Annotated in this window: 54 protein-coding genes and 1 pseudogene (2 of these 55 only partly in view); 24 read left to right on the forward strand and 31 right to left on the reverse strand. The window is 74.0% G+C overall.

All coding sequences use genetic code 11. The features are described from left to right. Positions 1-2,925, forward strand: the 3' portion of a protein-coding gene (locus ACZ6PY_RS12035; protein ID WP_466071479.1) for a lamin tail domain-containing protein. 348 nt of this gene lie to the left of the window's left edge; 2,925 of the gene's 3,273 nt are visible here — the last part of the coding sequence; the start codon falls outside the window, past its left edge; its stop codon occupies positions 2,923-2,925. Between the two features lie 32 nt (positions 2,926-2,957). Here ACZ6PY_RS12035 and ACZ6PY_RS12040 read toward each other — a convergent pair whose 3' ends face one another. After that, the gene (locus ACZ6PY_RS12040) at positions 2,958-3,530 is read right to left on the reverse strand and encodes a helix-turn-helix transcriptional regulator (protein WP_466071481.1); all 573 of its coding nucleotides are present in this window, start codon (positions 3,528-3,530) and stop codon (positions 2,958-2,960) included. A 509-nt stretch (positions 3,531-4,039) separates the two neighbouring features. Here ACZ6PY_RS12040 and ACZ6PY_RS12045 point away from each other — a divergent pair. Further along, positions 4,040-4,540, forward strand: a complete 501-nt coding sequence (locus ACZ6PY_RS12045; protein ID WP_466071483.1) for a hypothetical protein — start codon at positions 4,040-4,042, stop codon at positions 4,538-4,540. Here the strand turns inward: ACZ6PY_RS12045 and hemB are convergent. Genes hemB through ACZ6PY_RS12070 form a run of 5 tightly spaced genes read right to left on the reverse strand, consistent with a single transcriptional unit; the run spans position 4,534 to position 10,168 of the window. Continuing rightward, positions 4,534-5,517, reverse strand: a complete 984-nt coding sequence (gene hemB / locus ACZ6PY_RS12050) for a porphobilinogen synthase (protein WP_466071484.1) — start codon at positions 5,515-5,517, stop codon at positions 4,534-4,536. The genes ACZ6PY_RS12045 and hemB overlap by 7 nt on opposite strands. 13 nt (positions 5,518-5,530) lie before the next feature. Continuing rightward, positions 5,531-7,111 carry a bifunctional uroporphyrinogen-III C-methyltransferase/uroporphyrinogen-III synthase gene (locus ACZ6PY_RS12055; protein ID WP_262282938.1) on the reverse strand — a complete coding sequence of 527 codons (1,581 nt, stop codon included), beginning with the start codon at positions 7,109-7,111 and terminating at the stop codon, positions 5,531-5,533. Further along, a complete protein-coding gene (gene hemC / locus ACZ6PY_RS12060) occupies positions 7,108-8,076 on the reverse strand; it encodes a hydroxymethylbilane synthase (protein ID WP_466071486.1) in 969 nt (322 codons plus the stop codon). The genes ACZ6PY_RS12055 and hemC overlap by 4 nt, the downstream gene beginning before the upstream one ends. Then, a complete protein-coding gene (locus ACZ6PY_RS12065) occupies positions 8,073-9,434 on the reverse strand; it encodes a glutamyl-tRNA reductase (protein ID WP_466071488.1) in 1,362 nt (453 codons plus the stop codon). The genes hemC and ACZ6PY_RS12065 overlap by 4 nt, the downstream gene beginning before the upstream one ends. Beyond that, the gene (locus ACZ6PY_RS12070) at positions 9,431-10,168 is read right to left on the reverse strand and encodes a redox-sensing transcriptional repressor Rex (protein WP_262282935.1); all 738 of its coding nucleotides are present in this window, start codon (positions 10,166-10,168) and stop codon (positions 9,431-9,433) included. Before ACZ6PY_RS12070 ends, ACZ6PY_RS12065 begins: the two co-directional genes overlap by 4 nt. Before the next feature lie 412 nt (positions 10,169-10,580). Here ACZ6PY_RS12070 and ACZ6PY_RS12075 point away from each other — a divergent pair, with 412 nt between their 5' ends. Both ACZ6PY_RS12075 and ACZ6PY_RS12080 read left to right on the forward strand, forming a co-directional pair. After that, positions 10,581-11,885 (forward strand): sensor histidine kinase, encoded by a 1,305-nt coding sequence (locus ACZ6PY_RS12075; RefSeq protein WP_466071489.1) that lies wholly within the window; start codon positions 10,581-10,583, stop codon positions 11,883-11,885. 110 nt (positions 11,886-11,995) lie between these two features. Beyond that, on the forward strand, positions 11,996-12,658 hold the full coding sequence (locus tag ACZ6PY_RS12080; RefSeq protein WP_262283169.1) for a response regulator: 663 nt from the start codon (positions 11,996-11,998) through the stop codon (positions 12,656-12,658). 15 nt (positions 12,659-12,673) lie between these two features. Here the strand turns inward: ACZ6PY_RS12080 and ACZ6PY_RS12085 are convergent, their stop codons facing one another. From ACZ6PY_RS12085 to ACZ6PY_RS12095, 3 genes are read right to left on the reverse strand one after another with little or no spacing between them, the layout of a single operon-like run. Beyond that, a complete protein-coding gene (locus ACZ6PY_RS12085; protein ID WP_466071490.1) occupies positions 12,674-13,321 on the reverse strand; it encodes an HAD family hydrolase in 648 nt (215 codons plus the stop codon). A gap of 21 nt (positions 13,322-13,342) precedes the next feature. Continuing rightward, entirely contained in the window at positions 13,343-13,597 is a 255-nt protein-coding gene (locus ACZ6PY_RS12090) for a glutaredoxin family protein (RefSeq protein ID WP_262282932.1), read from the reverse strand. Then, the gene (locus ACZ6PY_RS12095; RefSeq protein WP_466071492.1) at positions 13,587-15,218 is read right to left on the reverse strand and encodes an AMP-binding protein; all 1,632 of its coding nucleotides are present in this window, start codon (positions 15,216-15,218) and stop codon (positions 13,587-13,589) included. The genes ACZ6PY_RS12090 and ACZ6PY_RS12095 overlap by 11 nt, the downstream gene beginning before the upstream one ends. Before the next feature lie 615 nt (positions 15,219-15,833). Here ACZ6PY_RS12095 and ACZ6PY_RS12100 point away from each other — a divergent pair. The 3 genes from ACZ6PY_RS12100 to ACZ6PY_RS12110 all read left to right on the forward strand — a co-directional run bounded on the left by ACZ6PY_RS12100 (position 15,834) and on the right by ACZ6PY_RS12110 (position 18,956). Beyond that, entirely contained in the window at positions 15,834-16,814 is a 981-nt protein-coding gene (locus ACZ6PY_RS12100; protein ID WP_466071494.1) for an ECF subfamily RNA polymerase sigma factor, BldN family, read from the forward strand. Positions 16,815-17,106: 292 nt separating this feature from the next. Further along, on the forward strand, positions 17,107-17,967 hold the full coding sequence (locus ACZ6PY_RS12105) for a DUF5667 domain-containing protein (RefSeq protein WP_466071495.1): 861 nt from the start codon (positions 17,107-17,109) through the stop codon (positions 17,965-17,967). 110 nt (positions 17,968-18,077) lie between these two features. Next, positions 18,078-18,956 carry an HAD family hydrolase gene (locus tag ACZ6PY_RS12110; RefSeq protein ID WP_466071497.1) on the forward strand — a complete coding sequence of 293 codons (879 nt, stop codon included), beginning with the start codon at positions 18,078-18,080 and terminating at the stop codon, positions 18,954-18,956. A 22-nt stretch (positions 18,957-18,978) separates the two neighbouring features. Here the strand turns inward: ACZ6PY_RS12110 and ACZ6PY_RS12115 are convergent, their stop codons facing one another. The 11 genes from ACZ6PY_RS12115 to ACZ6PY_RS12165 form a co-directional block, all read right to left on the reverse strand. Then, positions 18,979-19,836 (reverse strand): lysophospholipid acyltransferase family protein, encoded by an 858-nt coding sequence (locus ACZ6PY_RS12115; protein WP_466072070.1) that lies wholly within the window; start codon positions 19,834-19,836, stop codon positions 18,979-18,981. A gap of 332 nt (positions 19,837-20,168) precedes the next feature. Continuing rightward, on the reverse strand, positions 20,169-21,242 hold the full coding sequence (locus ACZ6PY_RS12120; protein ID WP_466071499.1) for an NAD-dependent epimerase/dehydratase family protein: 1,074 nt from the start codon (positions 21,240-21,242) through the stop codon (positions 20,169-20,171). 120 nt (positions 21,243-21,362) lie between these two features. Next, complete coding sequence (locus tag ACZ6PY_RS12125; protein WP_007465623.1) at positions 21,363-21,464, reverse strand: 30S ribosomal protein bS22; 102 nt, start codon at positions 21,462-21,464, stop codon at positions 21,363-21,365. A 219-nt stretch (positions 21,465-21,683) separates the two neighbouring features. Then, positions 21,684-21,893: a helix-turn-helix domain-containing protein gene (locus tag ACZ6PY_RS12130; protein ID WP_046564428.1), complete on the reverse strand. Its 210-nt coding sequence runs from the start codon at positions 21,891-21,893 to the stop codon at positions 21,684-21,686. A 228-nt stretch (positions 21,894-22,121) separates the two neighbouring features. Beyond that, positions 22,122-23,306 (reverse strand): ABC transporter permease, encoded by a 1,185-nt coding sequence (locus tag ACZ6PY_RS12135; RefSeq protein ID WP_262282927.1) that lies wholly within the window; start codon positions 23,304-23,306, stop codon positions 22,122-22,124. Then, positions 23,303-24,181 (reverse strand): ABC transporter ATP-binding protein, encoded by an 879-nt coding sequence (locus tag ACZ6PY_RS12140; protein ID WP_466071500.1) that lies wholly within the window; start codon positions 24,179-24,181, stop codon positions 23,303-23,305. Before ACZ6PY_RS12140 ends, ACZ6PY_RS12135 begins: the two co-directional genes overlap by 4 nt. Beyond that, complete coding sequence (locus tag ACZ6PY_RS12145) at positions 24,178-25,563, reverse strand: efflux RND transporter periplasmic adaptor subunit (RefSeq protein ID WP_466071502.1); 1,386 nt, start codon at positions 25,561-25,563, stop codon at positions 24,178-24,180. The genes ACZ6PY_RS12140 and ACZ6PY_RS12145 overlap by 4 nt, the downstream gene beginning before the upstream one ends. A gap of 36 nt (positions 25,564-25,599) precedes the next feature. Further along, a complete protein-coding gene (locus ACZ6PY_RS12150) occupies positions 25,600-27,258 on the reverse strand; it encodes a DNA polymerase III subunit gamma/tau domain-containing protein (RefSeq protein ID WP_466071503.1) in 1,659 nt (552 codons plus the stop codon). A gap of 275 nt (positions 27,259-27,533) precedes the next feature. Further along, positions 27,534-27,869 carry a YrdB family protein gene (locus ACZ6PY_RS12155; protein WP_466071504.1) on the reverse strand — a complete coding sequence of 112 codons (336 nt, stop codon included), beginning with the start codon at positions 27,867-27,869 and terminating at the stop codon, positions 27,534-27,536. After that, complete coding sequence (locus ACZ6PY_RS12160) at positions 27,866-28,435, reverse strand: TetR-like C-terminal domain-containing protein (RefSeq protein ID WP_466071505.1); 570 nt, start codon at positions 28,433-28,435, stop codon at positions 27,866-27,868. Before ACZ6PY_RS12160 ends, ACZ6PY_RS12155 begins: the two co-directional genes overlap by 4 nt. Continuing rightward, positions 28,428-29,222 carry an alpha/beta fold hydrolase gene (locus ACZ6PY_RS12165; protein WP_466071507.1) on the reverse strand — a complete coding sequence of 265 codons (795 nt, stop codon included), beginning with the start codon at positions 29,220-29,222 and terminating at the stop codon, positions 28,428-28,430. The genes ACZ6PY_RS12160 and ACZ6PY_RS12165 overlap by 8 nt, the downstream gene beginning before the upstream one ends. 77 nt (positions 29,223-29,299) lie before the next feature. On the opposite strand from ACZ6PY_RS12165, the gene ACZ6PY_RS12170 reads away from it, so the two are divergent. Continuing rightward, the gene (locus ACZ6PY_RS12170; protein WP_466071509.1) at positions 29,300-29,704 is read left to right on the forward strand and encodes a VOC family protein; all 405 of its coding nucleotides are present in this window, start codon (positions 29,300-29,302) and stop codon (positions 29,702-29,704) included. Position 29,705: 1 nt separating this feature from the next. On the opposite strand, the gene ACZ6PY_RS12175 is transcribed toward ACZ6PY_RS12170, so the two are convergent. Further along, a complete protein-coding gene (locus tag ACZ6PY_RS12175; protein ID WP_466071511.1) occupies positions 29,706-30,626 on the reverse strand; it encodes a proline dehydrogenase family protein in 921 nt (306 codons plus the stop codon). 118 nt (positions 30,627-30,744) lie between these two features. Between ACZ6PY_RS12175 and ACZ6PY_RS12180 the strand changes: the two genes are divergently transcribed. From ACZ6PY_RS12180 to ACZ6PY_RS12190, 3 genes are read left to right on the forward strand one after another with little or no spacing between them, the layout of a single operon-like run. Further along, positions 30,745-31,020 carry a hypothetical protein gene (locus ACZ6PY_RS12180; RefSeq protein WP_466071513.1) on the forward strand — a complete coding sequence of 92 codons (276 nt, stop codon included), beginning with the start codon at positions 30,745-30,747 and terminating at the stop codon, positions 31,018-31,020. Between the two features lies 1 nt (position 31,021). Next, on the forward strand, positions 31,022-32,188 hold the full coding sequence (locus tag ACZ6PY_RS12185) for a glutathionylspermidine synthase family protein (RefSeq protein WP_466071514.1): 1,167 nt from the start codon (positions 31,022-31,024) through the stop codon (positions 32,186-32,188). Positions 32,189-32,207: 19 nt separating this feature from the next. Next, on the forward strand, positions 32,208-32,783 hold the full coding sequence (locus ACZ6PY_RS12190) for a CGNR zinc finger domain-containing protein (protein WP_313724294.1): 576 nt from the start codon (positions 32,208-32,210) through the stop codon (positions 32,781-32,783). Between the two features lie 17 nt (positions 32,784-32,800). Here the strand turns inward: ACZ6PY_RS12190 and ACZ6PY_RS12195 are convergent, their stop codons facing one another. Together ACZ6PY_RS12195 and ACZ6PY_RS12200 are read right to left on the reverse strand one after the other, a co-directional pair. Further along, a complete protein-coding gene (locus ACZ6PY_RS12195; RefSeq protein WP_466071516.1) occupies positions 32,801-33,607 on the reverse strand; it encodes a sugar phosphate isomerase/epimerase family protein in 807 nt (268 codons plus the stop codon). Between the two features lie 121 nt (positions 33,608-33,728). Then, positions 33,729-34,673: a Ppx/GppA phosphatase family protein gene (locus tag ACZ6PY_RS12200; protein ID WP_466071518.1), complete on the reverse strand. Its 945-nt coding sequence runs from the start codon at positions 34,671-34,673 to the stop codon at positions 33,729-33,731. A 74-nt stretch (positions 34,674-34,747) separates the two neighbouring features. Here ACZ6PY_RS12200 and ACZ6PY_RS12205 point away from each other — a divergent pair, with 74 nt between their 5' ends. Further along, positions 34,748-35,560: a DUF3109 family protein gene (locus tag ACZ6PY_RS12205; protein ID WP_466071520.1), complete on the forward strand. Its 813-nt coding sequence runs from the start codon at positions 34,748-34,750 to the stop codon at positions 35,558-35,560. Between the two features lie 54 nt (positions 35,561-35,614). Here the strand turns inward: ACZ6PY_RS12205 and ACZ6PY_RS12210 are convergent, their stop codons facing one another. The 3 genes from ACZ6PY_RS12210 to ACZ6PY_RS12220 form a co-directional block, all read right to left on the reverse strand. Continuing rightward, positions 35,615-36,163 carry a hypothetical protein gene (locus ACZ6PY_RS12210; protein ID WP_466071522.1) on the reverse strand — a complete coding sequence of 183 codons (549 nt, stop codon included), beginning with the start codon at positions 36,161-36,163 and terminating at the stop codon, positions 35,615-35,617. Positions 36,164-37,030: 867 nt separating this feature from the next. Next, positions 37,031-37,714: a response regulator transcription factor gene (locus tag ACZ6PY_RS12215; RefSeq protein WP_313724282.1), complete on the reverse strand. Its 684-nt coding sequence runs from the start codon at positions 37,712-37,714 to the stop codon at positions 37,031-37,033. 21 nt (positions 37,715-37,735) lie between these two features. Then, the gene (locus tag ACZ6PY_RS12220; RefSeq protein WP_466071524.1) at positions 37,736-39,028 is read right to left on the reverse strand and encodes a sensor histidine kinase; all 1,293 of its coding nucleotides are present in this window, start codon (positions 39,026-39,028) and stop codon (positions 37,736-37,738) included. A gap of 210 nt (positions 39,029-39,238) precedes the next feature. Between ACZ6PY_RS12220 and phoU the strand changes: the two genes are divergently transcribed. After that, on the forward strand, positions 39,239-39,892 hold the full coding sequence (phoU, locus tag ACZ6PY_RS12225) for a phosphate signaling complex protein PhoU (protein ID WP_466071526.1): 654 nt from the start codon (positions 39,239-39,241) through the stop codon (positions 39,890-39,892). Positions 39,893-39,942: 50 nt separating this feature from the next. Here the strand turns inward: phoU and ACZ6PY_RS12230 are convergent, their stop codons facing one another. Then, positions 39,943-40,710, reverse strand: a complete 768-nt coding sequence (locus tag ACZ6PY_RS12230) for a phosphoglyceromutase (protein WP_466071528.1) — start codon at positions 40,708-40,710, stop codon at positions 39,943-39,945. 151 nt (positions 40,711-40,861) lie between these two features. On the opposite strand from ACZ6PY_RS12230, the gene ACZ6PY_RS12235 reads away from it, so the two are divergent. Both ACZ6PY_RS12235 and ACZ6PY_RS12240 read left to right on the forward strand, forming a co-directional pair. After that, complete coding sequence (locus tag ACZ6PY_RS12235; RefSeq protein ID WP_466071530.1) at positions 40,862-42,187, forward strand: MDR family MFS transporter; 1,326 nt, start codon at positions 40,862-40,864, stop codon at positions 42,185-42,187. A 104-nt stretch (positions 42,188-42,291) separates the two neighbouring features. Further along, positions 42,292-43,548, forward strand: a complete 1,257-nt coding sequence (locus ACZ6PY_RS12240; protein ID WP_466071532.1) for an MFS transporter — start codon at positions 42,292-42,294, stop codon at positions 43,546-43,548. A gap of 379 nt (positions 43,549-43,927) precedes the next feature. Here the strand turns inward: ACZ6PY_RS12240 and ACZ6PY_RS12245 are convergent. After that, positions 43,928-44,287, reverse strand: a pseudogene (locus tag ACZ6PY_RS12245) (hypothetical protein); the annotation flags it as partial. Between ACZ6PY_RS12245 and ACZ6PY_RS12250 the strand changes: the two are divergent. Beyond that, positions 44,244-45,005 (forward strand): hypothetical protein, encoded by a 762-nt coding sequence (locus ACZ6PY_RS12250; RefSeq protein WP_466072095.1) that lies wholly within the window; start codon positions 44,244-44,246, stop codon positions 45,003-45,005. The pseudogene ACZ6PY_RS12245 and the gene ACZ6PY_RS12250 overlap by 44 nt on opposite strands. Positions 45,006-45,085: 80 nt before the next feature. Here the strand turns inward: ACZ6PY_RS12250 and ACZ6PY_RS12255 are convergent, their stop codons facing one another. Continuing rightward, the gene (locus ACZ6PY_RS12255; protein WP_396876276.1) at positions 45,086-45,619 is read right to left on the reverse strand and encodes a YbjN domain-containing protein; all 534 of its coding nucleotides are present in this window, start codon (positions 45,617-45,619) and stop codon (positions 45,086-45,088) included. 49 nt (positions 45,620-45,668) lie between these two features. Continuing rightward, the gene (gene mshA / locus ACZ6PY_RS12260) at positions 45,669-47,030 is read right to left on the reverse strand and encodes a D-inositol-3-phosphate glycosyltransferase (RefSeq protein ID WP_466071534.1); all 1,362 of its coding nucleotides are present in this window, start codon (positions 47,028-47,030) and stop codon (positions 45,669-45,671) included. A gap of 172 nt (positions 47,031-47,202) precedes the next feature. Between mshA and ACZ6PY_RS12265 the strand changes: the two genes are divergently transcribed. Then, the gene (locus tag ACZ6PY_RS12265; protein ID WP_466071536.1) at positions 47,203-47,982 is read left to right on the forward strand and encodes an SDR family oxidoreductase; all 780 of its coding nucleotides are present in this window, start codon (positions 47,203-47,205) and stop codon (positions 47,980-47,982) included. A 43-nt stretch (positions 47,983-48,025) separates the two neighbouring features. Continuing rightward, positions 48,026-48,808, forward strand: coding sequence for a class I SAM-dependent methyltransferase (locus ACZ6PY_RS12270; RefSeq protein ID WP_466071538.1), 783 nt, complete (start codon positions 48,026-48,028; stop codon positions 48,806-48,808). A 47-nt stretch (positions 48,809-48,855) separates the two neighbouring features. On the opposite strand, the gene ACZ6PY_RS12275 is transcribed toward ACZ6PY_RS12270, so the two are convergent. After that, positions 48,856-49,947 carry a UDP-N-acetylmuramate dehydrogenase gene (locus ACZ6PY_RS12275; RefSeq protein ID WP_466071540.1) on the reverse strand — a complete coding sequence of 364 codons (1,092 nt, stop codon included), beginning with the start codon at positions 49,945-49,947 and terminating at the stop codon, positions 48,856-48,858. A gap of 70 nt (positions 49,948-50,017) precedes the next feature. Between ACZ6PY_RS12275 and ACZ6PY_RS12280 the strand changes: the two genes are divergently transcribed. The 6 genes from ACZ6PY_RS12280 to ACZ6PY_RS12305 all read left to right on the forward strand — a co-directional run. After that, complete coding sequence (locus tag ACZ6PY_RS12280; protein WP_466071542.1) at positions 50,018-50,773, forward strand: maleylpyruvate isomerase family mycothiol-dependent enzyme; 756 nt, start codon at positions 50,018-50,020, stop codon at positions 50,771-50,773. 199 nt (positions 50,774-50,972) lie between these two features. Beyond that, positions 50,973-52,283 carry an ABC transporter substrate-binding protein gene (locus ACZ6PY_RS12285; RefSeq protein WP_466071544.1) on the forward strand — a complete coding sequence of 437 codons (1,311 nt, stop codon included), beginning with the start codon at positions 50,973-50,975 and terminating at the stop codon, positions 52,281-52,283. A gap of 71 nt (positions 52,284-52,354) precedes the next feature. Further along, positions 52,355-53,344: a carbohydrate ABC transporter permease gene (locus ACZ6PY_RS12290; RefSeq protein ID WP_466071546.1), complete on the forward strand. Its 990-nt coding sequence runs from the start codon at positions 52,355-52,357 to the stop codon at positions 53,342-53,344. Next, positions 53,341-54,174 carry a carbohydrate ABC transporter permease gene (locus ACZ6PY_RS12295; protein ID WP_466071547.1) on the forward strand — a complete coding sequence of 278 codons (834 nt, stop codon included), beginning with the start codon at positions 53,341-53,343 and terminating at the stop codon, positions 54,172-54,174. The genes ACZ6PY_RS12290 and ACZ6PY_RS12295 overlap by 4 nt, the downstream gene beginning before the upstream one ends. Beyond that, a complete protein-coding gene (locus tag ACZ6PY_RS12300) occupies positions 54,171-55,538 on the forward strand; it encodes a GH1 family beta-glucosidase (RefSeq protein WP_466071549.1) in 1,368 nt (455 codons plus the stop codon). The genes ACZ6PY_RS12295 and ACZ6PY_RS12300 overlap by 4 nt, the downstream gene beginning before the upstream one ends. A gap of 19 nt (positions 55,539-55,557) precedes the next feature. After that, positions 55,558-55,783 carry the 5' end (the start) of a LacI family DNA-binding transcriptional regulator gene (locus ACZ6PY_RS12305; protein ID WP_466071551.1) on the forward strand. 782 nt of this gene lie beyond the right edge of the window, so 226 of the gene's 1,008 nt are visible here — the first part of the coding sequence; its start codon is at positions 55,558-55,560; its stop codon lies off the right edge, out of view.

The raw sequence follows: 55,783 nt of genomic DNA on the forward strand, positions 1-55,783 counted from the left end.
CTCTACAACGGCGACGACGCGATCGTGCTGCGCAGGGGCACGGCGGTGGTCGACTCGATCGGCCAGGTCGGCGTCGACCCGGGCAGCGAGTGGGGCACCGGGCTCACCAGCACCGCCGACAACACGCTGCGCCGGCTCCCCTCGGTGAGCGCCGGCGACACCGACCCGTCGAACGCGTTCGACCCGGCCGTGCAGTGGGAGGGCTTCGCCACCGACACCTTCGACGGGTTGGGCAGCCACCGCATCGACGACGGCGGCCCGGTCGACCAGGCGCCGACGCTGACGTGCGGCGGCACGCTGACCCTGGAGGCGGGTGCCACGGCCACCCGCCAGGTCACCGCCACCGACGCCGACGACACCGTTACCGACCTCGCGGTCACCGCTGTCGACCCGGCGCCGGCGAGCGGCTCGATCAGCCGTACCGCGTTCACGCCGGCCACCGCGACCGGCGGCACGGCCACCGCCACCTTGACCGCCACCGGCCTGCCGGCCGGCGCCTACTCGGTCACCGTGACCTTGACGGACGCCGAGGGCGGCACCGCGACCTGCACGCTGACCGTGCAGGCCACCACCGTGCTGTCGGTCGGCGAGGTGCAGGGCCGCACCGGCGACGACGAGGACGGCCGCACCGACCGGTCGCCGCTCGCCCCGGCCAGCGGCAACGGCACCAGCTCGATGCTGTACGACGTCCGCGGCGTCATCACCCAGAAGTCGCTGACCCGCACCTCCGCCGGGGCCGACCAGTGGGGCTTCTACCTGCAGAGCCGCACCGGCACCGAGGACGGTGACGCGCTCACCTCGGACGGCATCTTCGTCTTCATGGGCTCGTTCACCACGCTGATCGGCGGCTACGCCCCGACCGTCGGCGACGAGGTGGTGCTGCGCGGCCGGGTCTCCGAGTACTTCAACCAGACCCAGCTCTCCAGCGCCTCCCTGGTGCGCAAGCTCGACTCCGGCCTGGACGTGGACACCGCCGTCCGGGTGGACGACGCCCGGCCGCCGGCCGACGCGGCCGCCGCCGGACTGTTCTGGGAGCGGCACGAGGGCGAGCGGATGCGGGTCCGTTCCGACAGCGGGGTCTCCGCCCCGCGGCACATCTTCGCGTCCAGCCTGGATTCTGAGATCTACGTGCTGGACCGCGAGGACCCGATCATGAAGCGGTCCGACCCGTACGCCCGCCGGGTGTTCCGGGACGCGCACCCGCTCGACGACATCCCGGGCACGCTCTTCGACAACGGCAACAACCAGCGGATCCTGCTGGGCGCCGGCGGCGTGAAGGCGACCGCCGGGGACTCGACGGCGCTGCTGCCCGAGGCGCGCACCTACGACACGCTGACCGAGGACGCCTACGGCGCCATCTCGTACGCGTTCAGCAAGTACAGCGTGCAGCCCGAGCAGCTCACGCTGACCGGCGGCGCGGACCCGGCGGAGAACAACCCGCCGCGCCCGGCCGACCGGGGCAGCGAGGTCGCGGTCGCCACCTACAACGTGGAGAACCTGTACGACTACCGGGACGACCCGTTCGACGGCTGCGACTTCACCGGCAACCCGGGCTGCACCGGCGTGAACCCGCCGTTCGACTACGTGCCGGCCAGCGAGGCCGCCTACACCGAGAAGCTGGGCGTGCAGGCGCGGCAGATCACCGGCGCGCTGCACAGCCCGGACCTGGTGCTCGTGCAGGAGGCCGAGGACCAGGACATCTGCACGGTGGCCGACGGCAAGCTGGTCTGCGGCGACACGAACAACGCCGACGGCGCGCCGGACACCGTCCAGGAGTTGGCGCTGGCCATCGCGGCCAACGGCGGCCCCGCCTACGCGGCGGCGTACGACCGGACGGGCGCGGACGCCCGGGGCATCGCCTCGGCGTTCCTCTACCGCACCGACCGGCTGACGCTCGCCCAGGCGAGCGCGACCGACCCGCTGCTGGGCTCGGCGCCGACCGTGCAGTACCGCTCGGCGGCCCTGCCGTCGAACGCCGACGTGCAGAACCCGAAGGGGTTCAACGCCGTGCTGCCGGCCGACGTCGACCGCTCGACCGGGGTGGACGGCAACAACGTCTACACCCGGGCCGTCCAGCTGGCCAGGTTCACCGTGGCGGCGGCGCCCGGCTCGGCGGAGCACTTCACGCTCTGGGCGGCCACCAACCACTTCTCGTCCGGCCCGGACAGCCGGGTCGGGCAGCGGCGGGAGCAGGCGGCGTACGGCGCGGCGCTGGTGCAGGCCGTCGAGGCGGCCGACCCGAACGCGCGGGTGATCTACGGCGGCGACCTGAACGTCTTCCCGCGCCCGGACGACCCGATCGCCACGGGGGCGAACCCGACGCCGTCGGACCAACTCGCCCCGCTGTACCAGGCCGGCCTGCACAACCTCTGGGACGACCTGGTGGCGGACGTGCCGGCGGCGGCGTACTCGTACACCTTCGACGGGCAGGCCCAGACGCTGGACAACCTCTTCGTCAACGACCCGCTGCACGAGGATCTGGTCCAGGTCCGCACGGCCCACATCAACGCCGACTACCCCACCGACGCCGAGGGCCTGGGCGACCGGGGTGCCAGCGACCACGACCCGCAGGTGGCCCGGTTCCGCTCCCGCGCGTCGCTGCGCGTCTCCGACGCGGCGGTGGCCGAGGGCGACAAGGGCGACAGCACCATGACGTTCACGATGACCGTCTCCCGCCCGCTCTCCGCGCCGGCCCTGATCTGCGCCACGACCTACGGCACCACGGCGCAGGCCGGGTCGGACTACGACCCGTACGTGGGCTGCAAGACCCTGGCCGCCGGCCAGACGTCGCTGACCTTCCCGGTGACCGTCCGCGGTGACCGGAAGCGCGAGGCGGACGAGCAGCTCAAGCTGTACGTGGCGGGCGTGCCGGGCCTCCGGCTCGCCGACGTGACCGGCATCGGCACCATCCGCAACGACGACTGACGGTCGTACCGCGAAGCGGCCCGTCGCCCGGCTCACCAGCCGGGCGGCGGGCCGTTGCGGTATCCGCACCGCTGCGGATCGCGCGGCGGCGGCACACCCCGGTACTTGGCCACGCGCACTTCCCATTGACTGCGCCGACGGAGAGCGTCGCGGTATGCCCGATCCCGGTAGAAGGTCTCCGGTGGGCGGGCCAGCCCGTAGAGGTCGGCCCACCACTCCCCCGGCTCCGGGTCGGCGATCACATCCAGGTGGGACGGATATCGGCGTTCGGCGCCGTCTCGCAGGTCGTCGCGGTCCCGCATCGGGGCAAGCACCCGGCCGAATTCGTCGACCACGGCGAGACGGAACCCGGCCACGCCGATGATCCGACGCAGCATGGCGATGCTCGGGGTCAGCGTGCCGGCCTCGATTCGCCCGATGGTCGACGAATGGACCTGGGCAACGCGGGCGAGCTCCCGCTGGCTGACGTCGGCCCGGCGGCGGATCGCCCGAACGATCCCAGCGGCGGGCCACGGGATGTCGAAGGGGTCCGTGAGCATCGTGGGCGGCTCGACAGGTTCATCGGTCGTGACCGCCGGCTCGTCAGGGTTGGCGGGGGCGCTCATGCGGCCACGCTCTTCCCTCGCCCGGAAATCGGCAACCCCGACCGGTCCGGCTGTGGACAACCACGGTGGCTGTGGACAGGCCGCGTCTGCCGGCCATCGCCCGCAGCCCTGCCCCGGGGCCGGAAACCAGGACTGAGCGTGAGGGTAGCGGAGCGTCACCGAATGCACGATGTCCTCGGCCCGGCCCGAGCCGCGCGGACTCCGAAACGCTCGCAATCCGGACGAGGCAGGCGCGTTCGTCGTGGTGGCCCACCCCCTTCCACCCCGCTTTGCTCTGCAGCCATCCGCGCACCGGACACGCAGAGTTGCCGCTGCGCCGACGGCTGCAGAGCAAAGCGAGCCGGGGTGAGGGGCGGGGCGCGGATGCAGGGAACGCAGAGTTACCGTGCGCAGCCGCCTGTCCCGCCCCGGCCGGGCCGTCGGGCTCGGATGCCAGTCCCGGTCGGTCGGTCCAGCGGCCGACACCGGCGCCGGCGCAGCGGCTGATGCTGAGTGGCGGAGGCGGCACCGTGCGACCGCACCGGGCCGGCCCGGAGATCGGCCTGGTCGCGGGCGCCACGGACGAGCTGCGCAGCGACGGCGCGGTGCTCCGGCACCGGGTCCCCGCCGGTTGGCAGGAGACAGTGGCGCTGCCGGACGGACGGTTGGTCGGGCTCAAGCTCACCGACCTCATGCCCGGCGTGCGGCGCACGGACGGCCCAGACGTGGCGGGCTTCTCGATCCGGCTCTCGCCGGACGGCACCCTGGTCGCGGTTCCCTGCCGCCGCCCGAACGGTCGGAACCTCGACTACCGGCTGGCAATCCTGGACGCCGTTACCGGGCAATTCCGGGCCGACCAGCCGCTCGGGACGGCCAGCCCGACCTACGGCCTGACGGGTGGCGGGACCTGGGGTGCCGCCTGGGTCGACGACACCACCGTGCGTGTGGTCTGGGCGCAGCTACCGGACCCGCTCCGGAAGGTCTACTCCGTCGCGGAGCTGGCCCGGGTGGTGACGGTCGGAGTTCAGTAGCGCTGGCGGAGGAGCTGGGCCGCCTCGACGCCCCAGTAGGTGAGGATGATCTGCGCGCCCGCCCGGCGGATCGAGGTGAGCGTCTCCAGGATCACCCGCTCGCGGTCGATCCAGCCGTTCGCGGCGGCCGCCTCGACCATCGCGTACTCGCCGGAGACCTGGTAGGCGGCGACCGGCACGTCGACCGCGGACCGGACCGCCGAGACCACGTCGAGGTACGGCAGGGCCGGCTTGACCATGACCATGTCGGCGCCCTCGGCGACGTCCAGCTCGACCTCGCGCAGCGACTCCCGCAGGTTCGCCGGGTCCTGCTGGTAGGTGCGCCGGTCGCCTTCGAGCGCCGACTCGACGGCGTCCCGGAACGGGCCGAAGAAGGCGGAGGCGTACTTGGCGGCGTACGCGAGCACCGAGACGTCCTGGTGCCCGGCGGCGTCCAGGGCCCGGCGGACCACGCCGACCTGGCCGTCCATCATCCCGGACGGCCCGACCACGTGGACCCCGGCGTCGGCCTGGGCGACCGCCATCCGGGCATAGGCCGCCAGGGTGGCGTCGTTGTCCACGTCGCCGTCGGGGGTGAGGACGCCGCAGTGCCCGTGCGAGGTGAACTCGTCCAGGCAGAGGTCGCTCATCACCACGGTGGCGTCGCCGACCTCGGCGATCACGTCCCGGATGGCCACGTTGAGGATGCCGTCCGGGTCGATGCCGCCCGACCCGGTCTCGTCCCGCGTCGCCGGCACCCCGAAGAGCATGATCCCGCCGACCCCGGCCTGGACCGCCTCGACGGCGGCCTTGCGCAGCGAGTCCCGGGAGTGCTGGAGCACCCCCGGGAGCGACGCCACGGCCCGCGGCTCGGTCAGCCCCTCCTTGACGAACATCGGCACGACCAGCTCGGCCGGGTCGACGCGGGTCTCGGAGACCAGCCGCCGCATGGCCGCGGTGCGGCGCAGCCGGCGGGGCCGGATCTCGGGGTACGACATGGGGGGCCTCCTGTCAGCGGAACCTCAGGGCGGTCGGGCCCTGCACCTTCGAGCCGCGGCGCTGCTTGGCCGGCATGGCGGCGAGCTTCTCGCGCAGTTCGACGGCGTAGGCGGCGAGCGCCTCCACCAGGTCGGGCACCGAGGCGTGCGGCGGCTGCACGTCGACCCGCAGGCCGAACTCCGTGGCGGTCTCCGCCGTCTTGGGCCCGATAACCGCAACAACCGTCCGCGCGTGCGGCTTCCCGGCGATGCCGACCAGGTTCCGGACGGTCGATGACGAGGTGAAGAGCACCGCGTCGAAGCCGCCCGACTTGATCGCGTCGCGGATCTCGGCGGGCGGCGGCGCGGCCCGGACGGTCCGGTACGCGGTCACGTCGTCGACCTCCCAGCCCCGCTCGGTGAGCCCGGCGGCCAGGGTCTCGGTGGCGATGTCGGCGCGCGGCAGCAGCACCCGGCCGACCGGGTCGAGGATCTCGTCGTGCGGCGAGAACTCGGCCAGCAGGCCCTCGGAGGACTGCTCCCCGGAGGGGATCAGCTCCGGCTGGATGCCGAAGGCGCGGACCGCCTCGGCGGTGGCCTCACCGATGCAGGCGATCTTGACGCCGCCGAAGTGGCGGGCGTCCAGGCCGTGCTCGGCGAACTTCTCCCAGACCGCCCGGACCGCGTTCACTGAGGTGAAGATCACCCAGGCGTACCGGCCGTCGACCAGGCCCTTGACCGCCCGCTCCATCTGGGCGGGGGTGCGCGGCGGCTCGACCGCGATGGTCGGCACCTCACACGGGATGGCCCCGTACGCGCGCAGCCGCGCGCTCATGGCGCCGGCCTGCTCCTTGGTGCGGGGGACGAGCACCTTCCAGCCGTACAGCGGCCGGTTCTCCCACCAGCTCAGCTTGTCGCGCTCGGAGACGCCCGCGCCGACGGTGAGCACGACCCGGCCGGTGAAGCCGAGCGCCGCCGCCACGAAGGAGTCCACGGTCGACGTGGTGGTGTACTGCGTCTCGCCGGTGCCGTCGCCGGTCACCGCGACGGGGGTGGCGCCGTCCACGCCGGCGGCCAGCAGGCCGTCCCGGATGGCGGCCAGGTCACCGGCGTCCACGGCGACGGCCAGGGAGCCCCGGCCCACGGCGGCGGCCAGCGCGTCGAAGTCCAGCGTGGTGACGTCCTCGACGTCGGCGGCGGTGCGCACACCGGGCAGCGGCACACCGGCGTAGGTGGCCACGCCCTCGGCCTGGCCGACGCCCGGCACCACCTCGAAGTGCGCGGCGGTGCGTGCCACCGCCTGCACCTCCTTGACCACCGAGTCGTGGCCGAACGGGTCACCGGCGACCAGGTGCACGGCGTTCTGGCCGGACCGGGCCGCGGAGATCAGCACCTTCGCCACGTCCCCCGGCACGCCCTCGGCGGGGCTGAACTCGGCGTCGGACCTGGCCTGGGCGCGGACGTGTTCGAGCAGCGACTCGGGGACTCCCCGGTCGTACACCACCTGGTCGGCGTCGACCAGGGCGTCCAGCGCCCGGCGGGTCAGCAGGCCCGGGTCGCCGGGACCGGCCCCGACGAACGCGATCCGGCCTACGGGCTTACGGGTGCGGGTCATTCTGTGCTCCCAAATTGCTGGGTCCCCGGGCCGGCGTGTCCTTCTTGGCCGAGGATCGAGTCGGCGCCGAGTTCGAGGAGTTCGGCGGCGAGTGCCTTGCCGATCTCCGCCGCGTCGGCGGGCGTTCCGGTGCGGGACAGCCGGAGGTCACGGGTGCCGTCCGGGCTGATCACCGCCCCGCGCAGGTAGATCTCCTCGCCGGCGTCACCCTCGGCGAGTTCGCCGTAGGCGGCGACGGGTGCGCTGCACCCGGCCTCCAGGGTGGCCAGCAGTGCCCGTTCCGCGACGACCGCGGCGCGGGACGGTGCGTGGTCGAGCACGCCGAGCAGCTCGACCAGGTCATGGTCGTCGATCCGGCACTCCACGGCCAGCGCGCCCTGTGCGGGCGCCGGCAGCATCAGCATCGGATCGAGGGTCTCGGTGATGGCGTCGGTGCGGCCGATGCGGGCGAGCCCCGCCCGGGCCAGCACGACGGCGTCGAGGTCGGCGTCGGGGCCGAGCACCCGGCCGAGGCGGGTGTCGATGTTGCCCCGGATCGGGGTGACCTCCAGTTGCAAACCGAGGGCGTGCAACTGGGCGATGCGGCGCAGCGCGCCGGTGCCGACCCGCGCGCCGGGCGGCAGCTCGGCGAGGGTGCGGCCGTCGCGGGCGATCAGCGCGTCCCGCGGGTCCTGCCGGAGCGGCACGGCGGCGATGTGCAGGCCGGGCGCCGCCGCGGTGGGCAGGTCCTTGTACGAGTGGACGGCGAAGTCGATCTCCCGGGCGGTCAGCGCGTCCCGCAGCGCGGAGACGAAGACGCCGACGCCGAGCCGGTGCACCGGTGCCGTGGAGCGGTCGCCGGCGGTCACCACCTCGACCAGCTCGACCGGGCGGCCGGTGGCCGCGGTGAGCGCCTCGGCGACGTGGCCGGACTGGGCCATCGCCAGGGCGCTGCCCCGGGTGCCGAGGCGCAGGGGGGCGGTCATCGCGCACCTCCGGTGGGCGGGATGGTGTCGGCGGGCATGATGATCTCCGCCTCCACCACGTCGGGAACGGTGTCGACCGGGGAGGTCTGCGGCACCTCGAGGTCGAACAGCTCGCGCAGCAGGGCGGCGTACTGGTCGCCGCCCGGCTCGGCCGCGAGCTGGCGGACCCGGACGGTGGGCTGGTGCAGCAGCCGCTGTACGACCCGGTGCACGGTGCGGGCGACCTCGGCGCGCTGGTCGTCGGAGAGGTCGGGGCGGCGCTGGGCCAGCCGGCGCAGCTCGGCGGTGACCACGTCGTCGGCGCGCCCGCGCAGGGCCGCCACGGTGGGGGCGACGTCGGCGCCGCGCAGCCAGCTCAGAAACGCCTCGACCTCGCCGGCCACGATCCGGGCCACCTCGGCGGCGTCGGCGGCGGCCGGGCCGTCGGCGAGGATCCCCGCCATCCGGTCGATGTCGATCACCTCGACGCCGGGGAGCGCGGCGACGCCCTCCTCGACGTCGCGCGGGACGGCCAGGTCGAGCAGGACCAGCGGGCCGCGGGCGGCGTCCCGGCGGGCCAGCGCCCGGGTCACCACGTCGCGGGTGAGGACCGGTTCGGTGGCCGCGGTGGCGGCCACCACGATGTCCACCGTGGTGAGCGCGTCGACCAGCTCGGCCATCGGTACGGCGGTCGCGCCGTACGACTCGGCCAGCCGGACGGCCCGCGCGGCGCCGCGGTTGGTGACGGTGAGCGGGCCGGCGCCCAGCCGGGAGAGGGTGGCCACGCCCAGCGAGCCCATCGCCCCGGCGCCGACCACCATGGCGGGCCGGCCGGTCAGGTCGCCGTCGAGCAGGCCGGCCGCCAGGTCGAGCGCGGCCGTGACCACGCTCTGCCCGGCCCGGTCGATGTTGGTCTCGGCGTGCGCGCGCTTGCCCACGCGCAGCGCCTGCTGCATGAGCTCGTGCAGGAGGCGGCCGGCGGAGTCGGCGCCGGTGGCCGAGTGGTAGGCGTCGCGGAGCTGGCCGAGGATCTGCGCCTCGCCGACCACCATCGAGTCCAGCCCGCTGGCCACCCGGAACACGTGGTCCACGGCGGCGGCGTCGTAGTGCACGTAGAGGTGGGCGGCGAGCGCCGCCGGCGGCGCGCCGGCCTGCTCGGCCAGCACCGCGCAGATGTCGCCGAGGCCGCCGTGGAAGCCGGTGACGGCCGCGTACACCTCGACGCGGTTGCAGGTGGAGACGAGCACGGCCTCGGCGACGTACGGCTGGGCGACGAGGCGGTCCAGGGTGCGGGTGAGGTCCGCGGGCGGGACCGCCAGCTGCTCCAGCGTGGCGACCGGTGCGGTGCGGTAGGACGCGCCGACGACGAGCAGTTTCACGTGCCGATCGCCTCCTGGGTGTCGGTGGCCGCGAGCCCGCCGGGGAGTGCGGTCAGCGACGCCTTGCGGTGTTCGTGGAAGGACAGGATCTGCAGCTCGATCGCGAGGTCGACCTTGCGCACGTCGACCCCTTCCGGAACCGAGAGTACGCAGGGTGCGAAGTTGAGGATGCTCGTCACGCCGACCGCGACGAGCTGATCGGCGACCGCCTGCGCGGCCGGCGCCGGGGTGGCGATCACGCCGATCGAGATCGACTCCTCGACGGCGACCCGGGCCAGCTCGTCGACGTGCCGGACGACCAGCCCGTTGATCTCCTCACCGACCCGGGAGGGGTCGGCGTCGAAGAGCGCGGCGATCCGGAAGCCGCGGCTGGCGAAGCCGTCGTAGCCGGCCAGGGCGTGACCGAGGTTACCCACGCCGACCAGCGCGACCGAGCGGCACTGGGTGAGCCCGAGCACCGACTCGATCTGGTCGATCAGCAGCGTGACGTCGTAGCCGACGCCCCGGGTGCCGTACGAGCCGAGGTGGGAGAGGTCCTTGCGGAGCTTCGCCGAGTTGACCCCGGCGGCGTTGGCCAGCCCCTCGCTGGAGACCGTCTCGTGGCCGGTGTCGGCGAGCGCGTGCAGCGCGCGGAGGTATTCCGGGAGCCGCGCGACGGTCGCCTCCGGGAGATCCGGGAGCGCCGGTACGGCACCGGCGCGGCCGGGCGCGCCTGGGTGACGGTGCTGACTCATGAGACTCCGTGCGGTGCGATCCTCGACCAGCGACGGTGGCAGGTCGTTCCGGGACTCCCGCTTGCGACCGATGTTGCCGGCTGTGCTAGCAGGGCGCGTCGGAACTACAGAGTAGGCGCTTGTGAAGAGGTGCACAAATCGCGATCTTGCTAGCTCGCGACGCGCCTCCACCTGCCACTCCATTCCCGCAAGATCGATAGACCGAGCTCCCTCGGCACCGCGTGGCGATTATTGCTCAATCCCGACTTCTCTGACCAATCGCGCGCGCCCGGTAGCGCTGTGTCACCGTCCGGGAGAGGTGCGCGTCACGTCCGCAGACTCCGGTGCCGGTCCCGGAGGTAGGGAGAACCCCACCCCGGAGAGACCCGCGCACGGGATGGGTCGGGCCGTCCCCGGCCCATAGCCTCGAAACATGACCGCCGTACCGCTGGGCGCCGCGCCCGCCCCCACCACACCCGTCCGGGGCCTCGTCCGCCAACTCCTGAACGACTCCGGCTACGTGCTCGTCAGCCTCCCGCTGGCGCTGGTCGGCTTCGTGCTCGCCGTGGCGGGGATCTCGCTCACCGCCGGGCTGCTGGTCACCACGCTGGGCCTGCCGGTCCTCGCCGGCACCCTGTACGTGGCCCGGGGGCTGGCCGACCTGGAACGGCTGCGCCTGCCCGCCGTGCTCCGCAAGCCCCGGGTCCGCCCGATCTACCTGGCGCCCGTACGGGGTTCCGGCTACTGGCGGCGGATCCTGACCCCCATGCGCGACCCGCAGTCCTGGCTCGACCTGCTGCACGCCTTCATCCGGCTGGTGGTGACCCTGCCCACCTTCGTGGTGCTGGTGGTCTGGTGGGCGCTGGCCCTCACCGGCACGCTCTACGGCGCGTACGACTGGGCCATCCCGCGCGGTCCCGGTGACCAGGACCTGAGCCAGCTCCTCGGGATGGGCGACGGGGCCGGGGCGCGGATCGCCCTGAACACCGCGATCGGGGTGTTCGCCCTGTTCACCCTGCCCCTGGTGGCCCGGGCCTGCGCCGGGATCCAGGCCGGCCTGGCCTACTCGCTCCTGACCGGGGTCGCCGAGATGCGGCAGCGGATCACCACGCTGGAGGAGCAGAAGCGGGCCGCCGTGTCCGCCGAGGCGTCCGCCCTGCGCCGGCTGGAGCGGGACATCCACGACGGCCCGCAGCAGCGCCTCGTCCGCCTCGCCATGGACCTCAGCCGGGCCCGCCAGCAGCTCGCCGCCGACCCCGAGGCGGCCCGGCGGACCCTCGACGAGGCGGTCACCCAGACCCGGGACACCCTCGACGAGCTGCGCGCCCTGTCCCGGGGCATCGCCCCGCCGATCCTGGTCGACCGGGGCCTGCCCAGCGCGCTGGCCGCGCTCGCCGCCCGCGCGCTGGTCCCCACCGAGCTGGTGGTCGACGACGAGCTGGGCACCGCCGGCGGGCGGCTCGACCCGGCGCTGGAGAGCACCGCCTACTTCGTGGTGGCCGAGGCGCTGACCAACGTCGCGAAGCACAGCCGGGCGGACGCCTGCCGGGTCGAGGTGACCCGCAAGGTCGGCCGGCTGGAGATCACCGTGGCCGACGACGGGATCGGCGGCGCCCACCTGGCCAAGGGGCACGGGCTGAGCGGCATCGCCGACCGGGTCCGGGCCGCCGGTGGGACGCTCGAGGTGGCCAGCCCGACCGGCGGGCCGACCCGGATCCACGCGGAACTCCCCCGGTGACCTCCGACGGCCGGAATCCGGCCTCGGCGCCGCCGGCGGACGCACCGGACGGCGCTCCGGACCGGACGAAGGCCGCGCTGTGGGTCCTGGACGTGATAGACACCGGACCCATGCGGGTGGTGATCGCGGACGACGCCGTACTGCTCCGGGAGGGGCTGGTCCGGCTGCTGACCGAGTCGGGACATGAGGTGGTGGCCGCCGTCGGCGACGGGGACGCCCTGGTCGAGGCCGTGGTGGCGCACCGGCCGGACGTCTCGGTGGTGGACGTGCGGATGCCGCCGTCGCACACCGACGAGGGGCTGCGGGCGGCCGTGGAGGCGCGCCGGCGGGTGCCGCGCACGCCGGTCCTGGTGCTCTCCCAGTACGTCGAGGTGTCGTACGCCGACGACCTGCTCGCCACGACCGGCGGCGGTTCCGGCGGTGGCGGGATCGGCTACCTGCTCAAGGACCGGGTGGCCGCCATCGACGAGTTCCTGGACGCGCTGGCCCGGGTGGCGGCCGGCGGCACCGTGCTGGACCCGGAGGTGATCAGCCAGCTCCTGGTCCGGCGCCGCCGCAACGACCCGCTGGCCGAGCTGACCCCCCGGGAACGCGAGGTGCTCGCCCTGATGGCCGAGGGCCGCTCGAACACGGCCATCGCCCGCGCCCTGGTGGTCAGCGACGGCGCCGTGGAGAAGCACGTCCGCAACATCTTCACCAAGCTGGACCTGCCCCCGGACGCCACCAACCACCACCGGCGGGTCCTCGCGGTCCTCACCCACCTCCGCGCCTGAGGCGCCCGGCGCGGGTCAGCACGCCTGGGCGAGGGTGACCGCCTCGGTGAGGGTGTCGGCCACCGGGTGCCCGGAGGCGCGCAGGCGGGCCGGGTCGGAGAGGCCGCCCGTGTAGAGGACGCAGCGCGCGCCGACGGAGAGCGCGGCGTCGGCGTCGTCGAGCGAGTCGCCGATGAGCACCACGTGCCGGCCGTCGAGGCCCAGCTCGGCGAGGTGCTTCTCCAGCCATTCCGCCTTCGGGCCGCCGCCGACGGCGGAACGCAGCCCGTCCACCCGGGCGAAGTGCGGGGTCAGCCCGTACGTGTGCACGGTGGGGACCAGCTCGTCGTGGAACCACATGGACAGCAGGGACTGGCTGCCCGGCCAGGCGGCGATCGCGGCGGTGGCGTCGGCCGCCAGCGCGCAGCTCGTCAACCCGGTCCGGTACGCCTCGTGGAAGATCCGGTCGAGCCGGCCGAACGCCTCGTCGTCGATGGCCTGGCCGAGCATCTCGGCGTAGTAGTCGGCGATCGGCCGGCGGAACCGCACCCGGTGCTCGTCGGCGGTGACCGCCGGGCCGCCGGCGCTGGCGAAGGCGACGTTGGTGGCGCGTACCACCAGGTCGAGGTCGTCGAGGAGGGTTCCGTTCCAGTCCCACACCAGGTGGCGGCGCGCTGCGGTCATCGGTGCACTGTAAAGGGGCGTTCAGAGCTGCGGGGTGGTCAGGTCCCGCAGCAGCCGCTCCTCCTCGACCCGCCAGTAGCCGTGCTCCTTGCCGTCGAGCAGCACCACCGGCAGCCGGTCGCCGTAGTCGCGCTCCAGTTCGAGGTCGCCCGTCACGTCCTTCTCGACCCAGCGGTCCCCGGTGACCGCCACCACCCGGTCGAGCGCCGCCTTCGCGTCCTCACAGAGGTGGCAGCCGGGCCGGGTGATGAGGGTGAGCCGGGCGTCACTGGACATCGGAAACCTCCGTGCGGATCTGGGTCGGCGGCGCGGGCGCGGGCACCCGGTGTGCCGCCGGGCGGAGCTCGGTCTTGCGTACCTTGCCGATCGCCGAGTGGGGCAGGTCGTCGACGAACTCGACGGCGGTCGGGCACTTGAACCGGGCCAGGTTACGCGCGCAGTGCCCGAGCAGCTCCTCCGCCGTCACCGCCGAGCCGGCCGCCCGCACCACGTACGCCCCGACAGTCTCGCCGGTCCGCGGGTGCGGCACCCCCAGGACGGCCGACTCGGCCACCCCCGGATGCGCCTGGAGCACCTGCTCCACCTCGTGCGGGTAGACGTTGAAGCCGTTGACGAGGATCAGCTCGCCGAGCCGGTCGACGAGGAACAGGTCGCCGTCGCCGTCGGCGTAGGCGACGTCGCCGGTGGGCCACCAGCCGTCCGGGTCCGGGCCGCCCCGCCCGTCCGGCCAGTAGCCGTCGAACAGGTTGGCGCCGCGCACCACGATCTGCCCCGGGTCGGTGCCGGTCGGGTCGTCGGTGAGGTCCAGCTCGTCGGCGTCCTCCTCGACCGCGGGCACCCCGTCGCGCCACAGCTCGGCGCCGTCGGCCCCGACCAGGCGCAGCTCGACGCCGGGCAGCGGGCGGCCGATGGAACCCGGCTTCGGCTCGCCGCCGACGAGCGTGGAGGTGAGCACCGGGGCGGTCTCGGTGAGCCCGTACCCGACGTGCACCGGGTGCCCGGTCACCTCGGTGAAGCGCGCCCCGACGGCCGGCGGCAGCGGCGCCGCGCCGCACACGGCGACCCGCACCGAGTCCAGCGCCGCGGGCCGGTCGCCGGCCGCGTCGGCCCAGGCCAGGAACATCGACGGTACGCCCACCAGCACGCTGACCCGGTGCCGGGCGATCTCGTCGAGCGCCCCGGTCGGGCCGGGCTCGTCGACCAGCACGCCGGTCGCGCCGTGGTGCACGACGGCCCCCAGCCCGGAGTTCAGCCCGTACGCGTGGAAGAGCGGCAGGGCGAGCAGCACGGTGTCGCCGGGGCCGACCACCGGCGGGTCGATCCGGTCGACCTGGTCGTGGTTGGCGGCCAGGGCCCGGTGCGACAGCATGGCGCCCTTGGGCCGGCCCTCGGTGCCGGAGGTGTAGAGCAGGACGGCGAGGTCGTCGCCGCCCCGGGCCGGGAACCCGTCGGCCTCGCCACCGTGGGTGACCGGCGGGGTGGTGTGCACGGCGGTGAGCGCGGGCAGGTCGTCGACGGCCACCCGGTCGGCCACCTCGGCGGCGGCGACCAGCACGGCGGCCCCCGAGTCGGTGAGCACGTGCCGCAGCTCCCGGGCGGTGAAGCCCGGGTTGACCGGCACCGCCACCAGCCCGGCCCGGAGCACGGCCAGGTAGGTGACCACGAAGTCCGGGGTGTTGCCGAAGGCGATCGCCACCCGGGCCGGTGGGCCGTCCGGAGCGGACGGCGGCGCCGCGGCGGCGAGCGCGCGGGCGGTCGCGGTGACCGAGGTGTCCAGGGCCGACCAGGTCAGCGTCCGGTCGCGCCAGTGCAGCGCGGGACGGTCACCGTGGGCGGCGGCCGCCCGGCGGAGCCGGTCGGCGAGGTTCGGCGCGGAGCTGTCGACTGCGTCCTGCACGGTGGCTGAGTCTGGCACAGCCGCGTCCGCCCGGCCACGCCCGAACGCCGGGGGCGCGCCGCGCGGCGGCGCACCCGCGCCCCGGACACGCCGGCCCGGCGTCCCCTGCACGGGACTGTCCACCCCGGCAGGCGGGATTCCCGAACGCGGGACGTGGCCTCCACCGGTCGGCGGACGCGGCCCGCCGGGCAGCCGGATCCGGGCGGGCCGGGCCGCCGCCACGACACGCCGAGGGCGTGAGAAAAATGCCTCCGACCAGGACTTTCCACTCCGGACCAGGTAGCGGCGCGAAAGTCAACCACACACGACGGACAAGGCGTCCGCCATTTGTGCGACGGGACCGGAAATACTTCCGCTCTGTGTAACGGACTTGCCACGCGCGGGTGACGTTGGCCCTATCATCACTCGGGTCGGCTCACCCCATTTGCCGTGAGTCGACACCCCTCAGCCCGAGGAGGCCCCCGTGCCTGTGAGCGCATTGGACCAGCAGCTCAAGCGGACGTGCCGCCCGTCGGCCCGTCCCGGAACCGCCGCGCCCGACCGGGGCGTACCCGGTCCCGCCGCGACGCCGCGGCGCCCGGTGCGGCCCTGCCCCGCCTGGATCGGGGAGGCGCGGTGACCACCTTCGGTTACGCGGACCGACCGGCCGGGGTGACCGGCCCGACCCAGCGAACACCCCTGAACGAGCGCCTGGAGCCCGCTCCACGCGTCGCCGCCGACGGGACCCGCGGTCTCGCCGTCCGCGGTGAGGGGCGGCGCGTCCGCAACCGCACGCACCACAACGAGGCACCGGCGCGCCCGGCGGCGCCCGGCGGCAACGCGATGCCGGCCGCCGGCCGGCTCGGCGCGCCGTCCCGGCCGACCATGCCGGCCCAGGGCAGGCGCGGCGAGGCCGCGGCGGACAGCGAACCCTCGGCCGCCGAGACCGCCGTGCTGCCCGCGGTGGCCGCCGGCGACACGGCCGTGCTGCCGGCCGTCCCGGCCGCCACCGCCCCGGCCACCGGCTTTCCGAGCCGCCCCGACCCGTCCGACCCGGCCACCGAGGTCTGGGCGCTGGTCGAGCGGGCGCAGGCCGGCGAGGCCGAGGCGTTCGGCCTCATCTACGACCGCTACGTCGACACCGTGTTCCGGTTCGTCTACTTCCGGGTCGGCAACCGGCAGCTCGCCGAGGACCTCACCTCGGACACGTTCCTGCGGGCGCTCAAGCGGATCGGCAGCTTCACCTGGCAGGGCCGCGACCTGGGCGCCTGGCTGGTCACCATCGCCCGCAACCTGGTCGCCGACCACTTCAAGTCCGGCCGCTACCGGCTGGAGGTGACCACCGGCGACGTGCTCGACGCCGACCGGGAGGACCGGGGTCCCGAGGGCAGCCCGGAGGCCGCGGTGGTCGAGCACATCACCAACGTCGCCCTGCTCACGGCCGTGAAGCAGCTCAACCCGGAGCAGCAGGAGTGCATCGTGCTCCGCTTCCTCCAGGGCTTCTCCGTGGCCGAGACGGCCCGCGCCATGGGCAAGAACGAGGGCGCCATCAAGGCGCTGCAGTACCGGGCGGTCCGGGCCCTGGCCCGGCTGCTGCCCGACGGCTTCCAGCCCTGACCCGACCCGTCCCACCCGCCCGGCGACCCCCGCCTGGGCGCGGGCGAACGTACCCTCCGCAGCTCGTGACCGCGATCACTCTTGGTGATTTCGCCACCGACCGGGCCGTAACCGGCGACCGCCGCGAACCGTTTCTCCGGGTGCGACCAGTGGTTGTCCCGGCGTCCCCCGGGCCACCCGGTCCGGCGGGTCAGGTCGACCGTTCCGGTCGATCCTCGGCCTCACGCTGCCACCGGTCGCTGGTGACGACGACGGCCAGCACGGCCGTGACCAGCGAGAGGGGGTGCCTGCGGTGGACAGCGACCTCTTCTCCCGTCGGCGTGCCGAGCGCTTCGCGCAGCTCCTCGACGAGGCCAACGGCGGCCGGCGGCACCACGTCCGTTCCCGGGCCGACGACGAACTCACCGCACTCGTCGCGGTGAGCCGGCGACTCACCGCCGACCGGCCCGACGTCGAGGTGGACGGCGAGTTCCGCACCGGGCTGCGGGCGATGCTCGTGGCCACCGTCGAACGCGAGGGCGTCGGCGCCCCGGCGAAGACCGGCACCGCCAGCGGCGTCCGCGGTTCGCTGCTGCCGGCCATGACCGGGCGACGCGCCCGGGCCCGGGGCGCGATCCTGGTCGGCGTGGCCGCCGGCGCGATCGCCCTCTCCGGCATCTCCGCCGCCAGCGAGAACGCGCTGCCCGGCGACGCCCTCTACGGCATGAAGCGCTCGACCGAGCGGGCCCAGCTCGCCCTGGCCAGCTCCGACATCAGCCGCGGGCAGCTCTTCCTCGACTTCGCCCGCACCCGGCTCGACGAGGCCGCCACGGTCCGCGACGACCGGCTGGGCTTCAGCGCCGTGCTCGACGACATGGACGCCGACACCCGGCAGGGCGTACGCCTGCTGACCACGGTGGCCGCGCAGCGCTCCGACCCGGCGGCGCTGGACGCCGTCGACACGTTCCTCGGCGGCCAGCGCCGGGCGGTCAGCGGGCTGCTCGACCGGTCGGACCACGCCGACCGGGACCGCACCCGCCGCTCCCTCGCCCTGCTCGACGCGGCCGGCCGGCGTGCCGACGCCCTGCGCGAGGCGATCGCCTGCGGGCTGCCGGGCCCGACGGCCAGCGACGCGCTCGGGCCCACGCCGACCACCTGCCCCGGCGACCGCTGACCCGGTCCGGGCAGCCGTCCACGCCACACTTCTCCCGCCGGACACCCGTCCGTCACATACCGCCGGATAGGCTCGGATGTGGCGTACGCGGTCGTCGAGGGGAGGTCGTCGTGACCCGGAGCCGGAAGGTGACGGTCAGCACCGACGTCCACGGGCACACCGCCGGCTGGGCGGAGACTCCCGAGGCGCCCCCGGTCACCGCCACCGCCGACCCGACGGCCGCCGCGTTCTTCGACGTGGACAACACGATGATGCAGGGCGCGTCCATCTACTGGTTCGCCCGCGGGCTGGCCGCCCGGAACTACTTCACCACCGGTGACCTGGCCCGGTTCGCCTGGCAGCAGGCGAAGTTCCGGCTGCTCGCCACCGAGCACGCCGGCGACATGTCGCAGGCCAAGGAGGCGGCGCTCGCCTTCATCCAGGGCTGGCGGGTGGACGACGTGGAGCGCCTCGCCGAGGAGATCTTCGACGAGCTGATGGCCCCGCGCATCTGGGCCGGCACCCGCAAGCTGGCCCAGCGCCACCTCGACGCGGGCGAGCGGGTCTGGCTGGTCAGCGCCGCCCCGGTGGAGATCGGCCGGGTCATCGCCACCCGGCTCGGCCTGACCGGGGCGATCGGCACGGTGGCCGAGGTGGTCGACGGGGCCTACACCGGCCGGCTGGTCGGTGAGCTGATGCACGGGCCGGCCAAGGCCGAGGCGATCACCCAGCTCGCCGCGGTGGAAGGGCTGGAGCTGGGCCGCTGCGCGGCCTACAGCGACTCCGCCAACGACCTGCCGATGCTCTCCACGGTGGGGCGCCCGGTGGCGGTCAACCCGGATCCGGCGCTGCTCCGGCGGGCCCGTGAGCGGGGCTGGGACGTCCGTGACTTCCGCACCGGGCGGCGGGCCGTGAAGATCGCCGTGCCGTCCACGGCAGCCGCGGGGCTGCTCGCCGGCGCGGTCACCGCCGGGCTGGCCCTGCACCGGCGCCGCCAGCGCGTCGACTGACGCCGCGCCCCCGGCCCGCGGGTCAGGGGCCGAACGGGTCCGGGCGGCGTTCGAGCAGCCGGTGCAAAGTCTGCTGGATGGTCTCCCGCACCTGGTCGGCGAGGTTGAACACGACAAGTGGGTCGTCGGCCGAGTCGCGCAGGTGCGCGGTCGGGATCGGCGGGCAGAACTCGATCAGCCACTTGCTCGGCAGCGGCACCATGCCCAGCGGCCCCAGCCAGGGGAAGGTCGGCGTGACCGGGAAGTAGGGCAGCTTGAGCAGCCGGGCCAGCGGCTTGATGTCGGCGAGCATCGGATAGATCTCCTCGCCGCCGACGATCGCCACCGGCACGATCGGCGTGCCGGTGCGCAGCGCCGCCGAGACGAAGCCGCCCCGGCCGAAGCGCTGGAGCTTGTAGCGGTCGGAGTAGAGCTTGCCGACCCCCTTGAAGCCCTCGGGGAAGACGCCGACCAGCTCGCCGTTGCCGAGCAGCCGTTCCGCGTCGGGGTTGCAGGCCACCGTGCCGCCGGTCTTGCGGGCGATCTCGGAGACCACCGGCATCCGGAAGACCAGGTCGGCGCCGAGCAGCCGCAGGTAGCGGCGCGCCGGGTGCCGGTCGTGCAGCGCGGTGGCGAGCACCAGCGCGTCCAGCGCCACCGTGCCGGAGTGGTTGCCGACCACCAGGCCGGCCCCCTCGGCGGGCACGTGCTCGATACCGCCGACCTCGGTGCGGAACCAGTCGCGGTAGAGCAGCCGCACCAGCGGATGGAAGACGGCGTCGGTCAGGTCCGGGTCGAAGCCGAACTCGTCCACCTCGTAGTCGCCGGCCAGCCGCCGCCGCAGGAAGGCCAGCCCCTTGGCGACCTTCCGGTCCCAGTGGTCCCCCGGCCGGTCCGCCACCGCCGGCCCGGGTGGAGTCGGGTCGCCCGCCTCCCGTTCGGCGGGCCCGCCCGCCGACTTCCCAGCGACGGCCTTCTTCGCGACGGCCTTCTTGGCCATGGCCTTCTTCGCGACGGGCTTCGCCGGGGCGGCGTCGCCCGTCCGCGGTGCCGGAGCCGGCTCGTCCGTGGAGGTGTCCGGCTCGTCGCCGGCCGCCGGCGCCGCCTTCATCGTCGGCTCGGCGGCGGCCGCCGCGGCCCGCCGGTGCCCGTTGCGCCGCGCCGGCTCCGCGTCCGGCCCGGGCACGGTCAGCGGTACGTCGTAGCGGGCGTCGCCCCGCTCCTCGGCCGCGCTCACGAGCGCTCCCGCACGGCCGCCCGGACCTGCCGGATGCCCTCCAGCACCACCTGCTCGGCCGTGGCCAGCTGGTCCCGGGTCACCACCACGCCGCCGTGGTGGGCGCGGATGAAGTCGTCGAAGGCGGCCGCCGTCGAGCGGGGCGTGAAGCCGTACTCGCGCTCCAGCCTCGTGGTGTCCACCACCCGACCGTGCACGAAGAGGTCGACCTGGTCCAGCCCGTAGCGGCCGAAGCCCATGCTGCGGGCGATCGCGGCCACCCCGGCGAGGCCCGGCTCCAGCACCGGCACGGCCACCCGGCCCGAGCGGCGGATGGCCTGGGACAGCGAGAGCACGCCCGGCCCGGCCACGTTGTAGGTCCCGGCGTGCTCCTCGGCGACCGACCGGTGCAGCACCTCCAGGGCGTCGTCGAAGTGGACGAACTGCAACCGCGGGTCCCGGCCGAAGACGGTGGGCACCACCGGCTGGGCGAAGTACCGGGTGAGCGTGGTGTCGGCGGTCGAGCCGATGAACGGCGCGAAGCGCAGCACGGTCGCGGTGACGTCGGGCCGGCGGCGGCGGAAACCGCGGACGTACCCCTCGATGTCGAGGATGTCGCGGCCGAAACCGCCGCGCGGCACCTCGCGCGGCTCGGTCTCCTCGGTGAAGACGGCCGGATCCCGGAACGACACCCCGTACGCGGCGGTCGACGAACGGACCACGAGCTTGCGCAGCCGGGGCGCCCGCTGGCAGGCCGCGAGGAGCTGCATGGTGCCGATGACGTTCTGTTCCTTCATGGCCGCCCGGCCGCCCTGCTGGGGGTCGGGGGCGGTGACCAGCGCCAGGTGCACCACGGCGTCGACGTCGAGGTCGACCAGGAGGCCGCCGAGCGAGTCGAGGTCGAGGCGCACCCGCTCGACCCCGGACAGCAGGTCGGCCAGCTCGGGATTGGGGCTGGCCGGGTCGACCCCGATGACGCGGTCGATGCGCGGGTCGGCGGCGAGCCGGGCGGCGACGTGCGCGCCGAGATAGCGGCCGACCCCGGTCACGACGACGACCCCCGGAGCACCTGGGGTGCCACCGGGGGTCATGCCGTGCGCCTTGGCCGGCAGGTGGGATCGAGCCGGGACGTCCGCGGCCTGATCACCTGAGCCTCCGGGGGTCGACAGAAGGCAAGTGGTGCCGGGTGCCGGGCCGAAGCCCGGCCCCGGTCACTTGCCGAGACGGCGACGCTGGACGCGGGTCTTGCGCAGCAGCTTGCGGTGCTTCTTCTTAGCCATGCGCTTGCGGCGCTTCTTGACCACCGAGCCCATACGACAGCCTTTCGATGCAACGTGCGGGGCGGACCGGTAGACACCACAGGGGGTGGTGTCGGTGACCGCTTGCGGACAACGGACCGGACCAGCGTGGTGGGCAGGGCACACCAGAGAGCGGTCACGGTCGGGGTCCAGGGTAGCCGGAGTGCGTCAGCAGGACCAACGCGCCCCCGTCGATGCCCGTTACGTCGCACTCGCCGGCTGGCCGGCGACGTGTCAGGCGGTCTCCTGGAACGCGCCCCGGAGGTATTCGTGCACGGCGTGCTCGGGCACCCGGAACGACCGACCGACCCGCACCGCGGTCAGCTCACCGCTGTGCACGAGACGGTAGACCGTCATCTTGGACACCCGCATGACCGTCGCCACCTCGGCGACGGTCAGGAACCTGACATCCGACAGTCGAGCGTCGGACTGCGACCCGGCCATGGCTCACCGACCCATTCCCATGCCCGGCGCGTGCCGCCGGGCAGGTTGCTCCCGCCACGACGAGCGACGCGCGTGTTACCAGTACGGTAGCGGGACGGCTGTGACCGGCGCGATCCCTTCCTCCCTTTGATCATGGACGACTCCCTGGTCACCCCGCGTTGAGCTGGCGTTTTTCGCCCGGACGGGTGGCCTGTCCCGTTCACCGGAGCCCGCCTCGTGGTCGGGACGTCACTCGGCGCGCAGCGCCACCACGGGATCGAGCCGGCCGGCGCGCTGGGCGGGCACCACCCCGAAGACGATGCCGACGGCCGCCGAGACCCCGAACGCGAGCGCCAGCGACCACCAGGTGATCGCCGCCGGGATCGGCGAGACCGCGTCGACCAGCAGCGCGGTGCCCACGCCGAGCGCCATCCCGGTCAACCCGCCGATCGACGTGAGCAGCACCGCCTCCAGCAGGAACTGCACGCCGATGTCCCGGGGCCGCGCCCCGACCGCCTTGCGCAGGCCGATCTCGCGGGTCCGCTCGCGCACCGAGACCAGCATGATGTTGGAGACGCCGACGCCGCCGACCAGCAGCGAGATGCCGGCGATGGCGGCCAGCACCCCGGTGAGCACGCCGAGGATGTCGCCGAGCACGCCGAGGATCTGCTGCTGCGTGACCGCGCTGAACTCGGTGTCGGGGTGCCGGCGGGACAGCTCCGCGACGATCCGCTCGCCGAGCTGGTCGATCCGCTCCCGGTCGGGCGCCTTGACGGCGATGCCGTCGATCCGCTGGGTGCCCCAGAGCCGCTGCGCGGCGGTCACCGGGATGTGCACCTCGTCGTCCCGGTCCACGCCGAGGCTCTGGCCCAGCGGGGTGAACACGCCGATCACCCGGAACCGGACCCCGGCCAGGGTGACCTGCTGGCCGAGCGGGTCCCGGTCGGGGAAGAGCGCCCGCGCCACGGACGCGCCGAGCACCGCCACCCGGCGGCTGGTGTCCACGTCCGCGCCGGTCAGGTAGCGGCCGCGGGCGAGCGAGCGGGTGAAGACCGCGGGCGTGGTTTCCAGCACCCCCTGGACGGTGGTGAAGTCGGACCGGGTGCCGGCCCGGGCGGTCGCGCCGGAGGCGATGGTGACGGCCACCCGGCCGGGGTCGCCGACCACCCGGGAGACGGCGTCCACGTCCTTGAGGTCCAGCGGCGAGACCACCGGCGCGGTGCCGACGTCGAGCTTGCCGGGCACCACGAGGAGCAGGTTCGAGCCGAGCCCCTCGACCTGCTGTTCGACCTTCTGCTTCGTGCCGGTGCCGATCGCCACCAGGAGCACCACCGAGGCGACCCCGATGATCACACCGAGCATGGTCAGCGCGCTGCGCATGCGGTTGGCCCGCAGCGCGTCCAGCGCCACCCGCCAGGCCTCGGCCACCCTCACCCGGCACCCCCGGGCGCGGCCTGCGCGCCGGTCCCGCCGGTGCGCGGAAGGCGTCCGGTGGCTCCGGTGGCGCCACCGGAGCCACCGGACGGGTGCCCCGGGCCGCTTCCGGACGCGGACCGGGGCTCCGCGCTGGGAGCGGCGTCCAGTGTCTCAGGTCGACCGTCGCCGCCGGACAGCGGTCGATCATGAACGGTGTCGAAGCGGATCAGCCCGTCCCGGACCGCGATCCGCCGGCGGGCCCGGGCCGCCACCTCCGGGTCGTGGGTCACCATCACCAGGGCCACGCCGGACTCGGCGTTGAGCTGTTCCAGCAGCTCCAGCACCGCCTCGCCGGTGGCACTGTCCAGGTTGCCGGTCGGCTCGTCCGCGAGCAGCACCGTCGGATCGGTGACCAAGGCCCGGGCGATCGCCACCCGCTGCTGCTCGCCGCCGGAGAGCTGGTTGGGGCGGTGGCCCAGCCGGTGTCCCAGCCCGACCCGGCCGAGCATCGCCGCGGCGCGTTCCCGCCGCTGCCGCGCCCCGACGCCCCGGTAGACCAGGGGCAGCGCCACGTTGTCCACCGCGGACGTCCGGGGCATCAGGTGGAACGCCTGGAAGACGAAGCCGATGGTCTCGTTGCGCAGCGTCGCCAGCTCCGGCGCGGTCAGGGTGGCCACGTCCCGGCCACCGATCACCAGCCGGCCGCCGGTCGGGCGGTCCAGCCCGCCGAGCAGGTGCATGAGCGTGGACTTGCCCGAGCCGGAGGGCCCGATCACCGCCACGTACTCGCCCTGCCCGATGGTGAGCGACACGCCGCGCAGCGCGGGCACCGACACCCCGTCCAGCTCGTACGTGCGGGACACGTCGACCGCCTCGATCGCGGCGACGGTCACCGGAGTTCCTGGCCGTCGTGGACCTGGTCGGCGCCACGCACCACGATCCGGTCGCCGGCGTTCACCCCGCTGACGATCTGCACCAGGTCCTGGCCCTGCACGCCCACGGTCACCGGCACCTGGTCGGCCTTCCCGTCCCGCAGCAGCCAGGCCGCGTCCCGCCCGTCGGCGGAGAAGACCGCCGAGGCGGGCACGGTCACCGCGTCGGCCGCCTCGCGCACCCGGAGGTGGACCACGGCGTTCATGCCGGGGCGGGGCGCCGGCGCCCGCTCCCCCTCGCCGAGCCGCCCGGCGCCGAGCCCGAGCCGGACCCGGTAGGTGACCCCGCCCCGGGCCGAGCTGGTCGGCAGCACGTCCACCGAGCGGACCGTGGCGTCGTACGTCGCGCCGGTCACCGCGTCCAGCTCGACCGAGGCGGTCAGCCCGGCCCGGACCAGCAGCACGTCGGTCTCGTCCACCTCGGCGAGCAGGCCCAGCTGCCCGGTGTCCACCACGGTCAGCACCGGCGTGCCGGCGGTCACCCGGCCACCGGTCGGCACCGCGTCGTCCACCCCGGCCGGCGGGCCGCCCTGCCCGGCCCCGCCCAGGGCCGACGGGTCGAGCCCGGGCACCCCACCCCCGGCCGCGCCGAGCAGCCCGCTGAGGTCGGTCGGGGCGGCCGCCCGGGTCCCGCCCGGCTGCACCACGCCGGCGACCGGGGCGCGCAGGGTCAGCGCGTCCACCGTCGCCTTCGCCAGGTCGTACGCCTGCTGGGCCTGAAGGCGCTGCGCGGTCGACAGCGCGCCGACGGCGCTGTTCAGCCCGGCCACCCCGCGCTGCACCGCGTTGACCGCCCGGTCGGCGGCGCGGGCGGCCGACGCGTACTGCCGCTGCGCCGACTCGACCTGGAGGAGCAGCGCGGACCGCAGCTGCGGATCGCCGATCTTCCCGGCGGCCCTGCGGGCGGCCGCGAACGCCTCGTCGGCGGCCCGGTCGGTGTCCCGCCGGCTCCCGCCCAGGTCACCGGCGCCGACGCCCCGGCCGGCCCGCTTCGCGGCCCGGAGCGCCTCGCGGGCCTGCTTGAGCCGGCCCTGCGCGGACGGCGAGTCGATCACGGCGAGCACCTGCCCCCGGGCGACCCGCTGCCCGGGCTCGACGCGCAGGCTGGCCAGGGTGCCGTCGGCGGGGGCGGTGAGGGTGGCGGCGGCCCGGGCGGTCACCGTGGCCGGCGCGTCGATCACCTCGGCCACCGGGGAGCGGCCCACCTCGGCCACGGTGACGGCGGGCGGATCGTCGCCGCACGAGGCGGCCGTGGTGCCGGTCAGGGCGACGGCGGCGAGCAGGGCGACGAGGAGGCGCGGGCGGCGGGCCGCGGGCAGCCGCGGCGAGGGGGTGCGGGCCACGCGGCCATGCTACGACCCGTCGACCAGCGTCGACGTCTAGCCGGCGACCGCCCGGAGGTAGGCGACGCAGTCGTCGTGCAGCGCCGGCCAGGGGTCGCCGAACACCTCGTCGGCGGCCGCGGCCATCGACCGGCGCTGGTGCACCACAGCCCGGAAGAAGTCCAGCACCCGCTGCTCCCCGTACCTGTCGACCAGGTGGCGCACGGCCAGGTAACCGATGCCGTAGGCCCCGCCGACCCGGTCGTCGGCCGCGTCGTCGGCCGGGGCGAGGGCGTCGAGCCGGCCGTTCCACCCGCCCCGGACGAGCTTGCGCGCCTCGGCCAGGCCCTCGTAGCGGTCCACCGGCTGGCCGTCCGCGCCCGCGTACTCGGCGAGCCCCTCCACCAGCCACCAGTTCGACCGGTCCGCGTAGCCCCGGTTCGGCAGCGACGCGGCATGGGTCAGCTCGTGCCGCAGCAGATCGTCGACGCCGGTCGGGGTCAGGCTCTGCGCGTTGAGCACGACGTCGTGGTGCCCGCCGCCGACGCCGACCGCGTACCCGGCCGTCCACTTCGGGCGGCCGCCGCCGTACCAGCGCTGCCACTCGGCCCGCCCGGCGTAGTAGACGAGGTAGCGGTCGGGCGGCGTGCCGTTCACCGCGTACAGGTCGGCGACCTTCGCGGCGGCCTCGGCCTGGGCGAGGAGGCCGGGCAGCTTGCCCCGCAGTGCCGGGGTGGTGGCGACCACGGCCCGCTTCCCGACCGCCACGGCCAGGTCGCTGACCTCCCAGGGCCGCGCGCCGGCCGGCGTCGCCCGGGACTCCTCGACCGCGGTCAACCGCGGTTCCCCGTCGCCCGCGACCCGCCACCGGGTGCCCAGCCCGACGCTGCCCGGCGTGCAGCCCGGCACCACGAAGCAGTAGCCGACGGTCACCGCCAGCCGCCACTCCCCCGGCCGCCCGTCCACCGCCACCGGCACCCCGTCCGCCGCCGGCCGCCAGGCGGTGACCCGCAGCGCGCGCAGCGCCGCGTACCGCCGGGTGAGCGCTGGCCGGGCGGCGGGCTCGGCGACGGCGAGGAAGCCGGCCCGGTCACCGTCGAGCAGCGCCGCGGCCTGCCGGTCGAGCTGGGCCACCATCCGCTCGCCGAGACGCCGCTCGGCCGCCGTGCCCCGGTCGCCCCGCTCCGCCGACGGCCGTCCGGCCGCGTCGCGCACCAGCCCGAGCAGGAGTACGCCGGGAACGCCGCACGCCACCAGCACGAGAACGAGCCCGACGGCGGCCCAGAGCCGCCACCGCCGCCGCCCCGGCGGACGCTGCGGTGCCCACTCCGGCGACGCCCCGTGGGGGGCCACGGGCGGGGAGACGCCGGCCGCCGTGGTCAGGTGACCGGTCGGGTCCGTCCCAGGCACCGGGGCGACGTCGCCGGCCTCGACCGCGGTCGTCCGCTCGGCCGAGCGGTCGCCGTCGCGCTGCGCGGTAGGCGGCTGCTCGGCGGTGCTCGCGGTCGGCCCGGCGGGCTGCTCGTCGCCGCTCGCCGCCGCCCCGGCAGTCTGCTGGGCGCTGCCCGCCGCGGGCCCGACGGGCTGCTCGGCGGGCTGCTCGCCGCCGCTCGCCGCGGGCCCGGCGGGCTGCTCGGCGGTGCTCGCGGTCGGCCCGGCGGGCTGCTCGTCGCCGCTCGCCGCCGCCCCGGCGGGCCGCTCGTCGCCGTCGGTCACCGGCGAAGAGTACGACCAATCGGGCGATCCGGGAAGCGTCCCGCGCCCCATCCGAGCCGGCCCATCCTCCCGGTCACGCCGCTGTCGACCTGATGTCACCAACGACTCGGACCCGCCCGGCAGCTCCCTTCCGCCTCCAGCACCCGCAGCGACCCACGCGCCTGCCGCCGCGACAACACCCGGCGAGATCTTGGTAGGAAACGGCCCCTACAGGGGCCGGAATCGTCCAAGATCCAGGGCTGGCAGGCGGCGGGCGGCAGGCGGCGTCTGGCGGGTTAGATCTTGGCGGCGGAGAGGGTGAGGAGGGTCTTGTCGACGGCCCACAGGGCCACCAGGATCGCGCCGGGCACCGGCCGCCCGGCCAGGGCGAGCAGCAGACCGCCGGTGACGAAGCAGGCGGCCTGGACGCCCAGCTTGGCCGGTGCGGGCAGCGTCACGCTGGCCCGGGGCGAGCAGAACAGCCCCCAGACCACGGCGATCGCGAGCGGCGCGCCGAGCCCGGCGAGTAGCCGCACCGGCCAGCCGGCGTCGAGGGTGAAGCCCCACCAGCCGGCGGCCGCGAGCATGGCCAGCTCCAGCAGGAAGATGAGCGTGAGCAGGGCTGCCTTCACCGGGCCCCCCAGTTGCGGTACGCGGTGTCGAGTGCGGCGACCATCTCGTCGAACGAACGGTCGATGTCCCGGGGCAGCCCGAACCCGCCGGCCGCCTCGAGGGTGATGAACCCGTGCACGGCGGCCCGGAACATCCGGGTGGCGTCGACGGCCGCGTCGCCGCTGAGGTCGTACCCGCGCAGGATCGCGTAGACGGCGCCGACGGCCCGCTCGGCGGCGGCGAGGTGTTCGGGGTCGTCGGGGTCCGGCGCCCGCTGGGTGGCCGGGTAGCGGCCGGGGTGCCGGCGGCCGTACTCCCGGAGGGCGGTGGCGGCGGCGCGCAGCGCGTCGCCGCCGGCCCGGCCCGCGGCGGCGCTGGTCAACTCGGTGGCGATCTCCGCGGTGGCCAGCACGGCCAGCTTCTGGTGCAGCGCGTCCGCGCCCCGGACGTGCTTGTAGAGGCTGGGCAGCGCGACCCCGAGCCGGGCGGCGAGCGCGGCCAGGGTGAGCCGGTCGTGGCCGACCTCGTCGGCGAGCACGGCCGCCTCGCGGACCACGGTCTGCGGGGTCAGGCCGGCCCTAGGCACGGGTGGTCACCGCCAGGAACTCCAGCAGGTCGGCGGCGGTGGCGTCGGGCTGGTCGGCGTGCGGGTAGTGGCCGGAGTCGGCGATCATGCGCGCCTCGGCGGTGGCGAAGTGCCGGCGGGCCGCCCGCGCCTCGGCGCCCGGGTCCGGGAAGTCCGGGTCCTTCGTGCCCATGAGCACCAGGACCGGCTGCCGCACCTCCCGGGCCCGCGCGGTCCAGTGCGGGTCGACCGGGGCCACCACGCCGCGCACCGCGTCCATCCGGCCGCGCAGCTTGGCGACCAGCTCCTTCCGGTACGCGGCGTCGTCGGCCGGCCGCCCGCACGGGAACAGGGAGCGGTGGAACATCCCGAACAGCCGTGGGCTGCGCAGCACGACCGCCTGGGCGGCTCGCAGCACCGGGTTCGGCTTCGGCGGGGTGACGAACGGGCTGACCTGCACGATGCCGTTGACCAGCGTGGGGGCGTCTGCGGCGGCGAAGACCACGGCGGCGCCGCTGGACGAGCTGCCGACCAGGGTGGCCGGGCCACCGCCGAGCGCGCGGACCACGGCGAGCAGGTCGCCGCCCACCTCGGCCGGGGCGTAGCCGGGCCAGCGCGGGCTGGAGTCGCCGTGCCCGCGCACGTCGACCGAGGCGACCCGGTAGCCGGCCGACACCAGCCGGGGCACCAGGTGCCGGAAGCTCCCCCGGTTCTCCCCCATGCCGTGCGAGAGGACCACGAGCGGCCCCTCCCCGTGCACCTCGTAGGCGATGGTTCCGCCGTCCCGCGCCACCTGGCTAACAGTCATAGCTGCAAAGCTAATGCCATTAGCTTCAACCGTCAAGGGTTGACCTCAAGTCGGGTGGAGGTCGGAGGATGCCGCTCATGCCGCTCACCGCAGACACGCACGTACGCCTGGCCCGTCCGAGCCGCGACCTGGCCGCCGCCGAGCGGTTCTGGGCCGAGGGCCTGGGCCTAAACGTGCTCTACCGGGGCGCCGCCGACGGGCCCGGCGAGCACGACCTGGTCATGCTCGGCTGGCCGGGCGCGAGCTGGCACCTGGAACTGGTCGGCGGCGCGCAGTTGGCCGTCGCGCCGAACCCCACCGCCGAGGACCTGTTCGTGCTCTACGTCGACGGGCCGGTCGACGACGAACTGGCCGGCCGACTGGAACGGGCCGGCGGGACCAGGGTCTCCGCCGGCCCGTACTGGGACCGCTGGGGGGTGACGTTCGCCGATCCGGACGGCTACCGGCTGGTGCTCTGCACCCGGACCTGGTCGAACGCCTGACTCACTTCTTCGACATCAGCGCGCGGCCGAAGAAGATCATGTTGGCCGGGCGCTCGGCCAGCCGGCGCATGAGGTAGCCGTACCACTGGTCGCCGTAGGGGACGTAGGTGCGCACGGTGTAGCCGTCGCCGACGAGGCGCTTCTGCTCCTCGGGGCGGATGCCGAAGAGCATCTGGAACTCGAACTTGTCCGGGCCGCGGTCGAACCAGCGGGCCCGGTCCTCGCCGATGGCGATCAGGCGCGGGTCGTGGGTGGCCAGCATCGGGTAGCCGTCGCCGGACATGAGCACGTTCAGGCAGCGCACGTACGACTTGTCGACCTCGCGGGCGGACTGGTACGCCACCGACTCGGGCTCCTTGTACGCGCCCTTGCAGAGCCGCACCCGGGACCCGGCGCCGGACAGCTCGCGGCAGTCCGACTCGGTGCGCCGCAGGTACGCCTGGAGCACCGCGCCGGTCGACGGGTAGTCCTTGCGCAGCTTCGCCAGGATGTCCAGCGTCGAGTCGGTGGTGGTGTGGTCCTCCATGTCCAGGGTGACCGTGGTGCCGGCCGCGTCGGCCGCCGCGCAGATCGCCCGCGCGTTGTCGTACGCGAGCTGCTCGTCGAACATCTGCCCGAGCGCGGAGAGCTTGACGCTGACCTCGGCGGCCGGGGTGAGCCCGGCGGCGCCCAGCAGTCGCAGCAGCTTGAGGTATTCGTCCCGGGTGGCGTTCGCCTGCTCCGGGGTGACGGTGTCCTCACCCAGGTTGTCGAGGGTGACGGCCTGACCGTCGGCGACGAGTGCGCGGGTCGCGCGCAGCGCGTCGTCGGTGCCGGCGCCGGCGACGAACCGGCGGACGACGTCCCGGGTGAACGGGGCCGTCGCGACGAGCCGCTCGACCTGGGATGACCGGGAGGCGGCGAGGATGACGGAACGGAGCATGAGCCGAGCGTAACGCCCGGCGGTGGGCCCCCGCCGGGGGGCGGCGGGCAACGTCACGCAGCGTTCCGGTGGACACCGCGGGGCGGCCCGGCTGGCGGGCATCCGCTACAACGATCACGTGGAACGACGCCCCCGACGCCGGCTCCGGTCGGCCACCGTGCAGCTCGGCGCCCTGACCGCCCTGGCCCTCGCCCTGTCCGGCTGCAACAACGGTTACGACGACGACGATGACGACTGCGCGCTGGGTCCGGCCGGCGGGGGCGGCGACACGGTCGCCGTGGCCCTGCGGCTCCCCGCGCCGGCCACCGCCGCCCGGGACACCCCGGCGCCGGTCGCCGCGGCCCTGCCCGGGCGCGGCGGCTTCGGCACCCACCTCGCCTCCTGCGGCGGCTGACGTGCGGCGCGAGGCCAGCACGCCGCGCCCCGACTGGGACGCCACCGTCCGGGCCCAGGGCCTGGTGTACGTCGACACCGAGCTGCCCGACGGCGGCGTCATGTCGTACTGGGACGAGACCGCCGCGTACGCCTTCGAGCTGGACGAGGTGCTCCGGCTGGAGGAGGCGACCGAGGAGCTGCACCGGATGTCGGTGGCCGCGGCCGAGCACGTGGTGGCCCGCAACCGGTACGCCGAGTTCGGCATCCCGGGGTGGGCCGCCGAGGCGGTCGCCCGGTCGCTGCGGGAGGCCCCGCCGACCCTCTACGGCCGCTTCGACCTCTGGTACGACGGCAGCTGGCCGCCGAAGCTGCTGGAGTACAACGCCGACACCCCGACCGCGCTCGTCGAGGCGAGCATCGTGCAGTGGTACTGGCTGGAGCACACCCGGCCGGACGCGGACCAGTGGAACAGCCTGCACGAGCGGCTGGTCGGCGCCTGGGCCAAGATCGGCGCCGGCCTGCACGACCCGCGGGTGCACGTGGTCTGGTCGGCGGAGGAGGAATCCGGCGAGGACCAGATCACCGCCGGCTACCTGGCCGAGACGGCCCGCCAGGCGGGGCTCGACGTCACGCTCCTGCCGATCCAGCGGGTCGGCTGGGACGGGCGGCGCTTCGTCGACGGCGACGACCGGCCGATCACCACCTGCTTCAAGCTCTACCCCTGGGAGTGGATGCTGGCCGAGCCGTACGGGCCGCCGGCGCTGGAGCCGGGCACACCGACCACGTGGATCGAGCCGGCCTGGAAGCTGCTGCTGTCGAACAAGGCGCTGCTGGCGGTGCTCTGGGAGCTCTACCCGGGCCACGACTACCTGCTCCCCGCGTACCTGGACTCGCCGCGCGGGATGACCGAGTACGTGGCCAAGCCGCTGCTCGGCCGGGAGGGCGGGTCGGTGCGGATCGTCACCGGCGGCACCGAGATCACCAGTCCGGGGATCTACGGCGACGAAGGCTTCTGCTACCAGGAGTTCCGGGCGCTGCCCGAGTTCGCGGGCAGCCGGACGGTGCTGGGCAGCTGGATCGTGGACGGCGAATCGGCCGGCGCGGGCCTCCGGGAGAGCGAGAGCCTCATCACGGACGGATACGCGCGGTTCCTGCCCCACTACATCGACGCGCCGCGTACCCCGTGAGTCGTCTACCGTTGGGGTCGTGAACTTCGACGCGTACGCCCGGACCGGTGTTGATCTCGTCAACGCCCGCCTGGACGACCTCGACGACCTGCGGGCCCTCTTCCCGGACGACAACGCGTGGATGCGCGACGAGGTCGCCGATCGGGACCTGGCGATCTTCCGGCGGGCGCAGAAGCGCCTGCGCGACGTCTTCGAGTACGGCACCTCGGGCCGGGACGCGGAGGCGGTGACGGAGCTGAACACGCTGCTGGAGGCGTTCCCCGTCCAGCCGCGCATCTCCGGCCACGACTCCTCCGACTGGCACATGCACGTGACCAGCCGGGGCGCCTCGGTCAGCGCCGAATACCTGGCCGGCGCGGTGTGGGGCCTGTCGGTCTGGCTCTGCGAGTACGGCAGCGCCCGGTTCGGGGTGTGCGCCGACGAACGCTGCGGCAACGTCTACCTGGACACCTCGTCGAACTGCTGCCGGCGGTTCTGCTCGGAGCGCTGCGCCACCCGCTCGCACGTGGCCGCGCACCGGGCCCGCAAGCGGGCCGCCGTCGGCGAGCAGGTGACCGTCCCGACCCAGCCCGAACCGCTCGCCCCGGTCAGCTGACCCGCCTGCCCCCGTGGTCAGGCGTCGACCGGGGAGGGGGCGGTCAGGTTGGCCCGGGCGAACTCGAGGGACTCGCGCAGGTCCGCCTCGCGGACCGCGCGGCTCTTCGCGCCCCGGGTGGTGACCTCGACCGCCACCGAGCCGGCGAAGCCCCGGCCGGCCAGCGAGCGGAGCAGCTCGGCGCAGGGCTGGCCGCCCCGCCCGGGCACCAGGTGCTCGTCGCGCCCCTCGCCGGTGCCGTCGCCCAGGTGCACGTGGGCCAGCGCCGGCCCCATCCGGTCGGCCATGGCCAGGGCGTCGGTGTGCGAGGCCGCGCAGTGCGACAGGTCCAGCGTGTACGCGGCGTAGCCGGTGTCGGTCGGGTCCCAGCCCGGCACGTACGGGACGAACTGCCGGCCGGCCATCCGCACCGGGTACATGTTCTCCACGGCGAAGCGCAGCCCGTCGAAGCGGCCGGCGATCCGGTCGAGGCCCTCGGCGAAGTTGCGGGCGTAGTCGCGCTGCCAGGTGAACGGCGGGTGCACCACGACGGTGGGCGCCTCCAGCGTCTCGGCCAGCTCGGCGGCTCGGCGCAGCCGCTCCCACGGGTCGGGGCTCCACACCCGCTGGGTGACCAGCAGGCAGGGCGCGTGCACCGAGAGGACCGGGACGCCGTAGTGGTCGGCGAGGCCGCGCAGCGCCCCCGGGTCCTGGCTGACCGGGTCGGTCCAGACCATCACCTCGATGCCGTCGTAACCGAGCGTCGAGGCCAGCTGGAACGCCGCGGCGGTCCGCTCAGGGAAGACCGAGGACGTGGACAGGAGCACCGGAACGCGGGAAGTCACGCCCCTCAGGGTAGCCGCACCCGCCACGGCGCATCGGGACGAGCATCCGCAAAGCGGACGACACCTCCCGCTCGGAGCGCCTGACGCCACGCCGCGACCCGGCGCCGTCGCCGGCGAAGGATCACATCGGCGCCAGCTGATCCAGCCGGCGCAGGATGACTCCCTCGCGCAGCGCCCAGGGGCAGATGTCCAGGCTGTCCACGTCGAGCCGGCGCAGCACCGCCTCGGCCACCACCGCCCCGGCGAGGAGCTGGTGGGCCCGCTGCGCGCTGACCCCCTCCAGCTCGGGCAGCTGGGCCGGCGGGATGTGCCGGATGAACCCGAGCACCTGCCGCAGGCCGGTACGGGTCAGGCTGCGCCGCGCCCACAGCCCGGCACCGGAGGGCGCGGCGCCGGCCAGCCGGGCCAGCGTCCGGAACGTCTTCGAGGTGGCCACCGGACGCTCCCAGCCGACCTCGGTGAGCTGCTCGACCACCGGATCGAGCTGGGCGTCGACGTACTCCCGCAGCTCCTCCACGGCCTCGGCCGGCGGCGGCGCGGCGCCGGACGGGTCGACCTTCAGCCGCTCCCGGCTCAGCCGCCCCGCGCCCAGCGGCAGCGAGACCGCCACGTCGGGGCCTTCGTCGATGCCGGCGGCCAGCTCCAGCGAGCCGCCCCCGATGTCCATCACGAGCAGCCGGCCGGCGGACCACCCGAACCAGCGCCGCACCGCCAGGAAGGTCATCCGCGCCTCGTCCGCGCCGGAGAGCACCTCCAGGCGTACGCCGGTCTCGTCCCGCACCCGGGCCAGCACCTCGCCGGCGTTGGTGGCGTCGCGGACCGCGCTGGTGGCGAACGCCAGCAGGTCGTCGGCGTCCAGCCCGTCCGCCGCCGCGCGGGCCATGCTGACGGCCTTGACCAGCCCGTCAGCGCCCACGTCGGTCAGCGCCCCGTCCGGGCCGATCTGCTCGGCCAGCCGCAGCACCACCTTCTCCGAGTGCGCCGGCCAGGGGTGTGCGCCGTGATGGGCGTCGACCACCAGCAGGTGCACCGTGTTGGAACCGACGTCGAGGACACCCAGTCGCATGGTGACGACCCTAGGGCCAACACGTTTCGCCGGCTCGCCAGCCGGGCGGGGTCACCGCGCGTACGCTGGTCCGGGTGACTGGGCAGATCGAGCTTCACGTGCTGGTGGACGACCCTGACGACCCCCGTAGCCGGGAGGTCGGGCTGGACTTTCCCCGGGAGTGGATCGAGTTCGTCGACCCGGCCGACGCCAAGCACGTGGTGCGCGCCGACCTGACCTGGCTGCTCTCCCGCTGGACGTGCATCTTCGGCCAGGGCTGCCACGGCATCGTCGCGGGCCGTGCCGCCGACGGCTGCTGCTCGCACGGCGCGTTCTTCACCGACGGCGACGACGAGAAGCGGGTCCGGGCGGCGGTCAAGCGACTCACCCCGGAGACCTGGCAGCACTTCCGCCGGGGCTTCAAGAACTGGACCGAGAACGACACGATCGACGGGAAGAACCCGGCCCGCCGGACGGCCACCCGCGCCGTCGACGCGCCCTGCGTCTTCCTCAACGACGTCGACTTCCCCGGTGGGGGCGGCTGCGCGCTGCACGCCCAGGCGCTGCGCGACGGGGTGCACCCGCTGGAATACAAGCCGGACGTCTGCTGGCAGTTGCCGATCCGCCGCGACCAGGACTGGCACAAGCGGCCGGACAACACCAAGGTGCTGGTCTCCACGCTCGCCGAGTTCGACCGGCGCGGTTGGGGCGCGGGCGGTCACGACCTGGACTGGTGGTGCACCTCGTCCACCGACGCGCACGTCGGCACCGAGCCCATGTACGTCTCCTACGGTCCCGAGCTGACCGCCCTGATCGGCGCCCCCGCGTACGCGAAGCTGGCCGAGCTCTGCGCCGCCCGGCTCCGCCAAGGCCAGGTCGCCCCGCACCCGGCGTCGTCCGAGAGCTGAGAACGCCGCTGGCCGGCACCCCGTGTTCCGGGATGCCGGCCAGCTTGCGTTAGGTCAGCTGTTCCAGTGCTGGGCGACGATGTCGGTGGCCTGCTGCTCCCACTGCGCGTAGGCGTCGGGGTAGGCCGAGACCTGCACGGTCTGCGCGGCCTCGGTCAGCGGCATGGTCTCCCAGCCGTCGACCTGCTTTAGACCCTTCTCGAACGCCAGGGTCGCGTACTCCGGGTTGGTGATCTGCTCCGGCGTGCCCCAACCCGAGCTCGGGCGCTGCTGGAACAGGCCCAGCGAGTCGTGGTCGTTCTTGTCACCCAGGTGGCCCAGGTTCTCCAGCTTCGACTCCTGCAGGCTCGTGGCGATGGAGATGACCGCGGCCCGCTCCGGCAGGCCGGCCTTCTTCGTCGCCGCGATGATCGCCTTGGCGTTGGCGGTCTGCTCGTCGTTCAGGTCAATGTGCGACTGGGCGCCCTGCACGCTCGCCACCGCGGCCGGCTTGCCCTCGACGGGGCGGGCGTCGGCGTGGGCGGCGACCGGACCGGCGAACACACCACCGGTGAAGGCCAGACCAGCAATACCCAGCACGCTCTTACGCAGCATCGTGTTCATGGGGGTAGCTCCATTCGGGGGTTGGCACACACGCCGACGGGGGTCGGCTGTGCGCAAGCACCGTCAGGCGCTCAACAAAGTCTTGGGGGGATCATCCGGCGCACGGGGCGAAGGCCTCTTCGTCGCGCCGGGACCATGTACAACGACCGGCCGGCCACCATCATTCCCGCAGGGCCCGGGTCGGGCGGGCGGGTCGCGGGGGCCGGGCACCCCGTCGGGGCGGGGCCGTGGTCCTCGGTCGTGCACCGGGTATAACGACCCCCGCCCACCGGCCATTCCACCGCCGGGATGCCCCCGGTCACCCGCCGAAACGGACACCACACCCACCCGCGCACGCTCAGTGGAGCGCCATGGAGGTATCCGGGCGCCGGAGACATCCATAGCGCTCCACTCACCGCCGGAAGCCGGGCCTGAACCGGACATTCGCCCCAAGCTCACCGCCCGTGCCGGGCGCAACGTGACGACCTGGCTGGATCGGCGCGCCGGCCCCCACCCCACCCACAGGCCACGCAGCCACCCGCCCAACCCCGCCCGACCCGCTTTGCTCTGCAGCCATCCACGCACCACCTACGCTCCGTGCCCGCTGCGGGGATGGCTGCAGAGCAAAGGCGGACACGCAGCAACCCACCCCCACCCCGCCCGCACCTGCCATGTTGCGTGCACGGGTGCAGAGCAAAGGCGACACGGAGCACCCCGCCCGCACCTGCCGTGCCGCGTTGCATGGGTGCAGAGCAAAGGCGGACACGGAGCACACCGCCCACACCTGCCATGTTGCGTACATGGGTGCAGAGCAAAGGCGGTGGTGGAGCACCTGCCGCCCGGCGCACCCGGTGCGGATCAGACGGACAAACGGTCAGCGGTCGGCGGTCACGGCTCGAACTTGTAGCCCAGGCCTCGGACCGTGACGATGTAGCGCGGGGCGGACGGCTCCGGCTCGACCTTGGAGCGCAGCCGCTTGACGTGCACGTCCAGGGTCTTGGTGTCGCCCACGTAGTCGGCGCCCCAGACCCGGTCGATGAGCTGACCTCGGGTGAGCACCCGGCCGGCGTTGCGGAGCAGCAGCTCCAGCAGCTCGAACTCCTTGAGCGGGAGCTGCACGGCGGCGCCGTCGACGGTCACCACGTGCCGCTCGATGTCCATCCGGACCGGCCCGGCCGCCAGGGTCGGCGCACCCGACTCGGTCGCGTCGGCGCTCTGCCGGCGCAGGACGGCCCGGATGCGGGCGACCAGCTCGCGCGGCGAGTACGGCTTGGTGACGTAGTCGTCGGCCCCGATCTCCAGGCCGACCACCTTGTCGATCTCACTGTCCCGGGCGGTGACCATGATGATCGGCACGTGGGACCGCTGCCGGAGCTGGCGGCAGACCTCGGTGCCCGACATCTCCGGCAGCATCAGGTCGAGCAGCACGATGTCGGCGCCGGTCCGGTCGAACTCGGTGAGGGCGGAGGGGCCCGTCGCGGCGACGGAGACCTCGAAGCCCTCCTTGCGGAGCATGTAGGACAGGGCGTCGGAGAACGATTCCTCGTCCTCCACCACCAGTACGCGGCTCAACGGGGTGTTTCCTTCCTGTGGTCAGACCTGCCGGAGCTCGGCCGGGCCGGCCTCGATCTCAGCGGAGGAGAGTGTCGCCTCCGGGTCGTCCGGGGGGCGGGCGGGCAGCCGGAGGGTGAACGTCGACCCCCCACCAAGAGTGCTCGACACATCCACCCGGCCGCCATGGTTGCTGGCGATGTGTTTGACGATGGCCAGGCCCAGGCCGGTGCCCCCGGTGGCCCGGGAGCGGGCCTGGTCGGCCCGGTAGAACCGCTCGAAGATCCGGTCGACCTCGTTCGGGGCGATCCCGATGCCCTGGTCGGCGACGGCGACCTCGACGTGCTCGTCGGTGGCCCGGGCGGTCACCCGGACCGTGGTGTCCTCGCCCGAGTAGTTGACGGCATTCTCCACCAGGTTCGCCACGGCGGTGGCGAGCTGGCTGTCGCTCCCGTACGCGGTGAGCCCCCGCTGCCCGTCGACGACGATCTCCACGTGCCGGGCGGTGGCCGCGGTGCGGGTCCGGTCGAGCACCTCGGCGATCACCCAGTCCAGCGAGACGGGCTCGGGGGCGGGCTGCGGCTCGGCGCCCTGGAGGCGGGTCAGCTCCAGCAGCTCCTGCACGAGCCGGCCGAGCCGGGTCGACTCGTGCTGGATGCGCTCGGCGAACCGCCGGGCGGCGACCATGTCCTCGGACAGTTCGGCCGGTCCGTCGCCCGCCGGCTCCGTGGCGTCGACAAGCGCCTCGGCGAGCAGTTGGAGGGCACCGATCGGGGTCTTCAGCTCGTGGCTCACGTTGGCCACGAAGTCGCGCCGGACCCGGGCGAGCCGGTGCGACTCGGTGACGTCGGCGGCCTCGATCGAGATGTAACCGGCGCCCAGCCCCATGGCCCGCAGGTGCACGCCGAGCGGGTTGTCCCCCGCGCTGTCGCGACCGCGGGGCAGGTCCAGCTCGATCTCGCGGCGCACGCCCGTGCGGCGGACCTGCCCGGCGAGGGTACGGATCAAGGGGTGGGCGGCGATGGAGCCGGGCGTCGCCCCGGTGCGGAGCAGGCCCATGGCCCGGGCGGCCGGGTTCACGAGCACCGGCATGTCGTCCGCGTCGAGCACCACCACGCCGGCGCGCAGCGCGTCGACCGTCTTGCGGCCGAGCCCGGAGAGCCCGCCCTGCTGGTCGTCGGGAATCGCGAGCCTCCCTGAGCTGCGGCGGGAGGCGGTGCCTCCCGGCGACACCAGCCGGCGCCGCCATTCCTGGACGGGTCCGGACAGCAGCAGGCCGGCGACCAGTCCGGTCACCAACGCCACGGCCACCGCGACCGCCACCGCCCATTCCACCCGGCGATCGTAGGGTCATTGTTAACCCGGCCATCGGGCAGAACGGGACGAACCACTCTCACTTTCGGGAATGTTCACTCGCGGGCCCCGCGTCGTTCACCCGCGTTCATCTTGACGCCGGTTCCCCGGGCCTACCGTGGGTCGCGCACCTGCTCACGCCGTATCCGGCCATCCGGTCGGAAGGGCGAACACCGACCCCAGGAAGTGACGATGCGCGACGAGTTCCGGGCCGACCTGCAGATTGTCAGCCAACTGCTGGTGGACATGGCCGAGGGGGTGCGGGCGGCCATGCGACAGGCCACCCGGGGCCTGCTCACCGCGGACCGCTCCGCGTCCGAGACGGTGATCGCGCGGGACGCCGAGATCGACGAGCTGTACCGGCACGTGGAGGAGCGCGTCTGCGACCTGCTGGCCCGCCAGGCGCCGGTCGCCTCCGACCTGCGCGCCATGATCACCGCCCTGCACGTGGCCGCCGACCTGGAGCGGATGGGCGACCTCGCCGACCACGTCGCCAAGACGGCGCTGCGCCGGCACCCGTCGCCGGCGGTGCCGGCCGAGCTGCGCCCGGTCTTCACCGACATGGCCGCCATCGCCGACCGCATGGCCGAGAAGATCGCCTCGGTGCTGGCGAAGCCCGACGCCGACCTGGCCGCCGAGCTGGACCGCGACGACGACGCCATGGACGACCTGCACAAGAGCCTCTTCGGCGTGCTGCTCGGCGACGACTGGCCGTACGGGGTGGAGACCGCGATCGACGCGACCCTGCTGGGCCGCTTCTACGAGCGCTTCGCCGACCACGCGGTGAACGCCGGCGAGCACGTGGTCTACCTGATCACCGGCGAGACCGCGCCCTCGGCGAGCTGAGTCGGACACGACGAAGGCCCCCGGTCGCCCGGGGGCCTTCGTCGTCGGCGTCAGCGGCCCTGGTTGGCGACCGCGGCGGCGGCCTCCTTGGCTGCGTCCGGGTCCAGGTAGGTCCCGCCGAGGACCTGCGGGCGCAGGTTCGCGTCCAGGTCGTAGCGCAGCGGGATCCCGGTGGGGATGTTCAGCTTGGCGATCGCCTCGTCGGAGATCTCGTCGAGGTGCTTGACCAGGGCGCGCAGCGAGTTGCCGTGCGCCGCCACCAGCACGGTCCGGCCGGCCAGGATGTCCGGCACGATCGAGTCGTACCAGTAGGGCAGCATCCTCTCGACGACGTCCTTGAGGCACTCCGTACGCGGCATCAGCTCGGTCGGCAGCAGCGCGTAGCGGGGGTCGCCGACCTGCGACCACTCGTCGGCGTCGTCGATCGGCGGCGGCGGGGTGTCGTAGGACCGGCGCCAGAGCATGAACTGCTCCTCGCCGTACTCGTCGAGGGTCTGCTTCTTGTTCTTGCCCTGCAGGGCGCCGTAGTGGCGCTCGTTGAGCCGCCACGACCGGCGCACCGCGATCCAGTGCCGGTCGGCGGCGTTCAGCGCCAGCTCGGCCGTGCGGATGGCGCGGCGCATGACGCTCGTGTGCACCACGTCCGGCAGCAGGTTGTGCTCGCGGAGCAGCTCACCGCCGCGCCGCGCCTCGGTCTCGCCCTTGGCCGTCAGGTCGACGTCGACCCAGCCGGTGAAGAGGTTCTTGGCGTTCCAGTCGCTCTCGCCGTGCCGCAGCAGGACCAGCGTCCCGACGGTGGGCCCCTCGCTCGCAGTCATGCGGATCATCCTGCCGTACCGCGCCGGGGGACACGCGCGGACGGGTCGTGACGACCACCACGTGGAAAAGCTGATGACCGGCCTTCCGGGACGGGACTAGGTTGTAAGGCGCTGAGGATAGCTCGGTCATTACCACAACGGGGGCGCGGGGATGCGGTCGGTACGGGGCTGGTTCGGGGACACCACAGGCGGGCTGCCGAGGACCTTCTGGTACCTCTGGACCGGCACCCTGATCAACCGGCTCGGTTCGTTCGTCCTGGTCTTCCTGGCCATCTACCTCACCCAGGAGCGCGACTTCTCCGCCTCGCAGGCCGGCCTGGTCATCGGCCTCTGGGGCGTGGGCGGCGCGGTCGGCACCACGATCGGCGGCACCCTGACCGACCGGTGGGGACGCCGGCCCACCCTGCTCACGGCGCACCTGGGCGCGGCCACCATGATGGTCGCGCTCGGCCTGGCCCGGCCGCTCTGGGCGGTGGCGCTGGGCGCGCTGCTGCTCGGCACCTTCGCCGAGGCCGCCCGTCCCGCGTTCGGCGCCATGATGGTCGACGTGGTGCCGGAGAAGGACCGGCTGCGCGCCTTCTCGCTGAACTACTGGGCGATCAACCTGGGCTTCGCCTGCGCCGCGGTGCTGGCCGGTGTCGCCGCCCAGGCCGGCTACCTGCTGCTCTTCCTGGTCGACGCGGCGACCACGCTGATCACCGCTTTGATCATCTTCACCCGGGTCGGTGAGACCCGGTCGGCGCACTCCGGCCCGGTGAGCAAGGGTGCGGCCGCCCCCGCGGGGGCCCTGCGGACCATCCTCCGCGACCGGGTGTTCCTGGGCTTCGTGGCGCTCAACCTGTTCGGCGCGCTGGTCTTCCTCCAGCACATCTCGATGCTGCCGATCGCCATGGGCGACTCCGGGCTGAGCCCGGCGACCTACGGTTCGGTGATCGCGCTCAACGGGGTGCTCATCGTGGTCGGCCAGCTCTTCGTGCCCAAGCTGATCAAGGGCCGGAGCCGCTCGCACGTGCTGGCGCTCGCCGCGCTGGTCATGGGCGCCGGGTTCGGGCTGACCGCGTTCGCCGACACCGCCTGGCTCTACGGCCTGACCGTGCTGATCTGGACGGTCGGCGAGATGCTCAACTCGCCGTCCAACGCCACCCTCATCGCCGAGCTGTCCCCCGCCGCGCTGCGCGGCCGGTACCAGGGCGCCTTCTCGCTCTCCTGGCAGCTCGCCGGGGCGACCGCGCCGGTCCTCGGCGGCCTGCTCCGGGAGCACGCCGGCAACACCGCGCTCTGGCTGGGCTGCGCCGTGGTCGGCGCCGTGATGGCGGTGGCCCACCTGGTCTCGGGCCCGGCCCGGGAGCGCCGTGCGGCCCGGCTCCGCGGCGCGGGAGCCCTGGTCACGCCGGTCACCGTGGTCCGGACCCCGGTGCCGGAGGCGGCCGAGGCCGCGGCCACCGCGCCCGCCGAACCGGTCCGCGCCGCCTCCTGAGGTACGCCGTCCGGTGGTCGTGACGAGCGCCACCAGGCGAACGCCCGACCGGGCCACTACGGTCAGCAGGGCGGATCGGTTAACAAACTTTCCCAGGAGGACGGGTGCGCGGCCTGCGGCGCTGGTGGGACGACACGGCCGGCGGCCTTCCCGCCACCTTCTGGTACCTCTGGTCCGGCCTGCTCATCAACCGCGCCGGCGCCTTCGCCATGCTGTTCCTGTCGCTCTACCTGACCGCCGCGCGGGGCGCCTCGCCGTCGCTCGCCGGCCTGGTGGTCGGGGCGTACGGGGCCGGTGGCGCGGCCGGCACGCTGGTCGGCGGGGTGCTGGCCGACCGGTGGGGCCGGCGGTCCACCCTGCTCGCCGCCCACCTGGCCGCGGCCGGCCTGATGGTGGCGCTGGCGTTCAGCCGGCACCTGGCGGTGATCGCCGTGCTGGCCGCGCTCGTCGGCGTGGCGCACTCGATGCCCAGCCCCGCGTTCGTCGCCGCCATCGTAGACGTGGTCCCCGAGGCGCGCCGCTCGCGTGCGTTCAACCTGCAGTTCTGGGCGTTCAACCTGGGCATGGCGGTGGCCTCGCTGCTGGCCGGGGTGCTCGCCGAGGCCAGCTTCCTGGCGCTCTTCCTGGTCGACGCCGCGGCGACCCTGGCGGCCGCCGTGGTCATCGCGCTGAAGGTGCCGGAGACCCTGACCCGCCGCCCGGCGGTCACCCTGCGGGCGGTGGCGGGCCGGCGACCGGGGCTGCACACCGCGCTGACCGACCGCACCTTCCTGACCTTCGTCGGGCTGACCTTCCTGCTGGCCGTGCTCACCATGCAGACCTCGACCATCATGCCGCTGGCGATGCGGACCGACGGCCTGCGTCCCTCGGCGTACGGGCTGGTGGTGGCGCTCGGCGGCGCGCTGATCGTGGTCGGGCAGCTCTTCGTGCCCCGGCTCATCGAGCCGTACCGGAAGTCGACGGTCCTGGCCGTCTCCACCGGGCTGATGGCGCTCGGCTTCGGTGCGCTGACCGTCGCCGACGGGCTGCCCGTCTACCTGGGCGCGGCGGTCGTGTGGACGGTGGGCCAGATGCTCGCCGCGCCCCCGAACGCGCAGATCAACGCGGATCTCGCCCCACCCGAGCTGCGCGCCCGCTACCAGTCGGTGTTCTACCTGACCTTCCCGGCCGCGTCCTTCGTGGCGCCGGCGCTGGGCGGGCTCAGCCTCCAGCACCTCGGTGAGCGGCACTGGCTGGTGGTGGGCTCCCTGGGCCTGGTCGCGGCGGCCGGTCACCTGCTCGCCGGGCCGCCGCGGGAGCGCCGGGTGGCCGCGTTGCGGGCCGCGGCGCGGCGGTCGGAGACGGTGTCGGCGGGGCACTGAACGTCCCCCGGAAACGGCTCGAGCGCCCACCACGACCCCCGTCGTGATGGGCGCTCGCACCGTACGCCCGGCGGCGGCGGGCGACCCTCACCCCCGTAAGCGTCGCCCGCTCGCGCCGCCGGTCCACGGGTGGCACCGTCCCCCAACGGTGAGCTCCACCCGATCCTCGCACCTCGCTTGCGCGGATCTGATCGATCCGCCGCTCCCCCGAACGATTCCAAGCGTGGCGCGGTGCAATAAAGTTAGTTCGCCCGGATTCCGGATTCAACCCGGATCGCTGTCTTACCCGTCACAGCACCCGTGTCGGAAACCCGGCTGTCCCTGCTCCGGTCTCTTCCCTGGCCAACACGCGAATCCCCGCCGACCATTCCCCTAAACCTCAGCCGTCCTCGCGATTCGGGTTCTCGGTCCGGAAGAAGTTGCTCTGCCGGCCGTCCCGCATCTGCTCCTGGTAGATCAGGTTCAGGCCCCGCAGGTCGAACGTCCGGAACCAGTCGTCCCAGCTGACCTCGCGGATCCGGCTGCTCTCCCGGTATCCGGGGATGTTGAACGTCAGCACACCGGGGCGGTCACCGCGCTCGGTACCGGCGATCGTGGCGGGCTTGGCGTTGCGAGCCCGGGCCCACCGCTGGATGACCTCGTGGTTGGTCGTCACCAGGCTCCGGCCGGGACGTTCGGGGCGATCGTCCAGAGACATGATCTGCTGGGACGAACCCACCGACCGGGACGCCGACCGCCCGCTCCGGATCTGGGTGGTCGTCGCGGCCGTACCCCGTGCCAGGGCCGGCCCGGGAGCGGCGGCCGCCTTGCGCGCCGGGGCTGCCTTCGCCCGGGTGCCGGCCGCCTTCTTCGCCGGCACCGCCCGGGCCCCCGCGGCCTTCCGCGTGGGCGCGGCCTTCGCCCGGGTGCTCGCGGCCTTCTTCGCCGGGGCCGCCTTCGCGCGAGCGCCCGCCGTCTTCCGCGCGGGCGCGGCCTTCGCCCGGGTGCCCGGCGCCTTCCGCGCCGGGGCGGCAGTCGCCCGGGTGCCCGCCGTCTTCCGCGCCGGAACGGCCTTCGCCCGGGTGCCCGCCGTCTTCTTCGCCGGGGCCGCCTTCGCGCGGGCGCCGGTGGCCTTCGCCGCCGGCGCGGCCTTGGCCCGCGACGGCGCGGTCCGGCGCGCCGCGGTCGTCTTCTTCGCCGCGGCCGTCTTCTTCGTGGCCGACGGCCGGCCGGCCGGGCCGGTGCTCTTCCGAGCCGCCCCGCCCTGCTCGGACCGCAGCGTCCGGACCATGGTCTTCACCAGGTCCGGCTTGCGCATGGCCGAGATCCCCGAGACCCCGCGCCGGCGCAGCTGGCCCCGGATGTCGTCGACCTTCATCCGGGAGATCTCGGATTCGTTGATGCCCGGGGTGTTCGCCGTCTGGTTGCCCGGCTTGCGTTTGGTCGCAGTCGTGCCGCGACTTGAGCTGTTGCGCTGAGCCATGGGACACGCTCCTCGACAGTCCGTCCTCGGCACGCGGTGGGTCCCAATGCCGCACCGCGCGGTGCGGCATACCCGTCAGGAGGGGTCCGAACCTCCGGCAGCCGACCCGGCCGGGGCCGACGGCTCGAAGAGGTGGGCGAACGCGGCCAGGTTGGCCGTCGACTCGCCCCGCTTGACCCGCCACTCCCACTCCCGGCGGATGGCGGTGCCGAAGCCGATCTCCAGCATGCTGTCGAAGGACTCGTCGGCGTAGGTCAGCACGGAGCCGAGCAGCCGGTCCAGCTCGTCGGAGTCCACCCCGGCGAGGTTGACCCGCCCGGTCAGGTAGACGTCGCCGACCGCGTCGATGGAGAACGACACCCCGTACATCCGGGCGTTGCGCTGGAGCAGCCACGCCCACAGCTCCTCGCGGCGCTCGTCGGGCTGGCGCATCACGAACGCCTCGACCCGCAACGCGTGCTCACCGACGATCAGGTTGCAGATCGTCTTGAGCTTGTGGGTGCCCGGCAGGGTGACCGCGTACGACGTCTCGCCGGTGGACTCCCACTCCAGCTCGCGCTCGGCGCAGACGGCCTCGATCAGCGCGGCGACCTCACTCCTGCGGCTCATCGCACCCACTCTACGGCCGACCACCGGAGGCCGCCGGGCACGGCGGCGCTCACCAGGAACAGGTGAGGGCGGGGTCGCCGAGCCGGCCGGCCAGCCGCACCCGGTGCTCAGCCATCGCCTCGCCGTAGACGGCGAGCAGGCCGGAGACCGTGCGGTTCCAGGAGAAGTCCCGGGCGTGCCGCTCGGCGCCCCGGGCCAGGGCGGCCCGGCGCCGCCGCTCGGGCAGCAGGTGGCCCAGCGTACGGGCCCAGTCGACCGGGTCGTGGCCGTCGATGAGCACCCCGCTGACGCCGTCCCGGACGGCGGTGACCAGCCCGCCCACGGCGGCGGCCAGCACCGGCGTGCCACACGCCTGGGCCTCCAGCGCGACCAGCCCGAACGACTCGTTGTGCGAGGGCACCGCGACCAGGTCGGCCGCGCGGTAGAGGGCGGGCAGGTCGTCGCCGGTCTGCGGCGGGAGGAACCGCACCCGGTCGGCGACGCCGAGCGAGCCGGCCAGCTCGATGAGGGCGGTGGGCCGGTCCAGCCCGGTGCCGCTCGGGCCCCCGCAGATCACCACGGTCACCTCGTCGGCGAGCGCGGGCTCCCGCTCGCGCAGCGCCGCGACCGCCCGGATCAGCACGTCCGGCGCCTTGAGCGGCTGGATCCGGCCGACGAAGGCCACCACGTAGCCGCGGGTGGGCAGGCCGAGGCGGCGGCGGGCCGCCAGCATCGCCGCGTCCCGGTCGCCGGGAGCCGGGCGGAAGCGGTCGAGGTCCACGCCGGGCTCCACCACGGCCACCCGGGTCGGCTCGGCGTCGTACCTGTCGACCAGGTCGCGGGCCTCGACCCGGGTGTTGGCCACCAGCCGGTCGGACTCGGCGACCACCTGCTCCTCGCCGATGACGCGCGCCTTGGGCTCGGGCCGGTCCCCCGCGGCGAGCTGGGCGTTCTTGACCTTGGCCAGGGTGTGCGCGGTGTGCACCAGCGGCACGCCCCAGCGCTCCTTGGCCAGCCAGCCCACCTGACCGGAGAGCCAGTAGTGCGAGTGGATCAGGTCGTAGTGGCCCGGCGGGCGGGCCGCCTCGGCGCGGAGCACCCCGGCCGTGAAGGCGCAGAGCTGACCGGGCAGCTCCTCCTTGGTCAGCCCCTCCAGAGGGCCGGCCGTGACGTGCCGGACGCTCACCCCGGGCGTCATCTCGACCACCGGCGGCAGGTCGCCGGAGGTGGCCCGGGTGAAGATCTCCACCTCGACGTCGGCCTCGGCCAGCCGCCGGGCGACCTCCAGGATGTAGACGTTCATGCCGCCGGCATCGCCCGTGCCGGGCTGGTGCAGCGGCGACGTGTGCACGGAGAGGGTGGCGATCCGGCGCGGCCGAGGCCACGGCAGGGCACCTCGCTGACGACCGACACCGGTGTGCAATTCCGCCACGTCCGCTCCCTCTGTCACGGTTGATGCCGTCCCGCACGACCGGCGCTTCTTCGGTCAACCTCCGCGCCGGATGTCATCTTCCCCATCGGGCTTCGGAAATGCGTCGCGGCGGGTCCCCGGCGTGACGGACCTCATCACCGCGCCGGGCGGGGCGCCGGGTGAGAATGGCCGGATGAGCTCAGTCGCCATCGTCACCGGGGCGTCCAGCGGGATCGGCGCGGCCACCGCCCGCCGGCTGGCCGCCGAGGGTTTCCACGTGCTCGCCGCCGCGCGGCGTACCGACCGGCTGGCCGGCCTGGTCGCCGACATCGAGGCGGCCGGCGGCGCGGCCACCGCGGTGGAGTGCGACGTGACCTCGGACGGCTCGGTCGCCGGCCTCGCCGCCGCGGCCGCCGCCGCTCCCGGCCCGGTCACCCTCCTGGTGAACAACGCCGGTGGGGCGCGCGGCCTCGATCCGGTGGAGTCCGCCGACGTCGGCGACTGGCAGTGGATGTACGACGTCAACGTGCTGGGCACGCTCCGGGTCACCAAGGCGCTGTTGCCCGCGCTGGAGTCCTCCGGCGCCGGCACGATCGTGATCGTGAGTTCCACCGCCGGGCACGTCGTCTACGAGGGCGGCGGCGGCTACACGGCGGCCAAGCACGCGCAGACCGCGATCGCCGGCACGCTGCGGCTGGAGCTGTGCGGCCGGCCGGTCCGGGTCATCGAGATCGACCCCGGCATGGTCCGGACCGAGGAGTTCGGCCTGGTCCGCTTCGGCGGCGACGCCGACCGGGCCGCCGCCGTCTACGCCGGGGTGGCCGAGCCGCTGGTGGCCGAGGACGTGGCCGACTGCGTCGCCTGGTGCGCGACCCGCCCGCACCACGTCAACATCGACCAGCTCGTGGTCCGCCCGCTGGCCCAGGCCGCCCAGCACAAGGTGCACCGGACCATCGTGAAGCGCGAGGAGTGAGCCGGGTCTACGAGCCCCGCAGTCGCGAACGGGGACGGTGCTGATGGTCCGGCCGCTCGGGTTCGTCACCCGGGGCACGACGAACCCGAACCGGCTCCGGCGGGTCGACAACTGGATCGCCGCGACCTGCGGCGACGCGCTGCGCGCCGCAGCCGACCCGCTCGTGGTCGACCTGGGCTACGGCGCCACCCCGGTGACCGCCGTCGAGCTGCGGGCCCGGCTCGCCGCCGCGGTCCGCGCCGACGTCCGGGTGGTCGGGCTGGAGATCGATCCGGTACGCGTGGCCGCCGCCCAGCCGGCCGCCGACCCGCCCGGGCTCACCTTCGCCCGGGGCGGCTTCGAGCTGGCCGGGCTGCGCCCCGCCCTGGTGCGCGCGTTCAACGTGCTGCGCCAGTACGACGAGAGCGGGGTCGCCGACGCCTGGCGCGCGGTCACCGGGCGGCTCGCCCCGGGCGGACTGCTGGTCGAGGGCACCTGTGACGAGTTGGGCCGGCTCGGCGCCTGGGTGCTGCTCGACGCCACCGGCCCGCGCACGCTGACCCTGGCCGCGAAGCTCACCACCCTGGAGAGCCCGGCCCAGCTCGCCGAGCGGCTGCCCAAGGCGCTCATCCACCGCAACGTTCCCGGCGAACCGATCCACGACCTGCTCCAGGCCCTGGAGAGCGCCTGGCACTCCACCGCCGGCTACGCCCCCTTCGGCCCCCGCGACCGCTGGACCCGAACGGTCGCCGCGGTCCAGGCGGCCGGCTGGCCGGTCCTGGACCGCCCCCGCCGCTGGCGCCTGGGCGAACTGACCGTCCCCTGGCCCACCATCGCCCCCACCTGACCCGCCCTCGCCGCCCTCGTGGGACCCGGGGTGGGGGCAGCCGGGGGTCAGATGGCGCAGTTGACCAGGACCGGTTCGGGGTGCAGGGTGACGCCGAGGCGGGCCTGCACGCCGTCGCGGATCTCGCGGGCCAGGGCGATCAGGGCGGCGCTGCTGGCCGTGCCGGTGCGGTTCGTGAGGGCGAGGGTGTGCTTGGTGGAGATGGCGACGCCCTCTGGGCCGGTGTAGCCCTTGCCGAAACCGGCGCGGTCGATCAGCCAGGCCGCGCTCACCTTGACCAGGTCCCCGGGGCACGGCCAGGACGGCGGCTCGCCCAGGTCGGCGGCACGCTCCCGGAGCCGCTCGTACGCCTCCGGCTCCAGCACGGGGTTCGTGAAGAACGAGCCCACCGACCAGGTGTCCGGGTCCTGCGGGTCGAGCACCATGCCCTTGCCGGCGCGCAGCCGCCGCACGGTGGCCCGGGCGTCCCCCAGCGGCACCCGGTCGCCCACCTCGACGCCGAGCGCGCGGGCCAGCTCGGCGTAGCGCACCGGGCCGGAGAGCGGGGAACGGGTGAGCCGGAAGTCGACCGAGAGCACCACCCAGCGGTCGCTGTACTTGAAGATGCTGCCCCGGTACGCGAACCCGCAGTCCGCCGCCGGGATGCGGACCACGGTGCGCCGGGTGCGGTCGTACGCCTCCACGCCGGTGATCGTCTCGGCCACCTCCTGGCCGTACGCGCCGACGTTCTGGATCGGGGTGGCGCCGGCCGAGCCGGGAATGCCGGAGAGGCACTCCAGCCCCGACCAGCCGCGCTCGACGGTGGCGGCGACCAGGTCGTCCCAGGGCTCGCCGGCTTCGACGCGTACCGTGACGGTGTCGGCGTCCTCGGCGACCACCTGGAAGCCCCGGGAGCGGATCAGCACGACGGCGCCCGGGAAGCCCTGGTCGCCGATCACCACGTTGCTGCCGCCGGCCAGCAGCAGGACGGCCTGCTCCCGCGCCTCCGCCTCCTGCACCTTCCGGACGATCTCGTCGGCGCTGGTGGCGATCTCCAGCCGCCCGGCGGGGCCGCCGAGGCGCAGCGTGGTGTACCGCGCCAGGGTGGCCGGGTCGGTCGGGTCGGCTCCGGTCGTCGGTTCGGCGTAGACGTCTGACACGCCTCTCACCCTAGGCTGAGGGGTAGCCGCGGCACCCACTGGTGGCCCGGTCACCCCCGGGAGGATTGCGATGAGCAGACTGCACGGCACGAAGGACTTCTGGATCGGCGCGTTGCGGACGGAGGGTCCCGCCTTCGCCGCCGCCGTCGCCGAGGCACCCCCCGACACCCCGGTGCTGTCCTGTCCCGGCTGGACGGTCTCCGACCTCGCCCGTCACCTCACGAGGACGTACGTCTGGGCCCGCACGGTGGTGACCGCCGGGACGACCAGCCGGCCGGAGCGGCACGACCCGGAGCCGCCGGCCGGCCTCACGCCGGCCCAGTGGTACGGCCAGGAACACGAGCGGCTTCTGGCGGTCTTCGAGGCGCTGGATCCGGAGGCCCCGGCGTGGAACTTCGCCCCGCAGCCGAAGAAGGCGGCGTTCTGGCCGCGCCGGATGGCGCACGAGACCGCGGTGCACCGCTGGGACGCCCAGCTCGCGATCGGCGCGGGCGAGCCGATCGAGGCCAAGCTCGCGGCCGACGGGGTGGGCGAGGTGCTGGACACCTGGCTGCCGGCGGGCCGGCGGGTCCAGCCCGGCCAGTGGCACGGGGTGGTCCAGTTGACCGCGACCGACGCCGCCCAGGAGTGGTACCTGCGGCTGCGCGGCGAGGGCATGGCCCTGCTGGACACCGCGACCATCCTCGACCACGACGAGCACCACGCCCGGGCGCAGCTCACCGGCACCGCGAGTGACCTGCTGCTGGCGGTGATGGGCCGGATCAGTTTCGACGCCCTCGGGGTGGCCGGCGACCGCCGCCTGCTCGACGGGCTGCGGGTGGGCTGACCCCGCCGGGGGGGGTCCTGCGGACATCGGGCGGAGAGCGGCGTTTCCCACCGGAGCGCCACTCTCCGCCTTTTTCCGGACGCTCTGAGAGCGCTCGCTTGACACCGTCCGGGGCAGCCACCACCCTGTCGTGAGAGCGCTCTCTCAGTACCGGAACCGCCCGCCACCACCCGATACACGTAGAGGGGTCAGATAAGAGATGGTCACCTTCACCCGCCGCCGCCTGGCCGCGGTGGCCCTGGTCGCCACCACCGCCCTGCTGGGCGCCACCGCCTGCGCGGGCGGCGACGACGAGGCCGCCGCCGGCGGCCCGGTCACGCTCACCGTCGACGTCTTCGGCCAGTTCGGCTACGACGAGCTCTACAAGGAGTACATGGCCAGCCACCCCGACGTGAAGATCGTCGAGCGGGGCACGGGCAGCAACCTGGACGAGTACTCGCCGAAGCTCACCCAGTGGCTCGCCGCGGGCAAGGGCGCGGGCGACATCGTCGCCATCGAGGAGGGCCTGCTCGTCGAGTACAAGGCCAACCCGCAGAACTTCGTCAACCTGCTCGACCACGGCGCCGCCGACCTCAAGGGCAACTTCCTCGACTGGAAGTGGAACCAGGGGCTCACCGCCGACGGCAAGCAGCTCATCGGCCTCGGCACCGACGTCGGCGGCATGGCCATGTGCTACCGCAAGGACCTGTTCGCCAAGGCCGGGCTGCCCACCGACCGCGAGGCCGTCTCGAAGCTCTGGCCCACCTGGCCGGACTACATCAAGGTCGGCGAGCAGTTCAAGGCGAAGAACACCGGCGCCTCGTTCCTCGACGCCGCGACCAACACGTTCAACACCATCCTGCTCCAGACCGCCGGCAACACCACCGGCTACAGCTACTACGACACCGCCGACAAGCTGGTCGTCGACAGCAACCCGGCGGTCCGGCAGGCGTACGACACCACCATGGACATCATCGACTCCGGCCTGTCCGGCCGGTACGGGTCGTGGTCGGAGGAGTGGGTCTCCGCGTTCAAGCAGTCGAAGTTCGCCACCATCGCCTGCCCGGCCTGGATGACCGGTGTCATCGAGGGCAACGCCGGCCCGGGCGCCAAGGGCAAGTGGGACATCGCCCAGGTCCCCGGCAACGGCGGCAACTGGGGCGGCTCCTTCCTCGCGGTGCCGAAGCAGGGCAGGCACCAGGCCGAGGCGATCGAGCTGGCGAAGTTCCTGACCAGCGCCAAGGGCCAGATCGGCGCGTTCAAGGCCAAGGGCCCGCTGCCCTCCTCGCCGCAGGCGCTGGCGGACCCGGCCGTCGTCGACTCGACGAACGCGTACTTCTCGGCGGCTCCGGTCGGCAGGATCTTCGCCGAGGGTGCCAAGAGCCTGAAGCCCGTCTACATGGGCCCGAAGAACCAGGCCGTCCGCACCGAGGTGGAGAACGCCGTCCGCTCGGTGGAGCTGGGCAAGCGCAGCCCGGAGCAGGGCTGGGCCGATGCGGTCGGCAACGCCAAGAAGGCCGCTGCCAAGTAACCCGAGCCAGGCGTGCGGGCGGTCCCCGGTCGACGGGGTGCCGCCCGCACGGCGGAAAGGAGTCCCGGGCCATGACAGTCCAGCTCGACGCCCGGCCACCGGTCGCACCGGCGCCCGGCACCACCCGCCCCTCCCGGGGCGTCCGGCTCAGCCGGTTCGACACGAGGTACTCGCCCTACCTGTACATCGCCCCGTTCTTCCTGCTCTTCGGGGTCTTCGGGATCTACCCGCTGGCCTACACCTTCTGGGTCTCGCTGCACGACTGGGACCTGCTCGGCGCCGACCACCCGTTCGTCGGGCTCGACAACTACAGCGAGTTGCTGGCCGACCCGGACTTCTGGCACTCGGTGGTCAACACCCTGGGCATCTTCGTCATCTCCACGGTCCCGCAACTGCTGCTCGCGCTCTGGTTGGCCAACCTGCTCAACCGGCAGCTCCGGGCCCGGACCACCTGGCGGATGGCGGTGCTCATCCCGAACGTCACCTCGACGGCCGCGGTGGCGATCGTCTTCGCCGTGCTCTTCGGCCGCGACTTCGGCATGATCAACTGGCTGCTCGACCACGTCGGCGTCGACGCCATCGACTGGAAGGCCAACCGGCTCGCCTCCTGGGTGGCCATCTCCGCCATGGTGGACTGGCGGTGGACCGGCTACAACGCGCTGATCTTCCTGGCCGCCATGCAGGCCATCCCGCGCGACCTCTACGAGTCCGCGGCCATCGACGGCGCCGGCCGGGCCCGGCAGTTCTGGTCGATCACCGTGCCGCTGCTCAAGCCGACGATCGTCTTCGCGGTCATCATCTCCACCATCGGCGGCCTCCAGCTCTTCACCGAGCCCCGCCTGTTCAACTCGGGCACCAACGCGATCCGCGGCGGGCCGCTGCGCGAGTCGCAGACCGTGACCATGTACATGTTCGAGAACGCCTTCGCGCCGCACTACAACTTCGGCTACGGCTCGGCGATCGCCTGGCTGCTCTTCGCGCTCATCGCGGTGGTCGCGGGCGTCAACGTCCTGCTCCTCCGCCGGCTCGGCGGCGGCGCGCGCAAGGAGGACACCCGATGACCCGCCTCTGGTCGGCCGGCCGGCTCACCTACCTGGCGCTGGCCGTCACGGCCCTGATGTCGATCTTCCCGATCTACTGGATGTTCGTGGTGGCGAGCCGAACCAGCGACGCGATGGGCCAGGTACCGCCGCCGCTCACCCCGGGCGGCAACCTCGGGGCCAACATCGCCCGGCTGTTCGACAACACCGACGCCTACTTCCTCACCGGACTGATCAACTCGGCGATCGTGGCCGGCACGGTCACCGTCTCCGTCGTCTTCTTCTCCACCCTGGCCGGGTTCGCCTTCGCCAAGCTGCGCTTCCGCGGGCGCAACGCGCTGCTGCTGGTCATCGTCGCCACCATGATGGTGCCCACCCAGCTCGGCGTGATCCCGCTGTACCTGTTGATGACGAAGCTGAATTGGAACGACCGGCTGCCGGCGGTCATCGTGCCCGCGCTGGTCACCGGGTTCGGCGTGTTCATGATGCGCCAGTACGCCGGCCAGGCCGTCAGCACCGAACTGATCGAGGCCGCGCGGATGGACGGCTGCAACACCGCGCGGATCTACTGGAACGTGGTGCTTCCGGCGCTGCGCCCGGCCGCCGCCGTGCTGGGCCTGCTCACCTTCATGACCACCTGGAACGACTTCCTGTGGCCGTACGCGGTGCTCAACGATCCGGAGAACCCGACCGTGCAGTTGTCGCTGCGGGCCCTGTCCGACGGCTACTACCAGGACATGTCGCAGGTGTTCACCGGGACGGCCATCGCCACCCTGCCCCTGCTGCTGGTGTTCGTCGCGTTCGGCCGCCAGATCATCGGCGGGATCATGGAAGGTGCCGTGAAGGCATGACCGAACTCCGATTCCCCGAGGGCTTCGTCTGGGGCGCGGCCACCGCCGCCTACCAGATCGAGGGCGCCGCCCGGGAGGACGGCCGCGGCCCGTCCATCTGGGACACCTTCAGCCGTACGCCGGGCCGGGTGTTCCAGGGGCACACCGGCGACGTGGCCTGCGACCACTACCACCGGTACGCCGAGGACGTCGCGCTCATGGCGGACCTGGGGCTGCGGGCGTACCGGTTCTCGGTCGCCTGGCCCCGGATCCGGCCCGACGGCACCGGGCCGGTCAACCCGCGCGGCCTGGACTTCTACGACCGGCTGGTGGACACCCTGCTGGCCCGGGGCATCGACCCGTTCGTGACGCTCTACCACTGGGACCTGCCGCAGGCGCTGGAGGACCGGGGCGGCTGGACCGTCCGGGAGACCGCCGAGCACTTCGCCGACCACGCCCTCGCCGTACACCAGCGCCTCGGCGACCGGGTCCGCACCTGGACCACGCTGAACGAACCGTGGTGCTCGGCGTACCTGGGCTACGGCAACGGGGTGCACGCGCCGGGCCGGCGGGACGCGGGGGCGGCCTTCCGGGCCGTACACCATCTGCTGCTCGGGCACGGCCTGGCGGCCCGGGCGCTGCGCGCGGCCGGCGCGGAGGTCGTCGGGATCACCCTCAACCTGGCCGACGTGCGGCCGGCGGACGCCGGCAGCGCGGCGGACGCCGCCGCGGTGCGGCTGGTCGACGGCCTGCAGAACCGGATCTTCCTGGACCCGCTGACCGGCGCCGGCTACCCCGACGACGTGCTGGCCCACCTGAGCCGGATCGTCCAGCCGGACTTCCTCCGGGACGGGGACGAGAAGCTGATCGCCGGGCCGCTCGACCTGCTCGGAATCAACTACTACTCGCCCACCTACGTGGCCGGCCGGCCGGGCGGCGCGGGGAACAGCGCGTACCCGGGCACCGCGGGCGCCGTCGAGTTCCGGCCGCCGGTCGGGCCGCTCACCGACACGGGATGGATGATCGAGCCGGCCGGCCTCACCCGGCTGCTGGAGCGGGTGGCCACCGATCACCCGGGGCTACCGTTGATCATCACGGAGAACGGCGGGGCCTTCCCCGACCGGGACACCGACGGGACCGGCCGGGTGGCGGACACCGACCGGATCGCGTACCTCGACGGGCACCTGCGCGCCGCGCACCACGCCGTCGCCCGCGGCGTCGACCTGCGCGGTTATCTCGTATGGTCGTTGCTGGACAACTTCGAATGGGCCGAGGGCTACCGGAAGCGGTTCGGGATCGTCCACGTCGACTACCTGACCCAGCGGCGCACACCGAAGGAGAGCGCCCGTTGGTACCAGGAGGTGATCTCCCGGAACGGGCTGTGACGAGGTGGTGGTGACGGGGATGACGACGGCGCAGCGACCGACCCTGGAGGCGGTGGCCAGACGGGCGGGGGTGTCCCGGGCCACGGTCTCCCGGGTGGTGAACGGCTCCACCACCGTCGCCGAGCCGATCCAGCAGGCGGTCCGCCGGGCCGTGGCGGAACTGGGGTACGTCCCGAACCTCGCCGCCCGCAGCCTGGTCACCCAGCGCACCGACTCGATCGCGCTGGTCCTGCCCGAGGCGGCGA

It is taken from the genome of Micromonospora sp. NPDC048907, from assembly GCF_055586885.1.

Bases quoted from the DNA above. Each gene is read 5' to 3' on its own strand.
- ACZ6PY_RS12230 (WP_466071528.1), bottom strand. From the start codon at position 40,710: ATGACTGCGAGCGAGGGGCCCACCGTCGGGACGCTGGTCCTGCTGCGG.
- ACZ6PY_RS12120 (WP_466071499.1), bottom strand. From the start codon at position 21,242: ATGACCCCCGGTGGCACCCCAGGTGCTCCGGGGGTCGTCGTCGTGACC.
- ACZ6PY_RS12265 (WP_466071536.1), top strand. From the start codon at position 47,203: ATGAGCTCAGTCGCCATCGTCACCGGGGCGTCCAGCGGGATCGGCGCG.
- ACZ6PY_RS12235 (WP_466071530.1), top strand. From the start codon at position 40,862: ATGCGGTCGGTACGGGGCTGGTTCGGGGACACCACAGGCGGGCTGCCG.
- ACZ6PY_RS12070 (WP_262282935.1), bottom strand. From the start codon at position 10,168: ATGAGTCAGCACCGTCACCCAGGCGCGCCCGGCCGCGCCGGTGCCGTA.
- ACZ6PY_RS12250 (WP_466072095.1), top strand. From the start codon at position 44,244: ATGATCTGCTGGGACGAACCCACCGACCGGGACGCCGACCGCCCGCTC.
- phoU (WP_466071526.1), top strand. From the start codon at position 39,239: ATGCGCGACGAGTTCCGGGCCGACCTGCAGATTGTCAGCCAACTGCTG.
- hemC (WP_466071486.1), bottom strand. From the start codon at position 8,076: ATGACCGCCCCCCTGCGCCTCGGCACCCGGGGCAGCGCCCTGGCGATG.
- ACZ6PY_RS12270 (WP_466071538.1), top strand. From the start codon at position 48,026: ATGGTCCGGCCGCTCGGGTTCGTCACCCGGGGCACGACGAACCCGAAC.
- hemB (WP_466071484.1), bottom strand. From the start codon at position 5,517: ATGTCGTACCCCGAGATCCGGCCCCGCCGGCTGCGCCGCACCGCGGCC.
- ACZ6PY_RS12280 (WP_466071542.1), top strand. From the start codon at position 50,018: ATGAGCAGACTGCACGGCACGAAGGACTTCTGGATCGGCGCGTTGCGG.
- ACZ6PY_RS12075 (WP_466071489.1), top strand. From the start codon at position 10,581: ATGACCGCCGTACCGCTGGGCGCCGCGCCCGCCCCCACCACACCCGTC.
- ACZ6PY_RS12130 (WP_046564428.1), bottom strand. From the start codon at position 21,893: ATGGCCGGGTCGCAGTCCGACGCTCGACTGTCGGATGTCAGGTTCCTG.
- ACZ6PY_RS12285 (WP_466071544.1), top strand. From the start codon at position 50,973: ATGGTCACCTTCACCCGCCGCCGCCTGGCCGCGGTGGCCCTGGTCGCC.
- ACZ6PY_RS12290 (WP_466071546.1), top strand. From the start codon at position 52,355: ATGACAGTCCAGCTCGACGCCCGGCCACCGGTCGCACCGGCGCCCGGC.
- ACZ6PY_RS12125 (WP_007465623.1), bottom strand. From the start codon at position 21,464: ATGGGCTCGGTGGTCAAGAAGCGCCGCAAGCGCATGGCTAAGAAGAAG.
- ACZ6PY_RS12055 (WP_262282938.1), bottom strand. From the start codon at position 7,111: ATGACCCGCACCCGTAAGCCCGTAGGCCGGATCGCGTTCGTCGGGGCC.
- ACZ6PY_RS12085 (WP_466071490.1), bottom strand. From the start codon at position 13,321: ATGACCGCAGCGCGCCGCCACCTGGTGTGGGACTGGAACGGAACCCTC.
- ACZ6PY_RS12040 (WP_466071481.1), bottom strand. From the start codon at position 3,530: ATGAGCGCCCCCGCCAACCCTGACGAGCCGGCGGTCACGACCGATGAA.
- ACZ6PY_RS12090 (WP_262282932.1), bottom strand. From the start codon at position 13,597: ATGTCCAGTGACGCCCGGCTCACCCTCATCACCCGGCCCGGCTGCCAC.
- ACZ6PY_RS12175 (WP_466071511.1), bottom strand. From the start codon at position 30,626: ATGCTCCGTTCCGTCATCCTCGCCGCCTCCCGGTCATCCCAGGTCGAG.
- ACZ6PY_RS12080 (WP_262283169.1), top strand. From the start codon at position 11,996: ATGCGGGTGGTGATCGCGGACGACGCCGTACTGCTCCGGGAGGGGCTG.
- ACZ6PY_RS12170 (WP_466071509.1), top strand. From the start codon at position 29,300: ATGCCGCTCACCGCAGACACGCACGTACGCCTGGCCCGTCCGAGCCGC.
- ACZ6PY_RS12295 (WP_466071547.1), top strand. From the start codon at position 53,341: ATGACCCGCCTCTGGTCGGCCGGCCGGCTCACCTACCTGGCGCTGGCC.
- ACZ6PY_RS12255 (WP_396876276.1), bottom strand. From the start codon at position 45,619: ATGAGCCGCAGGAGTGAGGTCGCCGCGCTGATCGAGGCCGTCTGCGCC.
- ACZ6PY_RS12300 (WP_466071549.1), top strand. From the start codon at position 54,171: ATGACCGAACTCCGATTCCCCGAGGGCTTCGTCTGGGGCGCGGCCACC.
- ACZ6PY_RS12210 (WP_466071522.1), bottom strand. From the start codon at position 36,163: ATGAACACGATGCTGCGTAAGAGCGTGCTGGGTATTGCTGGTCTGGCC.
- ACZ6PY_RS12200 (WP_466071518.1), bottom strand. From the start codon at position 34,673: ATGCGACTGGGTGTCCTCGACGTCGGTTCCAACACGGTGCACCTGCTG.
- ACZ6PY_RS12165 (WP_466071507.1), bottom strand. From the start codon at position 29,222: ATGACTGTTAGCCAGGTGGCGCGGGACGGCGGAACCATCGCCTACGAG.